Source organism: Agromyces sp. Y182, assembly GCF_059445385.1.
The window spans coordinates 1,416,628-1,474,298 of record NZ_JCAIUF010000001.1; the positions used below are offsets into that span (position 1 = coordinate 1,416,628).

The window sequence follows — 57,671 nt, forward strand, 5'->3', positions numbered from 1 at the left end:
GGCATCCGCTGCCATCGTGCCGGGCTTGGGCAGGCGGAGCATCGTCGCGACGAGCAGCGTCGAGAGGGCGAACGCGGCGCCCGAGAACAGGAACGGGCCTACGAGCGGAGGCAGGCCGAGTTCGAGACCGACCTCGGCGCCGGTGGCGGAGAGGAGGGGGCCCGCGACCGACCCCAGCGTCGTGGCCCACAGCACGAGCGACATCGAGCGCGCCTCGAAGCCGGCGGCCGCGACCTCGGTGGCGGCGAAGCGGGCCTGCAGGCCCGCGGCGGCTCCCGCGCCGAACGCCGCAAGGCCGAGGAAGATGAGCGGCACCCAGCCGCTCGCCGCGGCCGCGATGACGAGCACCGCACCGACCAGCGCGAGAGCGTATCCCGTCGCGAGCGCGACATGGCGACCTGAGCGCACCGCGAGCTTGGCGAGCGGGATGGCGGCCAGCGCCGCCCCGAGCACGCTCGCCGACTGCGCGAGACCCGCGAGCGCGACGGCGCCCGTCATCTGCTCGACGAGGAGCGCGGCGACCGCGATGCCCGAAGCCACCCCCACGCCCGCGAGCAGCTGGTTGATGATCAGTACGGTGAGGGAGAGACCGCGCCGCGGCCTCTTCGATGCGCTCGAGGAACGCCGCTCACTCATATTCGGGTGCAGCCGGGAGGCCGAAGAACTCCTCGAGCGTCGTGTAGCCGGTCTCGTGCATCTCGGTGGCGAGCGGCACCCCGACGTAGCGGAAGTGCCAGGGCTCGAACTCGTAGCCGGCCACTGGCGTCTTGTCGGCGGGGTATCGCATGATGAATCCGAACCGCCATGCGTTGTCGCGCAGCCAGATGCCCTCTGCGGTGTCGCCGAAGCACGCCGCGAGCGAGCAGTCGCCGCTCTCGGCGCCGATGTCCATGACGAGCCCGGTCTGGTGCTCGCTGAACCCGGGCCGGGCGGTGAGCAGGTCGTCGCCGTCGTAGATCGACTCCTGCGAAGAGTAGGAGCGGAAGGCGCTGTTCGAGGCGAGCGAGAGGTCGGCCTCATCGGACGCGGCCTGGAACATCGCGACGACCGCATCGGATGCCTCCTGGCGAAGCATCGGCTCCCAGGTGTGCGGAACGGGCACCTCAACGAGATCGTCGGGCTCGAAGTCCTGCGGGTTCATCGGACGCAGCTTGTTGACGACGACCCAGATGCTGTTCGGGTCGTCGAGGGAGTGCGCCGTGCGATCGAAGGTGTCGACGATCGCGGGTGGCGGGGCCTCGCCTGGTGCGGGGCGCGGCCCTTCGGGCGTCTGCGAACCGGGTGCGCCGCCCGCCGTCGCACTGCCCGTCGAGCCGCCTGAGACGGCACCGATGACGACCACGGCGACCGCGATGAGGGCGAGGCTGATCGAGACCGCGATCACCATGCGCCGGTTCTGCGTCACCTGATCGGACGACGTTCGGCGTTCGCTTGCTGGCACCGGACGAGTCTACGCCGGGGTCGCTGGACGGCCCGTGAACGGCCGCTCGAAGCACCCGCGCCGGTCATCTCCGGCCACGGGTTCGCGTGACGGCTCGGGTCACGGATCGCGTCCCGGCCCGGGTCGCGGCCCGGGTCACGGCTCGGTAACGAATGAGCCACGTGAGAGCGCTCTCTTGACAGCACACGGTTGCACTGCATAGAGTCGCACTTCGAATCGTGAGAGCGCTCTCACGTTCCCGAAGAGAGCGCTCTCACGCTGTGACACATTCCAGTCCACGCACACACAAAGGAGTGACCGTGAAGCTCTCACGCCACACGAAGGTCGCCGCGGCCGTAGCCGGCGCTGCGACCATCGCCCTCCTCGCCACCGCCTGCTCCACAGGCGGCGGCGAAGAGAGCGACGGCGACATCACACTGACCGTCACCACGTTCGGCACGTTCGGATACGACGACCTCTACACCGAGTACGAAGAGGCGAACCCCGGCGTCACGATCGAGGCGACGAACATCGACACCGGCGGCAACGCCCGAACCGACGCCTTCACCAAGCTCGCCGCCGGCTCGGGTCTCTCCGACGTCGTGGCGATCGAGGAAGGCTGGCTCGGCGCCATCATGGAGGTCTCCGACCAGTTCGTCGACCTCACCGACTACGGCATCGACGACCGCAAGGGCGACTGGGTCGACTGGAAGTACGAGCAGGCGACCGACCCCGAGGGCCGCGTCATCGGCTACGGCACCGACATCGGCCCGACCGGCATCTGCTACAACGGCCCTGCGCTCGAGGCGGCCGGCCTGCCGAGCGACCGCGAGAGCGTCGCCGAGTTGCTCAACGGCGACTGGGCGAACTACTTCGCTGTGGGCAAGCAGTACCAGGAGGCTACCGGCAAGGCGTGGTTCGACCACTCCGGGTTCGTCTGGAACTCCATGGTGAACCAGCTGCCCGAGGGTTACTACACGTCCGACGGCGAACTGAACGTCGAAGACAACGCCGATCTCAAAGCGAACTTCGACCTGCTCACCGGCGCAGTCGGCGACGGCCTCTCGGCCGCACAGACCGCGTGGGACTGGAACGGCGGCAAGTCGTTCGTCGACGGCACTTTCGCGACGTTCGTCTGCCCGGGCTGGATGCTCGGTGTCGTCGAGGGCCAGGTCGAGACCGGTGGCGGCGACGCCTCAACCGGCTGGGACTTCGCTGACGTCTTCCCCGGTGGCGCAGCCAACTGGGGCGGCGCGTTCCTCTCGATCCCCGAGTCCTCCGAGCACAAGGAGGCAGCCGCGAAGCTCGCCGACTGGCTCACCCAGCCCGAGCAGCAGGTGAAGCAGTCGGCCGCCGCCGGCAACTTCCCGAGCACGATCGGCGCACAGGAGACCCTCGCCGAAGAGGCGACGCCGAACGAGTTCTTCAACGGCGCCCCCACCGGAGCGATCCTCGCAACTCGCGCCGAAGGCGTCGTGGCCCAGTTCAAGGGCCCCGACGACTCGGTCATCCAGGAGAACGTCTTCGGCCCGCCGCTGTCGTCGCTCGACCGCGGTGAAGTCGATGCCGCCGGTGCCTGGGATCAGGCCATCGAGCTGCTCCACGAGCTCGTCGGCGAGTAGTCCCAACTGAGGGAAGGAGAGCCCTCGGGCGCCCCCGAGGGCTCTCCTTCCCTGTCATCTCCCACGACTGGACTTCGCATGACCACCACCATTCGGCCCCCCGCGAGCGGGACCTCAACGCCGCAACGGCGCGCCGCGGCATCCGAACCCCTGACCTTCCGTCAGCGCATCTCGCGCTTCGACGTCAAGGCGACCCCCTACTTCTACGTCTCGCCCTTCTTCATCCTCTTCGCGCTCGTCGGCCTCTTCCCGCTCATCTACACCCTCGTCGTGTCGATGTACGAATGGGATCTGCTGAAGGGCCAAGGGCCGTTCGTCGGCCTCGACAACTTCGTCGAGATCCTCGGCGACAGCATGTTCTGGAACTCCATCGGCAACACGATCAGCATCTTCCTGCTGTCGTCGATCCCGCAGCTGACCGTGGCGCTCATCGTCGCCTACCTGCTCGACCAGGGCCTGCGTGCAGCGACGTTCTGGCGCATGAGCGTGCTGCTGCCCTACATCGTGACCCCCGTCGCCGTGGCGATCATCTTCTCGAGCGCGTTCAACGAGGCCGACGGACTCGTGAACAACCTGCTGAACGTCTTCGGCATCCCCGACCAGCAGTGGAAGCACGACACCTTCCTCAGCCACATCGCGATCGCCACGATGGTGAACTTCCGCTGGACCGGCTACAACGCCCTCATCCTGTTGGCCGCGATGCAATCGGTGCCGCGCGACCTCTACGAGTCCGCCGCGATCGACGGCGCCGGTGCGGTGCGCCGCTTCTTCTCCATCACGATCCCCTCGATCCGCCCGACCCTCATCTTCGTCATCATCACCGCCACGATCGGCGGCCTGCAGATCTTCGCCGAGCCGCGTCTCTTCGACGTCTCGACCGCGGGCGGCATCGGCGGCAGCGACCGCCAGTTCCAAACCACGGTGCTGTTCATGTGGGAGCTCGCCTTCTTCCGGCGCGACTTCGGCGAGGCCGCCGCCGTCGCGTGGCTGCTGTTCCTGCTCATCGTCGGGGTCGGCCTCATCAACTTCCTGATCTCCCGCCGCATCGCCGCCGGGGGCGACAAGCCCACCCGTCGTGTTCGCCGTGCACGCGAACGCGCCTCCCGAGGAGGAGAGGCATGAGCACCACCGCCACACCCGAGCCCATCCCCGCTGTCATGGTCGATCTCGCGAGCGAGGAACGCCGCCCCGCGGCATCCGCCGGGCGAAATCGCCGCCGCTCCGTCGGCACCGCGGGCATCGGCAGCCGCCCCGGCTTCCTCATCTACGGGCTGCTCGCCGCGTTCATCATCGGCGGCGCCTACCCCCTCTGGTGGTCGGTCGTCGTCGGCAGCAGCACGAACGCCACGCGCGGCGAGACCCTCCCCCTCATCCCCGGCGGCAACTTCCTCACCAACGCGGCGAAGGTGCTCGACGCGATTCCGTTCTGGCTCGCGCTCGGCAACTCGATCCTCATCTCGGCGATCATCACGATCTCGGTGGTGACGTTCTCGACGCTCGCGGGATACGCCTTCGCGAAGCTCCGCTTCAAGGGACGCGACGGGCTCATGGTGTTCGTGATCGCCACCATGGCCATCCCGACCCAGCTCGGCATCATCCCGCTGTTCATGGTGATGCGCGAACTCGGCTGGACTGGCACCATCGGCGCCGTCATCGTGCCGATGCTCGTGACCGCGTTCGGCGTGTTCTTCATGCGCCAGTACCTCGTCGACGTGATCCCCGACGAACTCATCGAAGCGGCCCGCGTCGATGGGGCCAACCAGATCCGCACCTTCATCAACGTCGCACTGCCCGCCGCCCGGCCGGCGATGGCGATCCTCGGCCTCTTCACCTTCATGATGGCGTGGACCGACTACCTCTGGCCGCTCATCGTGCTGAGCCCGACGAACCCCACCCTGCAGACGGCACTCAGCCAGCTGCAGTCGGGATACTACGTCGACTACTCGATCGTGCTCACGGGCGCGGTGCTGGCGACCATCCCCCTGCTCGTGCTGTTCATCATCGCGGGCAGGCAACTCATCTCGGGAATCATGCAAGGAGCGGTGAAGGGTTGAACGAGCAGCACACGTCATTCCGTCGAAACTGGCCGGCGGGCTTCGTCTGGGGCTCGGCGACCGCCGCGGCGCAGATCGAGGGCGCCGCGCGCGACGGCGGCAAAGAGGATTCGATCTGGGATGCGTTCGCGCGCGTTCCCGGGGCGATCGCCGGCGGCGACACCCCCGACCGCGCAGTGGACCACTACCACCGCATGCCCGAGGATGTCGCACTCATGCGCTCCCTCGGCCTCGACTCCTATCGGTTCTCGGTCTCGTGGGCGCGAGTCGTACCCGGCGGCCGCACGGTCAACCGCGAGGGCCTCGACTTCTACTCGCGCCTCGTCGACGAACTGCTCGGCGCCGGCATCCTGCCCTGGCTCACCCTGTATCACTGGGATCTGCCGCAAGCGCTGCAGGAGCGGGGCGGCTGGGCCAATCGCGACACCGCGTACCGCTTCGCCGAATACGCCGAGGCGGTCTATGAGGCACTCGGCGACCGGGTCACGCACTGGACGACCTTCAACGAGCCGCTCTGCTCATCGCTCATCGGCTACGTCGGCGGCGAGCACGCCCCCGGCCTGAACGACCCGGAGGCGGGGCTCGCGGCGGTGCACCATCAGCACCTCGCGCACGGTTTGGCCGTCGAGAGGCTCAGGAGCCTCGCGACAGCGTCTTCCGGATCTGGTTCGGGGCGCGACATCCGGCTCGGCATCACGCTGAACCTCACGAACGCGGTGCCGAACGACCCGACCGACCCCGTCGATCTCGAGGCCGCCCGGCGCATCGACGCCCTCTGGAACCGGATGTATCTGGAGCCCATGCTGCTCGGGGCATATCCTGCCGACCTGCTCGACGACGTGCGCGAGTACGGGCTGGCCTCGCTGGTGCTGCCCGGTGACCTCGAGCAGATCGCCCAGCCGATCGACTTCCTCGGCGTGAACCACTATCACGACGACAACGTGTCTGGGCATCCGCAGCCCGCCGACGCCACGCCGTCGCTGCGCCCCACCGACCGGCCCGGACGCTCGCCGTTCCCCGGCAGCGAGTACGTCTCGACGCCGTCGCGGGGTCTGCCGCGCACTGCGATGGACTGGGAGGTGAACCCCGAGGGGCTCACCCGGCTGCTCGTGCGCCTGGGGGCGGAGTACCCGAACCTGCCGCCGCTCTACGTGACCGAGAACGGTGCGGCCTACGACGATGTCGTAGAGGTCGACGGTGCCGTGCACGACATCGAGCGCACGGCCTACGTGCTCGACCACGTCGACGCGATCGGCGAGGCGATCGAGCAGGGCGCCGACGTGCGCGGCTACTTCGTGTGGTCGCTGCTCGACAACTTCGAATGGGCATGGGGCTACGAGAAGCGGTTCGGCATCGTGCGAGTCGACTACGACACCTTCGAGCGCACGCCGAAAGACAGCGCACGGGCGTTCGCCGCACTGATCGCGACGGCGAAGGCCGCTTCGGCGACGACGACTATCGTGGGGTGAACCGGCACACGGGAAGGGGGCCACGATGACGGGAAGCATTCCGCCCGGCCAGGCGCCGACCCTCGAGATGGTCGCAGCTCGCGCGGGAGTCTCACGCGCGACGGTCTCGCGAGTCGTCAACGGATCGCCGAAGGTGAGCCCCGATGTCGCCGAGGCCGTGCAGGTGGCCATCGCCGCACTGAACTACGTGCCGAACCGCGCTGCGCGTTCGCTCGCGAGCCGGCGCACGCAGGCCATCGCCCTCATCGTGCCCGAATCGGCTGCCCGAGTGTTCGACGACCCGTTCTTCGCGTCGGTCGTGCAGGGCGTCGCCCTCGCACTGGCGGGCACCGAATACACGCTGAACATGCTCATCGAGTCCGAGCTCGACCCCGACAAGACCCGCAGGTATCTGCTCGGCGGTAACGTCGACGGAGCCCTCGTCGTCTCGCACCACACGGGCGACCACTCCTTCGCGCACCTCTCGCAGTCGCTCCCGCTCGTGTTCGGCGGGCGCCCGCTCGATCCGGCCGAGTCGAGCGGCTACACGGTCGACGTCGACAACGAACGTGGGGCGGCCTCAGCGGCGCAGCACCTCGTCGACGCCGGGCGGCGCCGCATCGCGACGATCGCCGGCCCGCAGGACATGCCGCCCGGGGTCGACCGGCTGCACGGCTTCACTTCGGTCGTCGCCGCGGCGGGGCTCGCCGACGACCTCGTCGCGTACGGCGACTTCACGGCCGCCTCCGGCGCCGCCGCGATGCGAAGCCTGCTCGAGCGGGAACCCGAACTCGACGCGGTCTTCGCCGCCAACGATCAGATGGCGATGGGCGCGCTGTCGGCGATCGCCGAAGCCGGAAGGTCGGTGCCGGCCGACGTCGCGGTCGTGGGATTCGACGACGACCGCTACGCCGCCACGGCGATGCCGGCACTGACCACCGTGCGGCAACCCTCATCGCAGATGGGCGCCGAGATGGCGCTCAAGCTCGTGCGGCTCATGCAAGGTGAAGAGGTCGAGGCGGCGACGATTCTGCCGACCGAACTCGTGGTGCGGCAGTCGGGGTAGCGCGAGCCACCGGCATCCGCTCGGCGTCGCCCGCGTGCCGTGCCGTGACGTGCCGCGCCGTGCCGTCCCGTGACGTGCCGCGCCGTGCCGTGCCGTGACGTGACGACCTTTTGCCGGTCAACGACCCTCGCGAACTACGGTAGACGGGGAAAAGGTCGTGGCGGGTGTCGTGCAACCGGCTGGTCTCCACCGCCCGCCACCTGTTCGCCCCGCCACCTGTTCGCCTTCGAGGTGGGTCTCGCGCACCTGCGTTTCGCCGAGCGCCACCGCCGCCAAACGCCGAAGGCCGAACGCCGAACGCCGAACGCCGCGATCTCAGCGCGCGGGCACTCCCTGCTCGAACACGACGCTCGCGACATCCGTGAATCGGCCCTTCATGACGGCGATCGCCTCGGGGTTCTCGTCGACGAGCACGAAGCGGCGGCCGAGCGTCGCGGCGACGGCGCCGGTCGTGCCGGAGCCGGCGAAGAAGTCGAGCACCCAGTCGCCCTCACGGGTCGAGGCCTGCACGATGCGACGAAGGATGCCCTCGGGCTTCTGCGTCGGGTAGCCCGTCTTCTCGCGCCCCGTCGGTGAGACGATCGTGTGCCACCAGACGTCGGTCGGCAACTTGCCGAGCTCGGCCTTCTCGGGCGTCACGAGCCCGGGCGCCATGTACGGCTCGCGGTCGACGGCCGTCGAATCGAACCAGTAGGCCGACGGGTTCTTCACGTAGACGAGGATCGTGTCGTGCTTCGTCGGCCACTTGCGCTTCGCCTTGGCGCCGTAGTCGTAGGCCCAGATCAGCTCGTTGAGAAACGACTCGCGGCCGAAGAGCGCATCGAGCAGCACCTTCGCGTAATGCGCCTCGCGATAGTCGAGGTGCAAGTACAGGGTGCCGTCGTCGGCGAGCAGCCGCCACGCCTCGACGAGTCGCGGCTCGAGGAAACCCCAATAGTCGTCGAAACGATCGTCGTAGCGCAGCAGGTCGCCGCGGATGCGCTCGTAACGCTTGCCCGCGAACCCGGTGATGGCGGTCCGCCCTGAGCTTGTCGAAGGGGGCCCGGGCCGCGAGGCATCCGCTGCGGGTTCGTCGCCCTTCGCTGCATCGGGAAGCCGCACGTGCCTCGTCGACTGGCGTGTCTGCGCGCGGCCCGTGTTGAACGGCGGATCGAGGTAGACGAGGGTGAAGCGCCCGTCTGCCAGCGTGGGGAGCACCGCGAGGTTGTCCGCATGGATGATGCGGTTCGGCTCGTCGGTCGGCATCGCCCCATTCTGCCAGCGGCGCGAGTCGAGGATTTCCGCTGCGCGCTCGGGCGCGACTACGACGTGAGCTGACCGAGCACCACGCGGGCGTCGCCGAGCACCTCCGCGTGCCGGGTACGCGCCAGGAAACTGCGCACCGTTTCGCGGCTTCGGGTGAGGCACGCGATCTTCGAGTCGAGGGTCGCGAGTTCGTCGGCCAGGCTCTCGGCGAGGTTCTTCGAACACGTGCGCGCGAGTTCTTCGCCCTCGACGCCATCCATGCCGAGCATGATGCCGATGAGCCTTGTGGGCAGGCCCGAGGAGATGAGGCCGCGCACCAGTTCGACTTGTTCGACGGCGCCCTCGGGATAGTCGCGGTAGCCGTTGAGGCGCCGCTCGGATGAGAGGAGCCCCTGCTCCTCGTAGTACCGCAGCATGCGCGTCGGAACGCCTGTGCGCTGCGACAGTTCACCGATCTTCACGGGATCCTCCGAAAGGCTTGACCTTCACATTCATGTCAAAGTTTAGCCTCGAAACATGGCAGAGACAACCACCCTCCGTTCGGTCGAAACGATCGAGCGAACGCCCTGGTTCGCGCTTCTCACGCTCGCGTTCGCCGTCTTCGCCACCGTCACCGTCGAGATGATCCCCGCCGGGCTGCTGCCGGCGATGAGCGCGGACTTCGGCGTCTCGGCGTCGGCGATCGGACTGCTCGTCTCGCTGTGGGCGGTCACGATCATCGTCGCGAGCCTCCCGGTCGTGCGCCTGACCGCTCGGGTCGACCGGCGAACCCTCATCGTCGTCGCGCTGGCCGTGATGGCGATCGCCAACCTCGCGACCGCCCTCGCACCGAGCTTCGAGTTCGCACTCGGCTCGCGCATCATCGCCGCGGTAGCCCACGGCGCGTTCTGGTCGGTCGTGATGGTCTACGCGACCTCGCTCGTCGACGCGAGCGCGTCGGGGCGCACGGTCGCGATCGTCAGCGGGGGCGCATCGGGAGCGACAGTCGTCGGGATCCCGCTCGGCACCGTCATCGGCCAGGTGGCGGACTGGCGGTTCGTCTTCGTCGGCCTCGCCGTGGCGCTCGCAGTCGTCGCCGTCGTCATCCAGCGCCGGCTCCCTTCGTCACCGGGCAGCGCACCAGCGACGGACGGGCGTCGACTCGACCGGTCGATCCGCGCGGTGCTCGCGGCGGCCATCGCGTGCACCCTCACCGCGGCGGCGAGCTTCACGCTCTTCACCTACATTTCGCCCTATCTGACGGATGTCGCGGGGCTGCCGGCCGTCTCGATCAGCCCGCTGCTTCTGGGCTTCGGCGCCGCGGGGATCATCGGCCTCGTCATCGCGGCGTTCACCGCCGACCGGTGGCCGGCGGTATCCCTCGTCGCGATGACGGCGTTGTTCGCCGCCGCCCTCGCCGCGCTCGGGTTCGCGCCGCAGAGCACGCCGGTCGTGGTGATCGCCGTGCTCGCGTGGGGCCTCGCGATCGGCGGGCTGCCCGCCATGCTCCAGGCACGGATGCTCGGGGTCGCCTCCCCCGCGCTGCGCGCCACGGCGAGCGCACTCATGGTCGTGTTCTTCAATGGTGGCATCGCCCTCGGCGCCACGCTCGGCGGGGTGTTCGAGGACGGCGCGAGCCTCGTCATTGCGGCGTTCGCGGCCGCCGGGCTCGGCGTGCTCGCGCTCGGTGCGGTCGTCTCCTCCCGCGTGCTCGCGGGCCGGTGAGCGTGCGGGCGCGGCCGCTCGAGCGGGGTGCTCGAGCTACGCGGGCTGCTCGGGCTGCCAGTAGCTGCCGGTAGCTGCGAGGTCTCGATACGGCCCTGGCGGGCCTACTCGACGAACGTGGATCGGGCTGGCCGGGCTGCCGGTGGCTGCGAGGTCTCGATACGTCCCTGGCGGGCCTACTCGACCAACGGCACGGGGCGGCGCGCCGACCGGCGGGCTATTCGACGTCGAGCCTGATGGTGCCGCGGAAGCGGTCGGCTCGCGCGGGCGCCGGCCGCGAGGCATCCGTACCGTCGTCGGCGAAGGCGATGCCCTTGTCGCCGTCACCCGGCGCCGGCGCAGGTGCGGGCAGGCGGCTCTGCCGATCGAGCTCAGCCTGCGCCTCGTGCTTGCGCGGCGCGAACACCTCGTCGCCGATCATCATGACGCCGCCGCCACCGCCACCGCGCTTGGTCTTGTCGGAGAGGTCGATCCAGCCACGTCGCACGGCGACCGCCCCGAAGGCGACGACGAGCGCGGCGATGCCGAGCCAGATCCACCAGTCCACCCCGAGATTCTAACGGGCGACACTGGGCCAGCCGCGCGCCCTCCGCCCGCTCGCGCGTTCGTGCGCCCACTCTCCCCCTCCTTCAGCGGTCCGCCGAGTGAAGGCGAAGGGCGGGCAGGGCCACGGATGCCCCGGCATCGGCCCGAGACATCCGTCGCCGCTCGCTCAGGGCACGCGGTAGAGCCACTCCCGCGTCGAGAACTTCGACTCGACGAGCGCCTCTGCCTCGGCGAGCTCGTCGGCCGACACTGTGCCGGGCGTCGCGCCGTAGAGCGTCGCGAACGTCTGCTTCAGGCTCTCGATGATCGCCGCACGACTGAGGCCGGTCTGCGAGCGCAGCGGATCGACGCGCTTGGCGGCCGACGCGATGCCCTTGTCGCTGATCTTCTCGCGCCCGATGCGCAGCACCTCGAGCATCTTCTCGTTGTCGATGTCGTACGACATCGTGACGTGATGCAGCACGCCGCCCGAGCCGAGCCGCTTCTGAGCGGCGCCGCCGATCTTGCCGAGCGGGCTCGCGATGTCGTTGAGCGGCTGGTACGTCGCCTCGATGCCGAGGCCGCGCAACCCCTGCAGCACCCAGTCGTCGAGGTAGGCGTAGGAATCGGCGAAGCTCATGCCCTGCACGAGTTCGCCCGGCACGTAGAGCGAGTACGTCACGACGTTGCCGCGCTCCATCATCATCGCGCCGCCGCCCGAGATGCGTCGCACGATGTCGAAGCCGTACTTCTCGGCGCCCTCGGGGTCGACCTCGTTCTTCACCGACTGGAAGCTGCCGATGACGACGGCCGACTCGTCCCACTCCCAGAAGCGCAGGGTGGGCTTGCGGCGACCCTCGCCCACCCGGGTCGCGAGCACCTCGTCGAGCGCGAGATGCGTGCGCGGCGGCACGGCGGCGTCGTGCACGATCTCCCATTCGTAGTCACCCCAGCTCGTGGCATCCGTCATCGCCCGTCGCACGGCCACCGCGATCGCGTCGGCCGAGAAGCCGAGCATGACGGCGTCGTGCCGAAGGCCGGCGGTGATCGTGGCGGCGATCTGCTTGGCATCGGATGCTGCGGAGAGCCCGTCGAGCGCGGCGTCGATGTCGCCCAGCGCCTCGTCGGGTTCGAGGAAGAAGTCGCCCGCGACGCGTGGGTTCACGATCACCCCGTCGGTCACGTCGAAATCGACGACCACGAGCTTGCCACCGGGCACCTTGTATTCACCGTGCATGCGGTACAGCCTACGGATGCCTCGGCGCGGTCGCCGCCCGGACGACGCCCGCCTCGCGGCATCCGCCCGCCTCGCGGCATCCGCCCGCCTCGCGGCATCCGCCCGCTGTGTGCAATTCAGGTGCGCGCACGGCGTGTCGGCCCGACACGCCGTGTCTTCGACCATGCGACACACCTCCGCACCTGAATTGCGGACAACAACAGCGGCCATCGACGGACGACCATAGACAGACGGCCATCGACAGACGGCCTACGATCGAAAGGACGCAGAGACGGGGCCGCGCATGACGACGTTCTACCTGGCACGGCATGGCGAGACGACTTGGCACGCCGACCACCGATACGCGGGCAACTCGGATGTTCCGCTCACTCGGCACGGTCTCGGTCAGGCCGCCGCCCTCGGCGCGTGGGCGGTCGACGCGAGCCTCGACGCGATCGTGGCATCCCCGCTCAGCCGCGCGCGGCGTTCGGCCGCGCCATCCGTCGAAACGACCGGCCTGGCGTTGCGCCTCGACGAGCGTCTCGTCGAGATCGACTTCGGCGACGCCGAGGGGCTCACGCCCGACGAGCTCGCCGAACAGTTCCCGGCGGAATGGGCGGCCTTCTGCCGCGCGCCGGCGAGCAACCCGCTGCCCGGCGGCGAGCGCGGCCGCGATGGCATCGCGCGCGCGCTCCCGGTGCTCGACGAACTGGTCGCCGAGTTTCCCGAGGGCCGGGTGCTCATCGTCGCGCATGCGACGCTCATCCGACTCCTGTTCTGCGAGCTCGCGGGCATGGACCCCGACGGTTACCGCGACCTCCTGCCCGTGCTCGGCAACTGCAGCATCACGACGATCGTCTACCCGTGGGCGACGGAGTCGCAGCTGACGAGCCATCCGCGCATCAGACTGCTCGGATTCGACGTGCCGCCCGGGCGTGCCGCGATCTGACGCGGCGTCCCGCTGGGAGAAGTAGCGCCTGACGACGCCCTCCCCGCTGGTCGAGTAGCGCCCGACGACACCCTCCCCGGTGGTCGAGTAGCGCCCGACGACACCCTCCCCGCTGGTCGAGTAGCGCCCGACGACACCCTCCCCGCTGGTCGAGTAGCGCCCGACGACACCCTCCCCGCTGGTCGAGTAGCGCCCGACGAAGGAGGACGCGCATCGGGACCCGTCACCAGATCTCGATACGCTCCTGCGTCGCTACTCGATCAACGAATGCGGCATCCGATCAATCGACGGCGAATCGCTCGTCGAGCCAGTGGATGAGGTCGGCCCGAACCTCTTCGCGGTTCGTCTCGTTGAAGATATCGTGCCTGGCACCCTCGTAGACGATGAGCTCGACGTCGACGAGGCCCGACCGCGTGACGTACGCCTTCGCGAGCTTCACGGCGCTCTGCTCGCCACCGACCGAGTCGTCTGATCCGACCATGATGAGCAGCGGCAGTTCCGGCGGCAGGCCGCGCGCGGGTCGTCCGAGCAGGCGCACCCCATCGCGGAGACCGAACAGCTTTCGAAGCGGCACCTCGGTCGTGTACGGGTCGGCCATGAACGCGGCAGCGACATCAGGGTCGCGGCTCAGCCACTCGACCGGGGTCGGCCCGAGATGGCGGTAACGCGCATTGAGGTCGCCGCCGTTCATGTCGAACAGCGTGCGGTAGGCCGTGCCGATGAGCACGACGCCGTCGTACTTCTCTGCGCTGCGATTGACGATGATCTGCGCCATGAGCGAACCCCACGAGTTGCCGAGGAACACGAGGGGCAGCTCAGGCCCTTCGGCTTCGCGGATGACGCTGCTGAACTGCTCCACGGCGTCGATCGTCGCCCTGAGCCCGCCGGGGCCGAGGCGACCCATGCGCGTGAGGTCGCCGCCGTGCTGTTCGAACCCGGTCTGCCCGTGGCCCCGGTGGTCGTCGGCCCACACCGAGTAGCCGGCCGCGTTCAGTGCCTCGACGAGCTCGCCGTAGCGGCCGATGTGCTCGCCGACCCCGTGCGCGAGCTGCACGACCGCGTGCGCGTCGGGCACCCGCCACGACTCGTAGTGGATGTGGACTCCGTGCGCATCGGTGAACATCGGCATGCCGACATTGTCGCAGCACGCGAGCTGTGACGAGCGAACGGGGCCGCCGCGGCATCCGCCCTCTGCAGCAATTCAGGTCGGGAGTGCGTGTCGCCCCGGAATCAGGCCCCGAACACCGCGCGACACACCTCCGCACCTGAATTGCTGCAGGTGGGTGGGGTGGGGCGGGGTGGGGAATTGCTGCAGGTGGGGTGGGGTGGGGAATTGCGGTGGGTGGGGTGGGGAATTGCTGCAGGTGGCGTGGGGTGGGCGCCGCAGGGCATCGGATGCGGCCGACCGGCCGGTCGCGGCGACCTCAGAGGTCGACGCGCCCGATCAGGTTGACCTTGACCCCCAGCCGATCGAGCATGGCGGCCTTCGCGACGAGCGCCTTGTCGGCCGTCTCGGCGTCGGGTGCGTAGACGAGCTGGGCGTGGTTCGCCTTGTGGCGCGCCATGAACTGATCGCGGCTCACATCGTGCAGCACGACGTGCGCGATCGGCCACTCGGGGTTGGTCGCGTTCTTGCGCCGCTGCGTCTCCTCATCGGGCAGGGCGACGACGGTTCCGCGGAAGACGTCGGCCTGCAGGATGCCGTCGGCGATGAACACCCGCGAGAGCACGATCTCGCCGGGCTTCGAGACCCCATTGACCGTCGCGCCGCCGGCGGGGAAGAAGACGGGGTGCTGCCGCCAGCCTTCGGCATTCTGCCAGCCGCCGAGGTGCGAGCCGGGCACCGAGCCCGAGATCTCGTAGACCCAGACGAACTGGCCGTCGTAGTCCTCGCCCCAACGCACGTCGTGCAGGGTGTTGTCGGGGATGAGCCCCATCGCGCTCCACACCCGGTCGGTGATGAGCGCGTCGACGGCGACGCCCTCGTCGGCCTCGTTGAAGTGGGGGAAGGCGCGACCCTCGTGCAGCACGCGTGACCCGTCGCGCGAGGTCACCGGCGGCCGCTCGGTCGAGTTGAGCAGGCCCTCGGCGAGGTCCGATGCCGGCACGAGGTCTTTGAGGCCCTGCTGGTACTGGATGCCGACGGCGTCGAGGCCGAAGTCGTCGGCGATGCGCAGCGCAGCGATGTACATCTTCATCTGCGAGCGCACCTGCGCTTCGGTGAGCTCGGTCGCCTCGTCGGTGCCGAAGCGGAACGTCATGCCGCGCTCGACGAGCCAGTCGCGGGCGGCATCGGCGTCGGCATCCGGCACCGTCAGCATCTCGGCGTAGAGCGCCGACTGCGAGAGCCGCTCCTTGTAGATGCCGAGCGGGTTCAGCAGCTCGTCGTCGAAGATCGCGTTGTACATGCCCATGCAGCCTTCGTCGAACACGCCGATGATGGCCTTGTCGGCGAGCAGCTGGTCACCGAGGGCCCGCCCGAGTTCGACCTCGGGGGTGTTCGGCAGTTCGGGCAGCGGCCGCACGTGCGAGGCGTCGTGCGTGATCGCGCCCGTCTCGACCCATTCACGCAGGCCGTTCGCGAACCACTCGTCGGTGAAGTCGACCGACCAGATCGTCGAATAGGGCTTGCCCATCTTCGTGAGGCCGGCGTTCAGCCCGAGCAGCCCCACGAGTCCAGGCCAGTCGCCCGCGAAGTTCGCGACGGTCAGGATCGGCCCGCGATGCGTGCGGAGCCCCGCGAGCACGTGGTGCGAGTACTGCCAGACCGCTTCGGCGACGATGAGGGGCGCGTCGACCGGGATGTCCTTGAAGACTTCGAGTCCCATGCGCTGGCTCGAGATGAACCCGTGCCCGGTCACCGGGTCGACCCCGTTGGCCCGCACCACGCTCCAGCCGAGCTCGGCGAGCGCAGCCGTGACGTCGGCCTCCATCGCGGACTGGATCGCCCAGCCGGCGGTGTTCGCCGACTCGCGAAGGTCGCCGCTCGCGATGAGGTACGCGGTGTTCGGTGCCGATACCGGCCGTTCGGCGGTCGCGGGCAGTGTGTAGCTCGTCATCGTGTCTCCTGGGGTGTGTGGTCGTCGGCCGCCGCGCGGGCGGTGTGGTGTTCACCGGTGGTCAGGTACAGGGGGCCGGATGCCGCGCGCCCGCGCAGCTCGAGGCGGTCGATGTCGAGCGTGCCGCCGTCGATGCGCAGCGTGAGCTCGTCGCCGTCGATCTCGACGCGGCCCCACGCGCCGCCGGTCGTGAAGAGGTATCGGCCGTCGGAACGCGGGTCGAAGGCGAGCGTGCGCGCCGGGGCATCCCATTGCGCACCGCTGAACGCGAGCAGCAGCGCCCATGACGCGAGCGAGCGGGCGTAGTGGTTGCCGCACTCGATCTCGTTCCACGGGTTGCGCACGCTGCCGTCGTATCGTGCCCGAAGCGTGTGCTCGACGAGCAGCGCCTCGTCGACGAGTCCGGCGTAGACGAGGGAGGCCGCGACCTGGTGCTCGATTCCGGTCCACACCTCGTCGGAGTAGACGAACGGTATCTCCGGTCGCCCGCCCTGCGGCCAGGATGCGAGCAGCAGCCCGCCCTCGTCGTTCAAGGCGTAGACGCGCTGCGTGCTTTCGTGCGCCGTGAGGTCGGTGCGGTGGTTGTGCCGGGTGATCGCGCCGAGCGCGCTGCGCAGGTGGTCGGCGGGGAGGAGCTCGCCGAGCCCGTTCACCCAAGCGTGGAACTGGCCGAGCAGCTGATCGGAGAGCACGCCGTCGCCGTACTGGTAGCGATGCTCATCGACGTCGTCGATGACCTGGCGGTAGTACTCGTCGTTCCAGAGCACTTCCTCCATGCCTGCCGCGCAGCGCTCGGCCCGACCCCGCCAATCGGCGGCCAGGCCGGTCTCGCCGAGGTGAGCGGCCATGCGTGCACCGGCATGCAGGGCTGCGAGGAACATGCCGTTCGCGAGCGGCTCGACGCCGTGGAACTCGATGTCGTAGGTGTTGTGCAGTTCGCCGTCGAGCAGGCCGTCGCCGTCGCGGTCCCACTCGCGGATCGCGTACTCGATCGTGCGCACGGCCGCAGGCCAGAGCTCGCGGAGGAAGTCGTCGTCGCCCGAGAATCGCCACTCCCGATGCAGGCGCAGGAAGGTGCCGAGCTGCCCGTCGACCGCGGGGCCCATGAACCACGCGGGGCCGCCGAAGACACGGTTCGAGCGGAACTTCTGCGCGCCGGAGGCATCCGTCTCGAGCAAGAACTCGACCCGGCGCGCGCTGCGCTCGAGCGACGGGAACAGCCACGCGGCGGTCTGCGCGTACGACCACACGTGCGTGCACGTTCCCTCGCACGAACCGCCGTGGTCGAACGAGCCCTCCCATGCGGCGAACACCGGGCCCGCGCCGAGTTCGGGATTCGGCTGCTCGACGACGAAGCACGTCGTCGAGCGGAGCGCCGCGATGTTGGCGCCCACCGCATCGGCGATCACCGGATCGACCGTGCCGCCGTACAGCGCGTCGACGAATGAGCGGGTGGATGCCTCGAGCCCGCCGAGCTCGCGGTGCAGATGGGATGCCGCGGCCCACGCGTCGGGCCACAGCGTCGCATAGTGGTTCGTCACGATCTCACCGGGGTGGTCGTCGCCGAAGACGATGTGGCCGTACCAGCCGCGGCGGCGGTTCGGGAAGCTCCACGCGAGCACGAACTCGAAGTCGCGCGCCTCGCCCGGGGCGAGTTCGTGCACGATGCCGAGCGTTCCCGTGCGGAGCCGCGGGAGCTTCTCGAACAGCGCCTCTTCGGTCATCGGCGTTCCGTCGCCCGAGTCGGCGAAGAGCCCGCGTGGCCGATCTTCGAGCGTCAGCCGCGGTTCGGGCTCGAGCAAGCCGTCTTCGACGAGGTCGTTCCAGAACAGGCGCGGGCCGTCGGGCCAGAACCCCGTGACCCATTGCGGCTTCGCGGTGGTCGAGGCATCCGTCGTCGTGAGGCTCATCGTGCCGAAGCCGGGGTCGTCGCTCGGCAGCCCGATGCCGAAGTCGAGCCCGCGCACCTCGCCGTCGTCGCGCCAGCGCACGGTCTGCGCGGCGCGCATGCCGAACGGGCCGTCGCCACGACCGGCGGTGTGGCTGAGCGAGCCCGCGACGGTGACCGTGGCCGGGACGTCGCCGGGGTTCGTCACGCGGTAGCGCAGCACGGCGGCCGGGATGCCGGAGGCGTCGGCGTCGAGCGGCACGAGCGGGGTGAACGCGGTGAGCGAGACGTCGACCGGCAGCACGTCGTCGGTGAAGTCGATGTCGACGATCGGGTATTCGCCGTGCATCGTCGCGCCGGCCAGGCGCGGCAGGCCCGCGAGGCGGTCGAAGCCGTAGCCCGCGTCCCAGTCGTGCCGACCGGTGATGCGCGCCTCGAGCACGCGGGTGACGGCGGGGCCGCCCTCGGGCACCGCGTGGATCGCGAAGAAGGTGTTGGGGTTCAGCCGTCCCTTGTCGGGCAGGTTCTCGAGCTCCCAGTCGCGCAGCTCGCCGCGGGCGCCGAGCGAGACGTTGCCAGTGCCGATGCCGCCGAGGGGGAAAGCGGCGCGTTCGGCGGTGTGCGGGATGCCCCGTGCGCGGCGCGTCATCGAGTGATCTCCTCGTGGTCGTGTGCGTGTGCGTGTGCGTAGTCGTGGTCGTGTGCGTGCGCGTGGTCGAGTGCGTGGTCGTGCTTGCCCTCGTCGCCGCGCGCGACCTCGCCGTGCTCGCGCTGCGGCAGGCCGCGCTGCGGTAGGCCGCGCTGCACCGCGGCGAGTTCGTGCACGAGTTCTTTCGTCGAGGCGTACAGCCGCAGGTAGCGTTCGAAGAGCGCGTCGTAGCCGGCTGCGGCCGACGGGTCGGGCCGGATCGTCGTCGCCACCGGGTTCCACTCTGCGATGCGCGGGGCGGCCTCGGCATCACTCGTGGTGGCGACCGCCGCGAGGAACGCGGCACCGTAGCTCGCTCCGATCGTGGTCTGCGGCACCTCCTGCGCGAGCCCCGTGGCATCCGACACGATCTGCAGCCAGAGCGAGCCCTGCGTGCCGCCGCCGACGGCGACGATGCGGCGGATGTCGGCGCCGGCGGCGCGCATGGTCTCGACGTTGTGCCGCACGCCGAGCGCGGTCGCCTCGAGCGCGGCACGGTAGAGGTCGCCGCGGGTGTGGCTGAGCGTGAGGCCCGCGATCACGCCCCGCGCGTCGGGGTCGAGGATCGGCGTGCGCTCGCCCGCGAAGTACGGGAGCATCACGAGCCCCCGCGCGCCGACGCCGGAATCGGCGGCCTCGGCGAGGAGCGTCGGATAGTCGGCATCGGTGAGGTCTTTCAGCCATGCCGTGAGCGCGCCCGAGGTCGCGAGGCCGCCGGCGAGGTTGCGGGTGCCCGCGAAGGCGCCGACCGTCGTCCACATCGACGGGGTGCGCAGAGTCTCCTCGCCGGTCGCGATGAGGAACATCGTCGTGCCGTACATGAGCATGAGGTCGCCGGCCCCGTGGGCCCCGACGCTCACGGCTTCGGTCCACGCGTCGATGGTGCCCGCGATGACGGGAGTGCCCTCGGGGATGCCAGTGGCGGCGGCAGCTGCCCGGGTCACCCTGCCGACGAGCTCGCCGGCCCACACCAGCGGCGGCGCCTCGATGCCCTCGGCGAAGCGGCTCCACCACGGCTCGTGCCACGCCTCGGCCTCGATGTCGTACAGCGGGGAGACCTGGCTGGCCGACTGGTGGTCGAGCACGTAGGCACCGGTGAGCTTGCGCGCGAGCCAGGATGCCGGCATGAACAGCCGGTGGGCCCGTGCGAATGCCTCGGGCTCCTCCTCCGCGATCCAGCGGATCTTCGGGCCGCCGGCCTGCGAGGTGAGCGTCGAGCCGCCAACCCGCGTGACCTCGTCGATGCCGAGTTCTTGCGACATCCGCTCGATCTGCGACGCCGCCCGGGTGTCGACGCCGTACAGGATCGCCGGGCGCACCGGCTCGTCGTGCTCGTCGGCGAGGAGGATGCATGGGCCCATGCCGCTGACGCCGACGCCCGTCAGCTCGAGTTCGATCCCGCGATCGGATGTCTCGGCCAGCAGTCGCTGCGAGAGCTCGACGAACTCGCTCCACCAGAGGCGGCCGTCCATCTCGACGTGGCCCGGGCGGGGGCGCTGCACCTCGTGGGCGACGGTGGCGGTCGCGAGCGTCGCGCCGTCGTCGGCGACGAGGACGCCCTTGCTGCTCGAGGTGCCGATGTCGACACCGAGCGTGCATCGCACTGGCATTGGCACTCCTCCTCGAATCGCCATCGGCGTACGCCTCGTCGGTCGACCGCCTCGTCGGTCACTCTATGCGAAATCGATTTCATGATCAACCGAGCCGTGGTGGCCGGCGGGCTCCCATTCCTCGCCCCCATGCAGCGATTCACCTCACGCATCTCCCCCGCCTCCCCCCGTCTCCCCGTCTCTCCCCGTCTCCCCCCGCCTCGCCCGCCTCGCCATCTCGCCATCTCGCCCGCCTCGCCATCTCCCCCATCTCGCCCTCTCCCCCGTCAGCAATTCAGGAGCGGAGGTGTGTCGCGGCCTCCCTGAAACCCATCCACCGCGACACGCCGTGCGTGAACCTGAATTGGCGAACGGGCGAGACTGCGTCGGACCGGAGCAGAGGCGCGGCGGCGACGCGAGATGGGGGCGCGAGGAAAGCGGCGCATCGAAGGGCACCACGGCAGCGCCACGGCAGCGGCGCGGCAGCGGCAGGGGCGCGGCAGCGGCAGGGGCAGGGGCGCCGACAAGGCGGCAGCGCCGGCAGCGGCGGCGCGGACAAGGCGCCGGCGGCAGCGCGGACGAAGCGACTACGAGACGGGGCGGTCGCGGGCCGGCCGCAACTCGCCGCGCAGCACGACGGTGCGGGCCTGCTGGTCGTCGCCCGAGATGCGCTCGAGCAGCATCTTCGCCGCGGTCACGCCCATGTGACGCGCCGGCAGCTTGACGACGGTGACGGCGCTCGGCGACAGCGTCGTGAAGGGCAACGACCCGACCACCGCGACCCCGAGCTTCGGCGGGGTGAGCCCGTGCTCGGTGAGCACTTGGATCGCCCCCACGCCGAGGAGGTTGTTCGCCGCGACGATCGCGTCGGGCGGCTCGGGCAGCGCGAGCAGCTCTTCCATCACCTCGCGCCCGCCGTCGACGCGGAACGTCGAGTACCGCAGCAGTGCGTCGGAGTCGGCGTCGGGGAAGTGGCGCGCCACGACGCCCCGCCAGCCCTGGGCTCGTTCGTAGGCGGTCTCGATGTGCTGCGGTCCGGTGATGCACGCGATGCGCCGATACCCCGCCTGCACGAGGTGCTCGGTCGCGGCCTGACCGGCCGTGCGGTTGGCCATGACCACGCCGTCGATGTCGTAGCCCGTGCCACGGTCGACGGCGACGACCGGCCGGCCGGCGGCACGGATGTCGTCGAGATTGGTCTGGTCGGATGCCGCGGCGAGGATCACTCCGGCCATGTGCTCGGAGATCGCGATCTGGAGGTAGGTCGCCTCTTTCTCGAGCTGGGCGTCGGTGTTGCACAGCACGACGGAGTAGCCGGCACTCTGCGCGACGTCTTCGACGCCGCGGGCGAGCTCGGTGAAGTAGGGGTTCTCGATGTCGGGGATGACGAGGGCGATGACCTCGGACTCCTGCTTGCGCAGGGTTCTCGCCGTACGGTTCGGCGTGAACTTGAGGTGCTTCGCCGCCTCGCGGACAGCAGTGACCTTCTCGTCGGAGACGGCCACGCCGTTGAACACCCGTGACACGGTCGCCGGTGACACGCCGGCGAGCTTCGCCACCTCGTAGATCGTCGCCATGCGCCCTGTCCCTGTGCCGGCCGCGTTGACATGCCGATGAGGCCACCTTACAGTGTTGAAATCGATTCCAAGCGCGCGCAGATCTCTGCGCTGCGCCGACACGAGGAAGTGGCCGACCGTGAACTCCCTGCAACCACCGAGTCCCGACCTGTCGTCGATCGCGGCGATACGACCGCTGCAGACGCGATCGATCTCACCCGAGAACTTCGACGGCTCGAAGGGCGGCGGCGGTCGAGCGACCGAGGGCACCGGGGCATCCGCTGCCCGCGATCTCGGCCCCGGTTGGAAGATCTCGCCCAGTGTCGACGTCAAGGCGGGTGAGACCTTCGACCTCGCGACGATCGACGGCGCCGGCAAGATCACGCACATCTGGATCACGACGCACACCGACAACTGGCGCACCCTCGTGCTGCGCGCCTACTGGGACGGCGCCGACGAACCCGCGATCGAGGTGCCCTACGGCGACTTCTTCTGCAACGGCTGGGGCGTGTTCGCGCAGGTGAACTCGCAGACGATCGCCGCGAACCCGCACGGCGGCTTCAACTCGTACTGGCCGATGCCCTTCAAGGAGGGCGCCCGCCTCACGATCGAGAACACTTCCGTCGTCGATGTGCGCGTCTACTACCAGGTGACGTACGAGATCGGCGGCGACTACTCGAACGACGGCTACTTCCACGCGCAGTGGCGGCGGTCGAACCCGCTCGAGGAACTCGTGCCGCACACGATCGTCGAGGGCGTCGAGGGGCAGGGCCAGTACGTCGGCACCTACCTCGCGTGGGGCGTGAACTCCAACGGCTGGTGGGGCGAAGGCGAGATCAAGTTCTACCTCGACGACGACACCGACCACCCCACGATCTGCGGCACCGGCACCGAGGACTACTTCGGCGGGGCCTGGAACTTCGACATCCCGGGCCAGGGCTACACCGAGTTCTCCACTCCCTACCTCGGCATGCCGCAGGTGATCCGCCCCGACGGGCTCTACGTCTCGCAACAGCGGTTCGGCATGTACCGCTGGCACCTGCTCGACCCGATCTTCTTCGCGACCGGTATCCCGAAGGTCGACATCCAGGCACTCGGTTGGCGAAGCGGATGGCGCTATCTCCCGTTGCGCGACGACATCGCGTCGACCGCACTCTTCTACCTCGACCGGCCCACAGCCCGGCGCCCGAAGTCGCCGACGGCCGACGACATGGAGGTGCACCTCGGGACGGCCCCCGTGCCCGACATCGGTGCGATGCCGCCCCGGGCGCCGCAGGACTGACATGGCGGATGCCTCGCCGAGCCCGCGACCAGTCACGGCCCGAGAAGCGCCAACGGAACGACCGCGACGCCATCGGGCCGGCGGTAGGCGAACTCCCCAGTGTTGACGACGATACGGTCGGCTAGTCGGTCGCCGATCTGATCACGCAGCCAGTTGAGGTGCCTGACGTCGTTGTCGCCCACTGTGGATGCCAGTTTGACCTCGATGGCTACAATTCGACGATCTTCACCTTCCACGATCAGATCGATCTCGCGCCGGTTGTCTTTGGTACGCAGGTGCCCCACGGATGCGCCGAGCGCCCCCGCATAGACCCGCACGCTCTGGGTCACCAATGATTCGAAAAGCGCACCCAGCCACGTGCCTGTACTCGTTGCAACTCTGTCTCCTTCCCCTTGAAGAAGACCTGCCCTCCCGACTCCGACCAACCTGGCAGCGATCGCCGGATCGACGAGATGGTGCTTGGGAGTGCGCGTCAATCGCTTGAGGGTGTTGAACACGGGCATCCACGCCGGAACCGGGTCGAGCACGAAGAGCCTCTGCAAGTGCTCCCGGTACGTATCCATAGTGCCTCTCGCGGGCTTCGCATCCTCCCCCGCCGTTGCCGCATCCAGCAGGGTCGTGTACGAGGCGTCTGTGGCAGTCGCTGCTCCATATGCGACCAGCCAGGCCATAAGCGCGGCCGGGCGCCGGACTGCCACGCCGTTCTCGGGGAGTTCTCGCGTCACGATCCGAGATACGTAGCTGTCCAACTGGACCTGGCGAGCCCGCTCGGAGAGGTCGCGGATGCCGGGGAATCCTGATCTGAGCACCTCATCCGTGTATGTCGGGAGATCAATGGATGAACGGCCACCGACCTGCGTCCGGGTCGCCGAGAGCAGCCCGTCGAGGGACACTGTTGGATCGATGAGACTGCGCTCGCTGAACGCGAGCGGTCGCATTGCGAGACTCACGATTCTCCCAGCCCCTGAATGGATACGGATGCCTGGCGCAACCCCGGCCGATCCTGCAAGCAGGAACCTTCCGCCTGAGCTGTCTTCGTCCACCGCCATTCGCACCTGGTCCCACACCTCGGGTTCGAGTTGCCATTCGTCGATGAACACCGGCTGTGGCAGTCGAGTGACAAGCTCCGGATCTGCCACCACAACGGCACGCTGCGCCGACCTGGTCAACGATAAGACCGTTGCTGCACGCTGAGTTGCAGTAGCCGTCTTGCCTACACCCTTCGCGCCTTCCAGAGCGATCGCGGCGAGCTCGGGGACAAGGTCGTCCAACAGCGAATCGATGATGCGTCGACGATATGTCACGCAACGAATCTAGCAGATGGTCGCGTTTCTATTAGGCAAATAGTTGCATTCCTATTAGGCAATCAGTTGCGTTCCTATTGCACAATTGGTCGCGCTCGACCGTCTGGCAGTTTCGCAAGGGTGAGTTCAGGGGCGACCCGGCTTGCCGGGTTTGTCGGGCTTGCCGGGCTTGTCTGGGAAGTCGGGGCGCGGCGGCCGTGGATCGTAGTGCACTGCCGAGAGGCCGAGCTCGCAGCCCCCGCACGAGGTCAGGATCGCCCGCTCCGCATCGGCGGTCGTCGTGACGACGAGCTCCGAGTCACCGCGCGACGCATCACGACGCACAGTCGCGGCGAAGCCGACGGTCAGTGTCTGGCCGGGGGCGATCTGCCCCGACCAGCGCAGCGTCGAGCCGTCGAGCACCGGCTCGCCCGTCGCGGAGCGCAGCGACGCGGCATCCAGATTCGCATCGTCGAGGAGTCCGCTGAGGTCGACGGCGAGGCTCACGGTCTCGGCGGTCGAGCTGTCGGTGGAAGCCGACAGCTCGTACGAGACCACGTCGTGGCGCACGACCTCGGATCCCGCCGCCGGGTCGGATGAGACCGTGACCGTCAGCCCCGGCAGCTGCTCCTTCGCCTTCGCGAGGGAGAGGTCGTCGATCTGCACCCAGCGGTCGCCGTTCAGGTTCGTGCCGACGAAGGCCTGCACGGCCGTGCGGTCGCCACTGTGGAAGGTCGCCGAGTAGCGCGTGTACGCGCCGACCTGCTCGAAGGATGTCTCGGCGAGCGTCGCGCCGCCGGAGCCGAGTTCGCGTACGCCCAGCGACCCGGGCGCCGGGCTGCCCCCGGTCACCACGAAGCCGGTGAAGGTGTACGTGGTGTTCGGCTCGACCACGACATCCTGGTGCACGTCGATCCACCCGGCGTTGTGCCGCATCCAGCCCTGCTTGGTGCCGCCGTGGGTCCACGCGTGGTTGACGTCGACGCCGCAGTTGCCCGCGCAGGCCCACGGCGCCGGTATGGCGGCGTCGACGGCGCGCTCGAATCCCGGGTCCTCGATGAGGTTCGGGTTCACGACGGCGCCCGTCTCGTCGATCTCGGCGCGCATCAAATACACGTTGTACGGCTCCCACTGCGAGAGCGCGAAGTAGAGCTCGCCGTCTTCCGACCAGGGGTGCAGGTAGCCGCCGTACAGGCCCGGATAGTCCGCGAAGCTCGCGAGTCGCTGCGCCTCGCCCCACGGCCCCTCGGGAGTCGGCGCGGTGCGCAGCACCAGATCGAGGTCCTCGTTGAGATAGGTCATCAGCCAGCCGCCCGTGTGCTCGCTGTACTGCACCGACAGTTCCGCGACGTTCGGCGGCACGATCGGCGCGGCGACGGCGTCGTCGCCTACCACCCAATTCGACCCGTTCCAGTACGAATAGGCCGACTTGTCGAGCACGGATGACTCGGGCACGCGTGCGACGTGCGCCGCACCGAACCGGCCGTTCGGCGTTCCGAACATGTAGACGTAACCATCGTGGCGCTCGAACGCGACCATCTGGAACGGGTGCTGCCCGTCGGCGGTATTCGTCCACTGCGGTCCGTCGGTCGAGTTCCAGGTCTCGCCGTTGTCATCGGAGTAGGCGATGCGGCTGAAGTTCGTGTCCCATGCCCCGGGTTCGCCCCACTGGCGCACCGACATGAAGGCGAGGTACTGCCGATCGCCGACGGCGATGCCGGCCGTCGGGATCGTCGTGAGCTCTTCGCCGTTCACCTTCTGTGACGGGATGATCTCGGCCGCGTGACCCGGCGCATCCTCGACGGCGGAGTCGAACGTCATGCCGTCGGAGAGCTCGGCATCGCTGCTGCGCAGCAGCACGTTCGAGCGCCAGTCGCCACCGCCACCGCCGGGACCGCTCCAATCGCCGAAGGTGTCGCCGAAAGCGGTGAGGATCTCGCCGGCGCCGTTCTCCCACATGATGCCGAGATCGGTGCCGGTCACGGCCCACCTCGTGTCGGTGGCGCTCAGCGACTTCGGCCCCGTCATCTTGCTGACGAGCACCGCGGGCGAATGATCCGGAGACGGCTCGGCGATCGCGCTCTCCGCAGGCGCGAGCGGCGCAGCGGCCGCACCGGTCGGCGCGAGCACTCCGATGACGAGCGCTCCGACGGCGGCGAGCACGGTGGTGTTCCTTCGTACGGGTTGCATCATTGCATCTCCCTGTCGGTGGAATTCGAGGTTCGGTCAGGCCGCCCCGCTGGGCGACGTCACTTCAGCCCGGCCATCTTGATGTTGCCGATGATCTGGCGCTGGAAGATCAGGAACAAGATGATGACGGGCGCCGCAGCGAGCACCGACCCGGCCATCAGCAGTCCGAGCTCGGTCGAGCGCTCGGAGCGGAACGTGGCGAGGTACTGCTGCACCACGAACTGCTCGGGGGTCGTGATCGTCATGATCGGCCAGACGTACGAGTTCCAGTACGCGAGGAACGCGGTGATGCCCATGACGACGAACGGCGGCTTGGAGAGCGGAAGGAAGAGCCGGATGAAGATCGTGAACCGGTTGCAGCCGTCGAGCATCGCGGCCTCTTCGAGGCTCGACGGGATGCTCAGGTAGAACTGCCGGATGAAGAACACCATCGCCGCGCTCGCCGCGCCCGGGAGCACCAGCACCGCGAGCGAGTCGAGCATCTGCAGGTTGGTGACCACGATGAAGCTCGTGAGCAGGATCGTCATGCCGGGGATGAACAGGGTCGTGATCAGGATGACCCAGAGGGTGCGCTTGAACCGGAAGTCCAGGCGGGCGAACGCGTAGGCGGCGAGCGAGTTCACCGCGAGGCTCAGCACCGTGAACAGCAGAGCGCCGCCGAAGGTCCACAGCATCGTGCGCAGGAAAGTGGGGTCGGCGAGGATCTGGACATAGTTCTCCCACTTCCACACCTCGGGGAAGAACTGGAACGGCGTCTTCAGTACCTCGGTCTTCGTCTTGAAGCCCGCGATGAGCATCCATGCCAGGGGGAAGAGCGCCGTGACGACGAAGAGCACGCCCATGGCGACCTTGCCGGTCGCGAAGAGCCACCATCGGGTGTCGCGCGCGACCCGCCGTGCGGGAGCGAGTTCGAAGGTTGCAGCCACGTCAGTCCACGAGCCTTTCGGAGTTGACGAACTTGAACACGATCGCCGACACGCTGCCGAGCACCACGAAGAGGAGCATGGCGGCCGCGATCGAGAACCCGACGTTGATGTCGTTTCGGAAGTGGATGAAGATGAACAGGTTCGGCAGCGTCGTCGAGTTGAGCGGACCGCCGTTGGTCATGATGAGCGGCAGTTCGAACTGCTGGATCGCCGCGACGAACCCGGTGACCACGAGGTAGAGCAGCACGTTCTTCATCTGCGGCAACGTGATGAAGAACGTCTTCTGCCACCAGTTCGCGCCCTCCATGGATGCCGCCTCGTAGTACTCGGTCGGGATGTCGACCATGGCCGCGACCATGATGAGCGAGGTGAGGCCCATGCCGAGCCAGATCGCCGGTACCGCGATCGCGACGAGTGCCCACGCGGGGTCGCCGATCCACGCGATCGGGTCGACGCCGAACAGGCCCAGGAACCAGTTGAGCAGACCGCCCGAGTAGTCGTAGATCAGCACGAAGATGATCGAGGTGATCACGGTCGAGACGATGGTCGGTATGTAGATGCTGACCTTCAGCAGTCCCGCGAAGCGCCGCGAGACGCTGACGACGAGTGAGGCGAAGCCGAACGCCAGCAGGAGCATCGGCGGCACGGTGAGCAGCACGAAGAGGAAGCCGCGACCGATCGCCTCGACGAAGAGCGGATCGCCCAGCACGTCGAGGTAGTTCTTCAGGCCGACGAACGCGGGGGCCTTGTAGAAACTCCAGTCCTGGAACGACAGGTAGGCGGCGTAGATCGCCGGCCAGATGACGAAGATGCCGAGCAGCACCATCGCCGGCAGGATCAGCCAGTAGGCGAGCTTGCCGTCTCGATATCGATAGCGGTCGCGCCGGCGCCGCACTTCCCGGCGATCGCTCGCGCCTCGAGCGTCGGTGACCCCGACCCCGACCCCGCCGCGCACCATTTCGGTGACCATGATCCGTCCTGTCGTTCCGTGCCGGCTCGGCCGGTCGGAGGCCGGTCTTGCCAGCCTCCGACCAGTCGATCCGATCAGTTCTTCGGCGCCTTGCTGGGCAGGTCGTTCTTCTCGATCACCTTCTGGATCGCATCGGACGCGGTCTTCAGCGCGTCGTCGATGGATGCAGCGCCCTTCATGCCCGACTCGATCGCGGTGCCGACGGCGAGCGAGACGTCCCACGGGTACGTCGGCTCGGGGATCGCGGTGGGAGCGATGTCGTTCACGATGATGCTCGACCACGGGGCATCCGCTGCCTCATCGCTCGCGGCGACGGCCTCTTGCACCGAGTCGCGCACGGGCACTTTGGTGAACTGCGTGTCGACGAAGAACGGCACGAGACGCTCGGGGTCGTCGGCGAGCGCCCACTCGAGGAACGCTCCCGCCGCTTCGGCGTTCTTCGTCTTCGCGTCGATGACCCACTTGAAGTTGCCGAGGGTCGTCGTAGTGCGATCGTCTGAGCCTGAGGCCGAGGGGAATGCGCCGATGCCGGTCTTGGCCAGCAGGTCGGGGTAGTCCGAGCCGATCTCCGACATCATCCACGAACCCGATACCTTGAACGCGGCCTTCTGCTCGCCGAAGTCCTTGCCCTCGACGTACGCGGCGAGGGGCTGCTTGGGCATGTAGCCCTTGTCCCACAGCTCCTGATAGTTGGCGATGAGGCTCTGGTACGCGTCGTTCTCGATGTCGGGCGCGGTCCAATCGTCGGTGAGTGCGGTGTGGCCGGCGAAGTTGTACTGCTGGCCGACCGATGACCAGGCGAAGGTGATCGCGTCTTGAGCGGGCGAGATGCAGTACTGGCCGTCTTGCAGGGTGGGGGCGATCTTCTCGCACGCGGCGAGCAAGTCGTCCCACGTCGCGGGCGCCTGTTCGGTGTCGACGCCGGCCGCCGCGAGCATGTCGGTGTTCCAGAACAGCACAGTCTGCGGCTCGAGCAGCAGCGGATAGGCGTAGTACGTGCCGCCGATCTCGGCGACGGGCTTGGCCGCATCGATGATCTCGTCGAGCTTCGCCTCGTCGACGACCTCGTTGAGCTCGTAGAGCTGGCCGGCGTTGACGGCGTCTTGGATGCTGCCGGCGTGGGTGTAGACGTCGGGTGCCTTGCCCGCGGCCTGCGCGGCCTTCATCTTCTGGTCCCACGCGTCGGCCGGCACCTCGGTGTCGACGACCTTGACCTCGTCTTGCGAGGCGTTGAACTGCTTCACGATGTCGGCGTACCAGTCGTTCTCGACCGGCGTGAAGGTGCGGTGCCAGAACTGGATCGTGGTCGTGCCGCCGGCGTCGTCGCCGCTCGATGGCGAGCATCCGGCGAGCATGGCCACGACCGCAGCGGCTGCGATGCCGACGGTGGCGAGCCTGTTGATTCTCTTGTGCATTCGTCCCTCCTCAGGAACTCGACTCTTCGGTGAGTCGTTGCTGTGGCCGGTCAGGAAGCCCGGTCCGGTCGGATCAGGCCGGCGCACCGCTCAGCGCGGATCGCCGCTGACCTCATCCCGGCGCCAGCGTACGCGAAATCGATTTCATGCGCAATGGCGACGGATGCCGCGTGCACGCGCTCACTCGGCGCGTTCGGTGCGTTCGAGGTCGACCGAGAACCAGAACACGTTGTACGGCCCCCACAGCGAGAGCGTGAAGTAGATGCGCCGACCGCCCTCGGCGACGTACCGCGGGTTCAGGTACGGCGAGTAGAGCCCCGGATAGTCGACCGCCGAGACCATCTCGATCGGCTCGCCCCACGGCCCCCACGGGGTGATCCCTTCGCGGATGTACGCGTTGCCGCCGTCGGAGTACGTCATGATCCAGCGCTCGAGGTAGCCGGACCACATGACCGAGAGTTCGCCGATCGTGCCGTCCACGATCGTGGTCGCGGCGTCGGGATCGGGGCTCCAATCCGGCGCACCGTCGGGCGCCGTACCCGCGAAGTACGTGTAGGCCGAGGGATCCTCGACCGCTTCGACCGTCGCCGGCACGCGCATGAGCTGCACGCCGCCGAATCGCCCGGATGGAATCGACCAGAAGTAGACGTATTCGGTGCCGCCCTCCTGCACGGTCGCAGCGGCCACCTGAACGAAATTCGAGTCGCCCGGCCAGCGCGGGGACTCGAGCGCCGTCCACGTGCGTCCCTCGTCGGTCGACTTCGCGAGGCCCGCGAAGTTCGCGTCCCACGCGCCAGGCTCCCCCCAGAACTTCACCGACATGTACGAGAGATAGAGCGTGTCGTCGACGGCGAACCCGTACGTCGGGATCTTCGTCACCTCGCCCGTGCCGTCGTTCGCGTCGTGCTCGCCCTCGACGAGTGCGGTCGCCCAGCCGAGGTCGTCGGCCGGCGCCCAGCCGTCGAAGGTGATGCCGTCGCTCGGGTCGTCGTCGGTCGTCCAGGCCGAGACGTTCGAGCGCCAGTTGCCGCCTTGCCCGCCGTATGCGTCTGCGGCGCGTTCGCCGAAGGTGTCGCCGAACAGGAAGAGGGTCTTGTCTCCGAGGTTCACCATCGAGCCGAGGTCGGTGCCGGCGACCGCGGCGCCCTCGGTATCGTTGATCGCGTCGGGGCCGGTGAGCTTCGCGATCTCGGTGAGGTCACGAACACCCTCGAGCACGAACGGCTTGTCGGGGTCGGGGTCGACGGTGGCCGGCTTCATCGCACCGCTCCCGGCATTCGGCCCGGTACAGGCGCAGAGCGCCAGGGCAGCGGATGCCGCGACCGCGGCGATTCGCAGAGTTCGGGTTCGTGTTCGTGGGGTCGGGGCATGGCGCATGATCCTCCTCGATCGTCTCCGCCACGATACGTCGAAGCCGCCGATTTAGAAATCGATTTCAAAACTTCCGCTGCCGAACGCCCGATGAAACCCCACACCGCGAGTGCCCGCTCGAGGGCTATCGGGCGCCGAGTCCGACTCCCTTCACGATGCCTCCCCTGTCAGCATGCTCATGAGCAGCACGACCATGAGCTCCTTCTCTTTCGGGTCGCTCATGGCGACCATGAGCGTGATCGCCGCAAGGGCGTTGTTCGAGATGCGCGGTATGCCACGCTCATCGTCAAGAGCCTCATTCTTCGCCAGAAAGTGCACGAACAGGGCGGCCGCACTGCGCTTGTTGCCGTCGGAGAGCGGGTGATCCTTCACGACCATGTAGAGCAGATTCGCTGCCTTCTCCTGCACGGTCGGGTACAGCTGTTGCCCGCCGAACCCCTGGTAGATCGTCTCGACGATTCCCTTGAGTGCGTCACCGCGCTCACCCCGAACAACCGATCGTCGGGGAACTCCGAGCCGACACGGTCTATAACGACGCGAGCGTCGTCGTACGTGAGCACCCAGAGCGGCACTTTGCCGGGTGGAGAAGTAATCGTGCCTTCGTCATAGTCGCGAAGGGCGCGCAGGCCCGGCAAGTATCTCGACAGCACATCGGCTACACCGGTGATCATTTCGTCGGTCGAGCGCGAGAGCACCTGCACGATCGAACCGAGTTGCTCGAGGCGGCGTTCGTTGATTGTTGCACCCTCGAGCACGAACTCCTTGAGTACGCCGCTCGCCCAACGGCGGAACTCGATCGCCCGACCTGAGTTCGCGCGGTACCCAACCGCAAGAATCACGTCGAGGCTGTAGAGCGTGACCGGTCGATCAGAAGAAGCAGTATGCACTTTTTGCATATTGCTCTCGCGATCGACCTCGCCCGCTCGGAACAGATTGCGGATGTGCCGGGAAACACCGGACTGGTCGACCCCGAACAGCTCTTCGATCTGTGCCTGCGAAGCCCAGATCGTTTCGCGTTCAGTGTCGAACGGCAGACGAAATTCACTTCCCTCGGCGGAGTAGATGACCACACCGATATCGCTGGTCACTCGTGCCCCTCCAATCGGCTCGTGCGCTCGTGCACTCGTGCGCTCGTGCACTCGTGCGCTCGTGCACTTGGTCGGGCCCTGCGACGGCCTCCGGATCGTTGTGCGACATTCTCTCCTCCAATGAGATGAACGATTGCGATCAACCCGGCACGAGTTCGATACCGGCGCTCTACGACGAGCCTCCGACGCCGCGGCCGACAGGGGCCCAGAGACATCCGGAATGCTTAGTCACACTAATTTGTTAGACTAAGGACATGACGGATGCCTCACACACCCCCGCGGCCGAACGGCCTGCCCCCGGTGCATCCGCTCGAATATCCACGCCCCGCCGACCCACGCTCGCCGAACAGAGCACCGAGCTGCGCATCGCGATCATGCGTCTTGCGCGGCGTCTCAGGCAGGAACGCACCGAGACCGAGCTCAGCGGCTCGCAGTTCTCGACCCTCGGCTGGATCTCGGCCGAAGGACCGCTCACCATCGGCCGGCTGGCCGGACTCGAGCGGGTCACGGCCCCCTCGATGAACCGCACCGTGAACCGCCTCGTCGACGCCGGCTACGTTGTGCGCGCGGCGTCGCCCGACGACCGCCGCAAAGTGCTCGTCTCGACGACCGAGATCGGCGAGACGATCGTGCGCGAGACGCGCCGCCGGCGCGACGCGTGGCTCGCCAAGCGCTTCGTCACCCTCACCCCTGCAGAACGCGAGACGCTCGCTGACGCCACGACCATCCTCAGGAGGCTCATCACCCAGTGAGTGCCATGTTCCGATCCCTCGTCCACCGCAATTATCGAATCTGGTTCATCGGCGCCCTCGTCTCGAACGTCGGCGCCTGGATGCAGGCCACCGCCCAGAACTGGGTGGTGCTCACCGAACTCACCGACAACGATGCCTTCGCCGTCGGAATCACCATGGCGCTGCAGTTCGCGCCGCAACTGCTGCTCGTGCCGATCACCGGCCTCATCGCCGACCGCTTCGACCGCCGCAAGATCCTCATGATCACGCAGACCGCGCTCATGCTGCTCGGTCTCGCCCTCGGCCTCCTGCTCATCTTCGGCCAGGCAGAACTCTGGCACCTCTATCTCTTCGCGCTCGCCCTCGGCCTCGTGAACGCCGTCGACAACCCCGCGCGGCAGACCTTCGTCTCCGACCTCGTCGGCAGCTCCGACATGTCCAACGCCGTCGCGCTGAACTCGGCGTCGTTCAACACCGCACGCATGATCGGCCCGGCCGTCGCGGGATTCCTGATCGTGCTCGTCGGCTCGGGTTGGGTCTTCGTCATCAACGCATTCACCTTCCTGGCGGTGCTCGGCGCGCTCGCGATGCTTCGCGGCAAGCAATTGAAGCGGATGCCGCGGGCTCCACGCGCCCGCGGGCAATTCGTCGCGGGCTTCCGCTACGTGGCGGGGCGGCCCGACCTCGTCGTCGTCTTCGTCATGGTCTTCCTCATCGGCGCATTCGGCATGAACTTCCCGATCTTCTCCTCGACGATGGCGGTCGAGTTCGGCCGCGGCGCCGGCGAGTACGGCCTGCTGTCGTCGATCCTCGCGATCGGCTCGCTGACCGGTGCCCTGCTCGCTGCACGACGCGAGCGAGCCCGCATCCGGGTGATCATCCTGGCGTGCGCCTTCCTCGGATTCGCCACGCTGGCCGCCGCGCTCATGCCCACCTACTGGACCTTCGCGGCCTCGACGATCCTCATCGGCCTCGGCGCCGTGACGATCCTCACCACGGCCAACGGGTACGTGCAGACGACGACCGAACCCGCGCTCCGCGGCCGGGTGCTCGCGCTGTACATGGCGATCCTCGCGGGCGGAACGCCCATCGGCGCCCCGATCGTCGGCGCGGTCGCCGACAGCATGGGCCCGCGCTGGGCGCTCGGGCTCGCCGCCGTCGCTGCGACCGTGGCCGCGCTCATCGGCCTCGGCTGGCTCGTGTTCTCGCGGGGAATGCGCCTCGCGCGGCATCCGGAGTTCGCCTGGCGACCGGTGGTCAGATTCGCGGATGCCCCGACCGCCGCCATCGCGGTCGTGGCCACGCAGGCCGTGCCGGTCGTGCCGGTCGTGCCGGTCGTACCGGCCGTGCCGGTCGTACCGGCCGTGCCGGTCGTGCTCGACGACGCTCACGATCGTGTGCACGAGCGCGCCGGCGCGCTCGTGCCCGCCGTACCGAACAACCGGCTCGTGCCGGTCGACTTCTCGGAGGAAGTGGCGCTCACCTCGCCGATCCCGCTGCCGCATGCGCGCCGTGACGACGCGAGTCGTCGGGATGCGCCTGCCGGCGCAAGCGTTCGCGTCCAGTCGACCGCTGCCGCTCCCGCTCGTGCATCGGCGGAGTGCCCGGAGCCCGCGGCATCACCGACCTCGAAACGGCGACGGCGGGCAACTTCGACGGCGGCGGCGCCACCTTCTCGAAGGACGCGCTGGCCGCAGCCGGAGTAACGCCCGGCGGAACCGTGACGGTGGGCACCGGTGATGCAGCGATCGAGTACCGGTGGCCGGAACCCGTCGGCACGCCGAACTCGGTGGCTCCCGCAGGGCAGACGGTCTGAAGATCTTCGACTGGCAGGTCGTCTCGCAGCCCCTGCCGCCGGGGCCGGCGGAGTCGGCATGGGCGTCGGAGCTGCCGTGGCTCGGCGCCACCACCGGATGGGGTGTCATCGGAAAGGACGTGGCGAACAAGGACGAAGCGGGCTCGCCCGACGTGCCCCTGACGATCAACTACACGGATCCGGCCACCGGGCAGTCGCCGGTCTACGCGAAGGGGCTCGGCGTGCACGCCGCGTCGAAGATCACCTACTACCTCGGCGGCACGTGCTCGGCGTTCACCGCCGAGGTCGGCCTCGAGGCGGGCTTCGCCGGTAACGTCATCTTCAGGGTCGACACCGACGGAGTGAACCGGTACCAGTCGCGTACGTTCACACCGGGCTTCGCCCCCGGAGCCGGTGAACGTCGACCTGACGGGCGTGCAATACGTCGACCTGCTCGTCGACGCACCGGGCAGCATCAATGGCGCGCACGGCGTCTGGGGTGATGGGCGCTTCACCTGCGGGTGATCCTCCGCGGGCGAGAAGGGGGAACCTCAACCCGACGGCCGGGGCTCGTGCGATTCACGCGCGGGCCCCGGCCCTTTCGGGGTTCTCCAGTACTCAGGAGATCTCCACTCTGAGCCCCCTCTGCGGACGCACACCCAGGGATCTCCTGAATTTCTCCCCGCCGAGTTGTCCACAGTTTCACCATGAACCAGCCGAATGCCTCGCTTCCCGACCAGACTCAGCGCATGGCAACGACCCTGGGCGCGACGACCGTCCTCCGGCGAGCGGGCGGCGCAGCCGGCTTCGCCGCGTTCGAGAAGGCCGGCATCGTCCGAGCCGAGGTGCTCTCCGCAGTGCGAAGTGGGGCCGTGATCCGCGTGCGCAACGGCTGGTTCGCCGCTCCGGATGCCCCCGCGGACGTCGTTCGAGCGGTGCGCGTCGGCGGCATCGCGACCGCCTCGACCGTTGCACGGCTCCGCGGCCTCTGGGTGCCAGCGCGAGATCGCCTGCACGTGCGGGTCTCGTCGAACGCTGCCAGGCTGCGTTCCCCGCACGATCGCGGGGTTCCGCTCGACGCCCGACAGCACGGCGTCTGCCTGCACTATCGCGCCAAGATCGACGGCACGATCGGCCGCGACGCACTGACCGCCTCGCTCGGTGAGATGTTCGCCTGCGCACCCGTCCACGAGGCGATCGCGGCCGTGGAATCTGCGATCGAGCGGCGCGAGCTCGACCCCGGGCACCTCGAGACCGTTCGACGGGCGATGCCGCCTGGACGGCGCATACTCCTCGACCGGCTCGATCTCACCACGCAGTCCGGCCTCGAGACGAAGGTCCGGTTGCTGCTGCACGGTCGGCGTGTGCGGTTCCGCACTCAGGCGCCGATCGACGGCGTCGGCTCGGTCGACTTCCTCGTCGGAGACCGTCTCGTCATCGAGGTCGACGGCTGGACGTTCCACAGTTCGCGCGAGGAGTTCGAGAACGATCGTCGGCGCGACTTCGAGCTGGTGACCCGTGGGTACCGGGTGTTGCGGCTGAGCTACCGGCAGGTGGTGGAGGACTGGGAGCGCAGCAGGGCGGGGATCCTCGTGCTGCTCTCGCGCGGCGAGCACCGCTGGCAGGGTCGTCAGCGCGGCCCGTTCCCGCCAGTCTGAGCCGCGCGAGCCGAGTGCGTCGACCGGATCGCAGAAATTCAGGAGATCACACTCCATCGGCCCGTGGAGCTCACCATGACCCGGGATCTCCTGAATTCGTCGCCCGGTGCGGCAGCGACCTCGCGGCGCGTCAGATGACGCCGAGCGCGAGCATCGCGTCGGCGACGCGCGTGAAGCCGGCGATGTTGGCTCCGACGACGTAGTCGCCCGGCACGCCGTATTCGTCGGCGGTCGCCGCGGTGCGCTCGTGAATGCCCGCCATGATCTCGGAGAGCCGCTCCTCGGTGTGCTCGAAGCCCCACGAGTCGCGCGACGCATTCTGCTGCATCTCGAGCGCCGAGGTCGCCACGCCGCCCGCGTTGGCGGCCTTGCCCGGCCCGAAGAGCACGCCCGCCTCGCGCAGCGCCCGGATCGCACCAGGCGTCGTGGGCATGTTGGCGCCCTCGGCGACCGCCACGACACCCGCGGCGACGAGCTTCACGGCCTGCGCCTCTGACAGCTCGTTCTGCGTCGCGCACGGCAGGGCGACGTCGATGCGCTCACTGTCGATATCCCACACGGATGCCCCGGGCAGGAACTTCGCCCGCCCGCCGCGCTCATCGGCGTATACCGAGATGCGCTCTCGGCGCCGCTCTTTGACGTCGCGCAGCAGCGCGAGGTCGATGCCGTCGGGGTCGTGGATGGCGCCCGACGAGTCGGAGGCGCCGACGACCCGCCCTCCGAGGGCGTGCACCTTCTCGATCGCGTAGACGGCGACGTTGCCAGAGCCCGAGACGAGCACGCGGGCCCCGTCGAACGAGCGGCCGCGGGTCGCGAGCATGTGCTCGGTGAAGTAGACGGCACCGTAGCCGGTCGCCTCGGTGCGCACGAGCGAGCCGCCCCACGTGACGCCCTTGCCCGTGAGCACGCCCGACTCGTAGCGGTTCGTGATGCGCTTGTACTGGCCGAAGAGGTAGCCGATCTCACGCGCACCGACACCGATGTCGCCGGCCGGGACATCCGTGTACTCGCCGATGTGGCGGTAGGCCTCGGTCATGAACGACTGGCAGAACCGCATGATCTCGCCGTCGGAGCGGCCCTTGGGGTCGAAGTCGCTGCCGCCCTTGCCGCCGCCGATGGGCATGCCCGTGAGCGCGTTCTTGAAGACCTGCTCGAACCCGAGGAACTTCACGGTACCGAGCAGCACGCTCGGGTGGAAGCGGAGCCCGCCCTTGTAGGGCCCCAGCGCCGAGTTGAACTGCACCCGGAAGCCGCGGTTGATGCGCACGCGGCCGCCATCGTCGACCCACGGCACCCGGAAGATGATCTGCCGCTCGGGTTCGCAGATGCGCTCGAGGATCGACGCCTGCACGTACTGCGGGTTCTTGTCGAGCACTCGCCCGAGCGAGTCGAACACCTCGCGCACGGCCTGGTGGAACTCCACCTCGCCGGGATTCCGGGTCAGTGTCGCGGCGTAGACGTCTTCGATGGTGGTGCGGCTCTGCAACGCGCGCCCTTCTGTCGAACGGATGCCACGTGGTGCATGTTGCGCGCGGCGTCTCCACACTACCCAGTGCCGAGGAAGCCTCCGACCGTATGACGCGAGCGGCAGGTGTGCTGCGCCTGCTACTTGATGCCGGTCGTCGCGAAGCCCTTGATGAGGTAACGCTGTCCGATGAGGAACGCGAGGAACAGCGGAATGAGGCTCACGACCGACATCGCGAACATGGCGCCGTAGTTGGATGACGATTGGGCGTCGATGAACCCCTTCAGGGCGATCGAGACCGGGAAGTTCTCCCGGGTGCGCAAGTAGATGAGCGGCCCGAAGAAGTCGCCCCACGTCCAGATGAAGGTGAAGATCGCGGTCGTGGCGAGCGCCGGCACCATGAGTGGCATGGTGATCTGCGAGTAGATGCGGAACTGGCCGGCACCGTCGATACGCGCGGCCTCGAAGATCTCCTTCGGCAGGCCGCGGATGAACTGCACCATGAGGAAGATGAAGAACGCGTCGGCGGCCAGGAACTTCGGCACGATCAGCGGCAGGAACGTCTCGAGCCAGCCGAGCTCGCGGAAGATGACGAACTGCGGCACGAGCACCACGTGGAACGGCAGCATGATCGTGCCGAGCATCACCACGAAGAAGGCGTTGCGCCCCCAGAACTTCAGCCTCGCGAAGGCGTACGCGGCGAGCGAGCAGGAGATGAGGTTGCCGACGATCGCGCCGAGCACGAGAATCGACGAGTTCATCAGGAACACCGTGAACGGCAGTTGCTGCGAGGTCCAGCCCTGCGTGTAGTTGTCGAAGGTCAGGTCGGTGGTGAAGATGCCGAGGTCGCTGAAGATCGCATCGTTCGGCTTGAACGACGACACGACGAGCCAGATCAGCGGATACACCATCACGATCGACAGTGCGATGAGTCCCGTGTGCTTGAGCACCGAGATCCACCGGGCCCGCGCGCGGCGGTCGCGTGGCTGCTCGGGCGATGCACCGACGACGGCGCGAGTCGTGGGGTGTTCGAGGGTCGAGGCCATGGTCGCGGTCCCTTCGTAGATCGTGCGGGAGGCGGAGCCGGGTTCAGTCGTCATAGAAGACCCAGTACTTCGACAACCAGAAGTTGATGGCGGTGATGGCGCCGATGACGACCAGGAGGAACCACGCCATGGCGGCCGCGTAGCCCATGTTCAACTCGGTGAACGCCTGCTTGTAGAGGTACAGCGTGAAGAACATCGTGGAGTCGCTCGGCCCGCCGGTGCCTCCAGAGACGATGTACGCCTGCGTGAACGACTGGAACGCGAAGATGACCTGCAGCACGAGGTTGAAGAAGATGATCGGCGTGAGCAGCGGGAGCGTCACCGAGAAGAACCGTCGCACCTTGCCTGCGCCGTCGACCTCCGCCGCCTCGTAGAACATCTCGGGAATCTGACGGAGCCCCGCGAGGAAGATCACCATCGGGGAGCCGAAGGTCCAGACGTGCAGCAGGATGATCGTGCCGAGCGCGAAGTCGGGGTGCGCGATCCAGCCGGGGCCGTCGATGCCGAACCAGGCGAGGAACCCGTTGACGATGCCTTCTTTACCGAACACCTGGCGCCACAGGATCGCGATCGCGACCGACCCGCCCATGAGACTCGGCAGGTAGAACACCGAGCGATAGAAGGAGAGGCCGCGCATTCCCCGGTCGAGCAGCATCGCGACGCCGAGGGCGAGGGCGAGTTGCAGCGGCACCGAGACGAAGACGTAGACGAGGGTGACCCGGAACGAATTCCAGAGCCGGTTGTCGCCGAGCATCTCGACGAAGTTGTCGAGGCCCGCCCACTTCGGCGGCTGCAACAGGTTGTAGTCGGTGAACGACAGGTACAGCGACGCCAGCATGGGCCCGATCGTGAACACGAGGATGCCGATGAGCCACGGAAGCAGGAAGAGGAACCCGGCCTTGTTGTCGGGATACTTCTCTTTCACACGTGACCCGCGCGTGCGTGCCGCGCGGGCGATCGTGCGGAGTTCACCGAGGCTGCTCACTGGTCGACCTCCTCGTCAGTCCAGAGAAACCACTACCGTGGTGAAAGCGGTTTCTGGTGCGATGCACGATTTTGTTGCAAGGCACGCGAAATGTCAAACTTCCCCGATGAGATCGAGGCGAACCATGGCCCGACGAGGCAAGACGACGACGATCGCCGAAGTCGCCGAGCACGCCGGCGTCTCACCGGCGACCGTGTCGCGCGTGATGAACAACCACTTCACCGGTCAGCCGGCCGTAGCCGAACGGGTGCGCAGCTCGGCAGCAGAACTCGGCTATTCGCCGAGCCCCTTGGCCCGCGGCCTCGCCCTCGGCGAGACGCGAACGATCGCGTTCGTGGTCCCCGATCTCGCGAACCCGGCGTTCCAGGCGGTGCTCTCGGGGCTCAGCAAGACGGCGGCGAAAGACGGCTACCGGGTGCTCGTTGCCGATTCGGCGGAGTCCGCGGCCGAAGAGGCACTGCTCGCGAACGAGACCCGGCGGCGCTGCGACTCGATCGTGCTGTGCGCGCCGCGCATGCCCGACGCACAGCTCATCGAGCTCGCGTCGTCGCTGCATCCGCTCGTGCTCGTCAATCGCCCGACGCCGCGAATCTCGGCGCCGTCGCTGTCGATCGACTACGAGACGGGCATCGGCGCCCTCGCCGAGCACCTGACCTCTCTCGGCCATCGGCATCTCGCCTACCTCGCCGGCCCTGACGAGAGCGTCTCGAACTCGTACCGGCTCCGCGGGCTCGACGGTTTCGAGCGCGGCGCGACCGGGGTGCGCATCGACCGCATCCCGGGTGGCGTGCACCCCGAAGACGGCGTCGCCGCCGCGGTGCGGGTGCACGCGACGGGCGCGACGGCGGTGCTCGCGTTCAACGACCTCGTCGCGGTCGGACTCATCAGAGGACTCAAGGACCTCGGGCTGCGGGTGCCCGACGACATCTCGGTGACGGGCTTCGACGACATCCCGTTCGCGCGCTACACCTCCCCCGAGCTCACCACGGCGTCGGTGCCCTACGAGACGCTCGGCGTGCAGGCATGGAGTCGACTGCACGCCCTCATCCACGACGAGACGCCCGACGACGACCTCGTGCTGCAGCCGCGCCTCGAGGTGCGAAGGTCCACGGGGCACCCGCCCATCGGCGATGCCCGGTAAGGCCGAATGAATATCGTTGACTTGGCAACAAATAGCTGCTAGCTTTCCCGAGAAAGCGGTTTCACGAGCGTTCTCACGAGTGTTCGAGCGCCGCGTCCCGCGGCAAGTCCCCGCTTGCCGACACAGCAGGGGACCGCGGGAACGGCGGCCCTCGAACCCATGAAATGAGGCGCAATGACGCGTACATCACGCACCATCGCACGACGGGCCGCCCTGGGCTCCGCCCTGACGGCGACTCTGTTCCTGTCCGCATGCGCGGGCTCCGCGCCGGCTGAGACCGGTGGCTTCGACCCGAACGAGGAGATCGAGCTGCACATCGCCTGGTGGGGCAACGACGAGCGCTCGGCGATCATGGCCGAGGCGATCGACCTCTTCGAAGAGGAGTACCCGAACATCACCGTCGTGGAGGAGCCGGTCGGCGCCCCCGACGACCTCTTCAACCGACTCGCCACGGACTTCGCCTCCGGCACCGCCCCCGACGTGTTCGCACTCGGCGGCGCCAAGCCCCAGGAGTACGGCGCGGCCGGAGCGCTGCTCGACCTGTCGACCGTGAGCGACGAACTCGACACGAGCAAATACGAGGACTTCACCCTCACGAACGCGACCGTCGACGACACGCTCTACGGCCTGCCTACCGGCGGTAACGCGATCGGCGCCCTCGTCAACGCGAGCATCTTCGAGCAGGCCGGCGTGCCGGTGCCCGGCGACGACTGGACCTGGGAGGACCTCGTCGACAGTGCGAACGAGATCTCCGCGAAGGTGCCCGGGGTCGTGGGGCTCGACCTCCGTGTCCAGGACATCCTCGGCACGTACCTCGCACAGTACAACGACGACGGCATCTACGACTGGGACGGCGAGCTCGCCACCGACGCCGAGACCGTGCAGCAGTGGTACGAGCTCGAGCAGGAACTCGTCGAAGGCGGCGGTCTGCCCGACCCGTCGGTCATCGTGGAGCACTGGAACGTGACCCCTGACCTGTCGTTGTTCGGCACCGGCAAGGCCGCCATCACGTTCGCCTACAACAACCAGATCGGTTCGTACGCGACCGGCACCGGCGGCGGCGACGTCGAGATCATCGCGCCGCCGTCGTCGACCGGCGTCTCGGGCGTCGCCGCACTGCCCTCCCAGTTCTGGGCGATCGCATCGGAGACCGAACACCCCGAGGCATCCGCCCTGCTCGTCGACTGGCTGCTGAACCAGCCGGAGCCGGCGAAGATCATCCTCGCCAACCGCGGCCTGCCGTTCAACCCCGACACCCTCGAGGTCGTCAAGCCGCTGCTCGCCCCGGCCGACGCGCAGTCGGCCGAGTACCTCGAGAAGGTGCTCGAGTTCGGTGTCGTCGCCCCGCCGCAGCCCGCGGGCGGTGCGATCCTCAACGAGCTCTCGCAGCGCATCGAGTCCGACATCCTCTTCGACAAGGTGTCCGTCGCCGACGGCGCGAAGCAGTGGATCGCCGAACTCGACGCTGCGCTCCAGAACGACTGATCCGGTCGTGAGATCGCGGGCGGCACTTCGGCGCCGCCCGCGACTGCACCACACGAAGACAGAGACCCATGACGCAGCCCTCCCCCGTGCTGGACCGCCTTCGCGCCTCATCGATCCGCCTGGGCGAGGTGCGCTTCGCCGCCCTCGGCGGACCCCTCGAGGCGGCATGGCGCCAGGCGGTCGACGAGCTCGCCCGATGCATCCTGCCGCTCGGCGACGACGTTCCCGTGCTCAATGAGGGCGGTGTCTACCTCGGCAGCTGGCTGGAGAGCACCGCGACCATCAATGCCGAGGTGCTCGACCGCTTCGACCCCGACGTCACCCGCGACACGCATCTGCGGTTCGCCGCGCACCAGCGCGACGACGGACTGCTGCCCTACAAGCTCACCGCCGATGGCGCCGGCTACGCGCAGATCCAGATGGTCACGCCGTTCGCCCGCAGTGTCTGGCACCACTACCTGGCGGGCGGGCGCAGCGACCGCGACTACCTCGCCACCATGTATCGCGCACTCGCGCGGCACGACGCTTGGCTCGCGGCGCACCGCGACACCCGCGGCACCGGCGGCGTCGAGGCGTTCTGCACGTTCGACACCGGCCACGACCGCTCACCCCGGTTCTGGGGCGTGCCCGACCAGACCCCGGGCGGCGACGCGAGCGCGTACGACCTCGAGTCGGGCGTGCTCCCGTTCCTCGCGCCGGACCTCACGGCCAACGTCGCATGCCAGCGCGCCTACCTCGCGCGCATCGCCGACGAGCTCGGCGAAGACCCCGAGCCCTGGCACGCGAAGGCTGCTGCCAGCCGCGCCGCCCTCGAGGCGTGCTTCGACGAAGTCGACGGATGCTGGTACGACGTCGATGCCGCCGGGCGCCGTGTGCGCGTGCAGTCCGACGTGCTGCTGCGCGTGCTCGCGTGCGAGATCGGCGGCCCCGAGCTCTTCGAGGCCTCGCTCGAGCGCTACGTGCTGAACTCGCGCAAGTTCTTCTCGGCGTATCCGTTCACCTCGCTCGCACTCGACGACCCGCGCTTCGATCACGACTTCCGCGCGAACTCCTGGGGCGGGCCCGTCAACTTCCTGACGCTGATCCGTGCCCCGCACGCGTTCGAGCACCACGGCCACGTGGCGGAGCTCGCGTTCTCGCTCATGCCGGTCGTCGCGGCCGTCGCGCGCATGGGCCGCTTCCCGCAGGTCATGAGCCCGTGGACCGGCGAGCCCGGGTACACCGAGCAGTACTCCCCCGCGATCCTCTGGTTGCTCGACACGGTCGAGCGACTGTTCGGCATCCTGCCGCGACCCGACGGCGAGCTCTGGTTCACAGGGCTCCTGCCGCGCCGGGTGGATCACCACGACGTCGCCGACGAAGTCGCGTACGAGCGCACCGTCGGCGGCATCCGCTTCGAGCTCGAGAACTCGCGCACCGAGGCGATCGCCTACCGCGACGGCGAAGAATGGCTCAGGATGCCGCATGGCCTCCGTGCGATCACCGACCGGGCCGGCCGGTTGCGGGCCCTCGTGGGCATGACCGCTCGGCCCGTCGCCGGCACGGTGCACGTCGACGGCGAGCGGTTCGAGGTCGAGGTCGCGGGCAACGAGCGCGTCGACCTCGACGGGGTGCGCATCGTCGCGCGCACCCGCACCGTCGTCGTGCTGCCCGGGGCCTGAAACCCGCCGGCCTCGACGACCCGCCGGGTCACCAGGGCGCGCGGCTGCCGTCCCACGACCAGAGCGCCCCGGTGGGCGCGTCGTCCGGCAAGAGGGCGAGACGCACGGCGCCGGCAGCGGCCTCGGCGGGGTCGCCACCGGTCATTCCAGGGATGAGGTTGGTGGCGCGGAGCCCGGGGGCAAGAGCATTCACCTTGAACCGGTCGCCGAGCGTTTGCGCAGTGAGCAGCGTGACCGCGTTGACGGCGGTCTTGGAACTGCGGTAGGCCAGGCCTCCGCCGCGCACCCGCTCCCAATCGAACTGCGGGTTGGGCCCGCTGTTCCACGTCAGGGAGCCGGTGCCGCTGGACACGTTGACGATCCTCGGGTGGCCGGATCGTCTGAGCGCCGGCAGGAATGCCTGCGTGACGGCGACGAGGCCGAAGACGTTGGTGTCGAATGCGCGGTGCAGCTGGTCGAGCGACGTGCCGTCGATGTCTTCACCGCCGGAATTGACTCCGGCATTGTTGACCAGGATGTCCAGCCGATCGATCGTCGCCGCAGCGGCCGCGATGGACTCCGACCGGGTCACGTCGAGCTGAATCGCGAACGCGCCTTCGCCCAGCGAGTCGGCTGCCGCACGCCCTTTGTCGAGATCACGGGCGGCGACCCACACGGTGACGCCGTGCTGGAGCAACTGTTTCGCGATCTCGAACCCGATGCCGCTGTTCGCCCCGGTCACCAGCGCCGCGGTTCCACCCGCAGGACTCAGCGCCTCGGGGAGCTGATCTGTCGCCATGTTCGTCTGATCGTTCATCTGATCGTTCATCTGATCCTCCAACTCCAACGATGTGGTTGGAAGTGTACTCGCACTGAAGCGCATTTCCAACCCAAGCGTTGGTAAGCTGCCGATCATGGCCTGGGACACCGAGGGAACGCGGCGAAAACTGCGAGACGCGGCGCTTGTGGAATTCTCGGCGCACGGATACGACGGCACCGCCGTGGGCGCCATCGCCGCACGCGCCGGAGTGAACAAGGAGCGCCTGTACAGCTACTACGGAGACAAGAAGGCGCTCTGGAACCTCGTGCTCGCGACCGAGCTCGAACGCTTGGCCGGTGCCGTCCCGCTGACGACAGCAGGGCTCGCCGACATCGGCGAATTCGCCGGCGCCACCTTCGACTACCACGCCGCACACCCCGAGCTCGGACGGCTCCTGCAGTGGGAGGGCCTGCAAGACGAGTCTCCTGCTGAAGCGGTGACGCGATCGCAGCACTATCGAGAGAAGGTCGAACGCTTCGCCGCGGCGCAACGCGAGGGCCTCCTGTCGCCCGGCCTCGATCCAGCACACCTCGTCTTCGCCTTGATCGCTCTCGCTGCGTGGTGGCAGACCGTCCCTCAGCTCGCAGAGATGATCACCGGCGCAGGCCCCGTCGACGAACACGAGCGAGCTCGCCGCCGCCGCTTCGTCGTCGAAGCAGCCCGTCGCCTCGCAGCACCCGGCCCATCAGAACCCGTCTGACGCACTCGCACGACGACGAGCGCACCTTCGGCGCCGCTCACGCGCCGGCGCGAACCCCCGCGAGGTGTTCTTTCAGCACCTCGGTGAGCCCGGTGCGCTCGACGCTGCGATCCAAGCGGAAGGATGCCGCGAGATCGCGCGCCCGCTCAGGCGTGACGCCGCGGAACCGGTCGCCGAATCGCTCGGCGAGCGGCTCCGCGAGCAGGATGTGGCGCACGAGCAGTGCGATGTGCGGCTGCCGGCCCCACGGCCACGGGTGGTAGTCGGGAAACTCGGCATCGAAGACGGCGTCGATGGGATCGAGGATGTCACGGACACCGGCATCCGACCCGCCCCATGAGTCGATGCCGAGGCGCGCTTTGGTCTCGAGCTCGGGGCGGATCAACTCGACGTACGGACTGTCGGATGCCGCATGTACGAGCCCCTGGAGCCCGACGTCTTTATACGTCCAGAGCGCCCAGCTCGCACCATGCTCGCGGTAGATCTCGAGCTGGTCCTGCAGCAGCCGGTACCGCCAGGAATCCTGCGAACGGTCGTCGGAGTACACCGGGCCGAACTCGCCGATCCAGATCGGGGTGCCCGTCGAGCGCATGTACTCGGTGCGCCGCAGGAAGGTCTGCTCGACGACGCTCCGGTCGAAGTACTCTCCGCGGGTGACTCCGGGGTACTCGGTCGCGCTCGTGATGCCGGGCAGGGCGTAGTCGTGCGCCGTGTAGACGGTGTTCGGCAGCGGCTCGCTGCGCTGGTCGAACATGCTGAAGTCGGTCGAGTACTTGTTGCCGTCGAGGAAGAGCACGTGCCGCGGGTCGATGGCGCGGATGGCGCGTTCGAGCCGTTCGTAGAAGGGCAGCAGTCGCTCGCCGGTGGGGTCCGACGGTTCGTTGATGGGGTTGTACCCCGCCACCTCGGGGCGATCTCCGAATCGATCGGCGAGGGCCTCCCACAAGTGCACGACTCGGTCTTGGAAGTGCGGATGGTTCCAGAACTCGGCGATGTGGGTGGGGTTGTCGCTGTGCCAGTGCTGGTTCTGCCGGCCGGGCAGGGCGTGCAGGTCGAGGATCGAGTAGATGCCGTGCTCCGCGAGGAGCGTGACGACGCGATCGAGGCGTGCGAAGCCCTCCTCCTTCAACTCGAAGGGGCGCTCGTCGTCTTCGAAATGCCGGTAGTTGAAGGGGATGCGCACACTGTTGATGCCGATCGAAGCGAGGTGCGCGGCATCCGCTTCGTCGAAGAAGTCGGTGAGGAATGCGTCGAAGAACGCCTCGTACGATTCGGCGCCCATGCGATCGAGCAGCACCCGGCGGATGTTCTCTTCATTGCCGGGATACCCGGTGATGAAGTTCTCCATGTTCATCCAACCGCCGAGGCCGACGCCCGCGAGACGAACCGGGATCCCGCTCTCGTCGACGAGGTCGGCGCCGCGAACGGTGAGCCAGTCGAGACGCTCCATCGTGTTCCTCCTGCGGATTTGTACGCTTGAGCAACTTATCCGAGAAAGCGGTTTCACGCAACGGTGACCTCGTCAGCCCCGGCGCTGCCCCGGCACGGCATCAGCACAGTGCCGGCGCACCGCCGCCGGCGACTCAGCCGACGGTACCGGTGGATTCGCGCACGACGAGCTCGGGCTGGAACACGATGCGTTCGTGACTGAACTCGCCGCCGGCCGCCTCTTTCAGCATGAGGTCGACCGCCGTGTACCCGATCATGGCCGCCGGCTGCCGGATCGAGGAGAGCGGCACGACGGCGGCCGAGGCGAAGTCGATGTCGTCGTACCCGATGAGCGCGATCTCGCCGGGCACGTCGATGCCGCCCTGCATCATGAGCGCCTGCAGCACGCCCATGGCGAGCAGGTCGTTGGCCGCGAAGATCGCGTCAGGGCGATCGGATGCCGCGCGCTCGCGAATTCCCTCACCGGCGGCCCGCCCCGCGAGCACCGTGAGCGACTCCGTCTCGATGATCTCGAGCGTGACGCCCTCGACCTCGGCGACGGCGACGCCGGCTCCCTCGAGCCGGTCGACGACCTGGCGGATGCCCTTCGGTCCGCCCACGAACGCGATGCGACGACGCCCGGTGTCGATGAGGTGGCGCACCGCCAGGCGGCCGCCGACGACATCGTCGACGGCGACCGACGAGAAGCTCTGGTCGGCGACCTCGCGGTCGACGAGCACGACGGTCGTGCCGCGATCCCTCAGCAGCTGCAGCCGGGGCAGGTCATCGGCCAGCGGCGAGATCAGCACCCCGGCGACCCGCTGCTCCTCGAACAGGTCGAGGTAGGCGCTCTCGCGGTCGGCGTTCTCGTCGCTGTTGCCGAGCAGGATCGTCATGCCCTCTTCTGCCGCACGATCTTCTGCCCCACGGGCGACATCCGTGAAGAAGGGGTTGCGCACGTCGAGCACGACCAGACCGATCGAACGACTGCGGCCCGCGCGCAACTGCCGGGCGGCGTCGTTGCGCACGAAGCCGAGCTCCTCGATGGCGGCGGCGACGCGCGCGACGGTGGCGGGGGCGACCTTGTCGGGGCGGTTCAGCACGTTCGAGACGGTGCCCACCGATACGGATGCCACAGCCGCGACATCCCGCACACTCACTGCCATCGGTTCTCCTCCTCGAGTTGGAGTCAATTATGTCTGATCGGGCATGGATTGAAACGAATCATCTCACAGGGCAGTTCTGGCGACGGCCAGGCCGGTGTCGAGTCGGCCTGGCCGTCGCGCCACATCACTGCGACGGCGGAGCCACCTCCACCGCTCGACGGCGCCGTGCCGTGATCACCCATGCTGCGCCGAGCAGCATGAACACGCCGGCCACGGCCGACCAGGGCGCGCCGTCGAAGCCCGTCTCGGCGAGCACGTCGGTCGGCACGGTGACGGGGTCGCCGCCGCCCGCCGGAACGATCACGATCGAGTGCGCACCGGCCGGCACGTCAGCCGGTACGACGGCGTGCAGCGAGATCACGCCGCGTTCGTCGGCGGTCGCCGTTCCGAGCGCGATCGGATCCGAGTGCAGTTCGACCCGCACGACGGTGCCCGGCGTGAACCCGCTCGCCTCGACGAGCACGCGTGCCTCGGGTGCGACCTCGAGCGTGCCGCTGGTCTCGCCACGGGCTATTTCGACGACCGTGCCGACATTGCCGGCGACATCGACCGCGCGCACCGCCAACCGCGTCGGAGCCGCCTCCTCCGCGATGAGGACGGTGAGGCTCGGATGCCACGCGCTGCCGTCGAGCGAGTACTCGATGCGCTCGACCCCTGAGCCCGAGTCCGCTCCCACGGCCGTGACTCGACCCGACTCGGTCAGCCCCGCCCACGCCGTCGGCGCGGCGGCGTCGACGCGAGTCTCGAGACGGTCGGTGCGGCTGACGTTGCCCGCGAGGTCGCTCGCCCGGTACTCGAGCACGGCCGCACCCTCCGGCAGGCGCACTGGATCGACGTAGCGCTGCCAGTCGCCGCCGGCGAGGCGGAACTCGATCGCCTCGACCCCGCTGTCGTCGTCGACGGCCGTGAGCTCGGCGGTCGCATCGGCGCGGAGCCAGCCGTTCTCGCCGGCGTTCGTCGTCTCGACGCTCACCGTTGGCGCCGTCGTATCGGGGATGACGATCGTGCCCGTGATCGACTTCACGGCCTCGACGTTGCCGGCCGCGTCGGTCGAGGCGTACTCGACCGTGAACGCGCCGCCCTCGTCGATCACGACGGACGCACCCGTCTGCCACACCCCATCGTCGACTCGGTATTTCGTCGCCGCGACGCCCGAGGTCGCATCTTCGGCCGCGAAGTCGATCGTGCCGGATCCGGTCGCGTTGTCGCCCTCGAATCCAGCGCCGAAGGCCGCCTCGGTCGACGGAGCGACCGTGTCGATCTTCACGGCCAGCTCCCGCTCGTCGCTGCGGTTGCCCGAGGCATCCGTCGCCCGATACCGCAGCGAAGTGCTGCCCTCCGCGTCGAATGACAACGGTCCGTCGACCTCGGAGAAGTCCTCCTCGCCGAGGGCCGCTTCGACGATGAGCTCGCCTGCCCGGTCGTCGCGAGCCTCGATGACCGCCTCGACCGGCGACGTGCGGTACCAGCCCGTCGCGCGGTCGGGAGCAGCCGGGTCGAGGGTCGCCGTGACCTGCGGTGCGGTGGCGTCGGCCGTGACCGGAAGGGTCCAGACGTCGGCGATCGAGGGGTCGTAGAAGCCGTGATCGTCGAGGTTCTCGAACTTCACGCGCACCGGCCCGTCGGCCGCATGCTCGGCGTCGACGACGACTTCGTAGGTCTCGGTGCCGACACCGCCCGTGTGGCTGAAGAGCCGCTCGGCCACTTCGACCCCATCGACGTAGACCTTGTACTTCTTCGTCTGCGGCCGGTCGTACGTCTCGGTCACGCGAAGCACGAACGGCTCGCCCTCGACGACGGCCACGTCGAACTCGAAGTACGAGAAGTCGGTCAGGTGACCCGCGTAACGACGAGTGAGCCCCGCCTCGGTGTTCGTACCCGACGAACTCGACGCGGTGAGGGCGTGCGCCTGCTCGGAAGCCGAATCGCCGAGGTCGACGTGGTCGTACCCCGCCGGCGGGCTCGTGACCGGCGCGAGCTCGACCGTGAGCACGGTCGAGGCCTGCGCGAACGTCACCCCGTCGTGGACGAACACTGCCGAGAGTTCCACAACGTTCGGCGTGTGGTCGGTGCCGAGCGGCACGTACACCGGCACCTCGAGCTGGGCGGATTCGCCGGGCGGCACGATCACCGTCTCGCCGGGCAGCGGCACGACCCAGCCATCGGGAACGGTCGCCTCGATCCGGCCGACGGCCGGCTGCTCGCCCGCATTGACGACGATCGCGCGAAGCACCGCCGCGCCGCCGGGCGTGACGGTCGCAGGGTCCGCCTGCACCGTCATCGTGACCGGCGAGTCGACGACGATCGACAGCGCTGCGGATGTCTCGACGCGCTGCTTCTCGAAGGTGTACCCGAAGCGGACGGCCGCGGGCACCGAACCCGGTACCTGGTCGGCGGGCACCTGCAGCGCGAGGTCGACCGAACCGGCCTCGTCGGTCTTCAGGCGTTCGGCGAGTTCCGTCGCGTCGGGCTTGGCCGCCCAGGCATCCGCAAGGCCCGTGACCTGCGCGGTGACCGCTTCGATCGCGGCGACCGGGCCGTTCTGGGCAGTTCCGGTGATCGTGATCGGCTCGCCGGGCTTGTAGCCCGCAGCGTCGCTCGCGGCGGCGACCGTGATGCCGAGCAGTTCGGTGAGGGTCGCGTTCGTCACCGAGCGCACCGTACCGGCGCGTTCGCCGAGCGCAGGAGCGGCCTCGGCGAGCGCGGCGATCCACTCGTCGACCGCCCCGAGCTCTTCGAGCACGCTGGCGAGGCGCTTCGCGGTCTGCGCCGGCTTGCCGTCGCCCGCAGAGGCGTACGCGGATTCCGCACGCTCGCGCGTCACGTGGATGAGGTCGGCCAATTCGGCGAACTGCGGGGCATCGAGGTGACCCGCATCGCGCTCGGTCTCGGCCTGCGCGTGCAGGGCGTCGATCGCGTCGAGGATCGCACCGACCGAACCCGAAGCGGGGTCGACGTCGAAGGCGTAGTCGCCGGAACCGATCGTCACGACGACCTCGTCACCGACCTGCTCGACCGTGCGCACTCCGTCGACGTCGGCGAGCGGCTCGCCGCCTTCGGTCACGGCCCAGGCGTTCGCCGCGGGCAGACGGACCGTCGCGGTCGAACCGACCGGAACGTGCGTGGCGAGTGAGAGGCGCTCCCCCTCCTTCTTCCAGTCGGAACTGATCGGGCCGAACGGCGTGGGCGTCGTCGCCTTCGCCCACTCGAGCTGGTCGGTGACCTGCGGGGCGATCGTCACGTCGCGGTAGCCCGTCACCTCCGAGCTTCGGATGCCCGCGACATCGTGGAAGAACCAGTCGTCGACCGTGCCGAGGAAGTAGTGACCGCGCGAGCGCGCCTCGAGGGCCCAGTGCTCCCACATCGTGGTCGCGCCGTTCTCGATCATGAAACCCCAGCTCGGGTACTCGGTCTGCACGGCCACCCGGTAGGCGAGGTCGCCGTAGCCGTACTTCGTCAGCATCGGCAGCAGGTACTTCGAACCGAGCGTTCCGGTGTTGAGCTTGTCGCCCTTCTCCGTGACGTCGGCGGCGAGGCTCGCCGCCACCCGCTCGGCGGTCGCCTCATCGGGCGCGAGCCCGAACGCGAGGGCGAGGGCGTTGTGCGTCTGGCGGTAGCCACGATCTCCGGAGCCGCGGTAGAGGCCGGCACCGGCATCGAGGAACTGGGCGTTGAAGGCGTCTTTCACGACGGCGCCCTGGCTCGCGAAGTGGGCCGCGTCGCCCGGCTGGCCGAGCAGCGTCGCGGTCTTCTCCATCGACATGAGCATCGTGTAGAGGTACGCCGTCGCACTCACCCGCACGTCTTCGGGGGCGTTGCCGCCGGCCGGGCTCGCCTCGGGGCTGACCCAGTCGCCGAGGCGGGACTCACGGACGAGCCCGTTGTTCGAGCGGTCGAACTCGAGGTCGACGTACGTCTTCATGCCGTCGTAGTACTGCTCGAGCACGCGCTCATCGCCGCCGTACTGGTACAGCCACCACGGGATCAGGATGTATGCCGAATGCCACGGCGGCGCGACACCCCACTGGCCCCACTGACCCGAACTCGGTGCGATGACGAGCGGCGCACCATCGGCGTCGCGGCTGTCGTTGATGTCGCCGATCCACTTCTCGAACAGGTTCTGCGTGTCGAGGTTCATGAGGAACATCTCGGCGCCGACGGCGGCGTCTCCCGTCCACCCGTTCTTCTCGAACATGGGGGTGTCGGTCGGGATGCCGTGGATATTGTTCAGCATCGTGTCCACGACCGCGCGGTGGGTCTGGTTCATGATCGCGTTCGCGCTCTCGAACGAGCCGGTCTCCGCGGCATCCGTGTGCAGCACCTCGGCGACGAACGCCTCGGCCGGCGGCGCCGAATCACCCGGCCACCCCGAGACCTCGATGTACTGGAAGCCCTTGTACGAGAAGCGGCCCGCCCAGGTCTCGGACTCCCCAGTGCCGGCGAGAATGAACCGGTCGGTCTGGAAGCCGTTCGCGAAACCGCCGTTGTTCGAGAAGTCGGGGCGGCCGTCGGCGCGGAGCTTCTCGCCGTACTGCGCCCGGATGGTCGTGCCGACCTCGCCCTCGGCCGTGAACTCGACCGTGCCGGCGATCACCCTTGGGAACTTCACGACGTAGACGCCGTCGACGACCTCGTCGACCGACTCGGCCTCGAGGCGCTCGGTGACGCGGATCGGCTGCTGCTGCTGGTTGATCAGCGTGCCGGCTGGGCCTGCGACCTCACTCGAGGACGCCCAATCGCGGTCGTCGAAGCCGACGGTGTCGAATCCGGTCTGCACGCGGTTCGCGTCGTACGTCTCGCCGCCGTAGAGGTCGTCGAGCACGGTCGGACCGTCGTGGAGGCTCCACGTGCGGTCGGAGACGATCTCTTCACTCGTGCCGTCGGTGTACTCGATGCGCAGCAGCACACGGCCGACGGGCTCATCGTGGAACGGCGGCTTCTCCCAGTTCCACACGTTGGGATTCGTCATGCCGTAGAAGCCGCGGCCGAGCTCCATGCCGAGCGCGTTGTCGCCCTGCTCGAGCTGCTCGGTGAGGTCGGTCACGGTGTACTGGGCGTGATCGTCGTAGTCGGTGAACCCCGGCGAGAGGATCTCGTCGTTGATCGGCGCACCGTTCAGGCTGAGGTTGGCGTAGCCGCCCGCCGCGACGTAGATCTTCGCCGTGGCGACGGCGCGATCGACCGTGAACTCCTTGCGGAGCAAGGGCGCCGCTGCAGTGGGCTCGACGGGCAGTCGCACGCCGGCGCCCCATGGGCCCGTGCCGTACACCGCCTGCACGGCGGCCGGAGCCCACGCCGAGTCGTCGAAGTCCGGCTCCTCGAACCCGGCGGGGATGACCTTCGAGGCCTTCCACGCGGCATCCGTCGTGAAGATCTGCTCGGACCCGTCGGCGTACGCGACGCGGATCACGGCGAGGAGCCCGGCGGGCGAGCCCGGACCGTTCGTCGTGCGCACCGCGACGACGTTGTCGCCGCCGTCGAGGTCGACGCGGAATCGCTTCGAGCTCTGCCACTCATTCGTCGCGCCCTCGGTCTGGCCGATGAGCGCGCCGTTGACCCACAGCTTGAAGGAGTCGTCGGCGGTCAGGATGATCTCGGCCTTCACGGCCTCCGTGCCGCTCGGCGTCTCGAGCGTGGTGCGGAATGCCCGATCCTCGGCCGGCGCCACGGGTGCGCCCGCCTCGGGGGTCCAGATCCAGTTCGCGTCGTCGAAGGTCAGCACGTCGCCGCCTGCGTCGAGCGCGGGAATCGTGACCCGCCCGCCGTAGACACCGCCGCGGTACAGGAAGTTCGCCTGGGCGTTCTCCCACGCGGAGTCGTCGAACGCGGCGAGGTTCCAGCCGGCCGGGGCGTCGGCCGCGCTGGAGATGAGCGAGCTGAAGCCGCTGTTCGTCACGACCTGCTCGCTCGTGCCATCGGTGTAGCCGATGCGGAGGGCGCCGAGCACCCCGCCGTTCTGGCTCGAGCCGGGCGTGGTGAGCGCGAAGGCGAGCACGTTCTCGCCGGCACCGGTCGAGAGGTTCACGACACGAGCCGTCTGCCAGTCGTTGTTGCCGCCCGTGTTGGCGGTGACCTTCACGCCGTTCCAGTACGCGTCGACCTGCTGGTCGCCGGTCATGGCGAGCTGCGCCCAGGCGACCTCCTTCGTCTCGGAGACGGTGACCTTCGTGCGGAAGAGCGTCGACGGGATCGGGTTGTCGGCGGAGGGAGTGCCGATCGGCGGGATGATCCAGGATGCCGTGTCGAAGGTGCTCCGAGTGTCAGCCGTCGGCTGCACCGGCACGGTCACCTGCTCGCCCCATGGGCTGCCGCCGTAGGGCGCACGAGCGGTCGCGGCCACCCAGCCGGAGGTGTCGTACCCCTTGGCCTGCCAGCCGGTCTTCGCCGATTCGCTCGCGAGCCAGCTCGCGTCGGTCACGATCTCCTGCACGCTGCCGTCGGTGAATCGCACGACGAGCTTGCCGACGACCGCGCCGTACGCCTTCGCGGCGTTGTCGAGCCGCACGGCGAGCACGTTCTGGCCGAGGAGCGGGAACGCCTGCACGCGAGTCGCGGTCTTCCACGCGTCGGAGACCGAAGCGCCGGTGGCGATCTGCGTGCCGTTCAGGTGGGCCGAGAACCCCATGTCGCCCGACATGACGAACTCAGCCCGGTCGATGATCTTGTCGCTCGGCAGTTCGAAGGTCTTCCGGAAGTATCCGGGCGGGGTGTTGCCGCCGGGGTACGGCGGATGGATCCAGCTGGCGCCCGCGAGCGAGAGTTCCATGCCCGTCGTGTTCTGGGGTCGGTCGCGGCCGATCCAGGCGCTGTCCGCCCAGTCGTCTTCAGCGAAGAGCCCGGTGCTGAAGGTCGAACCGGCACTCGCCTCCCCCACGTTGGTCTCGACGTCGACCTGCCACCGATAGTCGGTCGCGGCCGCGAGACGCTCGTCGCCGAACTCGACCGCGGTCGACTCGGCCGATGCCACGACCCCGCTGTCCCAGACGGCGCCCTCGTCGATATCGGTGCCCGCCGGTGCGATTCTCAGCCGGTAGGAGGCCTGCTGCACATCGCGCTCATCGCTCTCGACGACCCACGAGAACCGCGGCTTCTCGACGTCGATGCCGAGCGGTTCGGTGCGGTTCTCGACCTCGAGGGTCGACAGGGTCAGCGTGGGTTCCGCGGCGGCGGCAACAGCCGGAGCCGCGGCCGCGGAATCCGTCGGAGCGAGCATCGCACTGAGACCGCTCACCGCGAGCCCGATGCCGAGCACTGCAGCGATGGCCGCGGTGCCGCGCCGGCGAAGACGAGAACGCAAAGGAGACGTACGAGACACGAGCGGTTGTCCAATCATGTTGTGGAGAGAATCTGACGGTCGGGCGCGTCTCATCGGAGGTCGCCCCGAACCGTGACGCCTCGTCGGCGGCGTGCGATGAGCAGCACGAGCCCGCCCAGCACCGCGAACCCACCGAGCACCAGCATCGGTGCGACGTCGACCCCGGTCGCCGCCATGTCGGACGTGCCGCCGGTACCGCCACCGGTGCCGCCGGTCGCGCCGCCCGGCGGCAGGCCGTCTGACGTCACAGAGAAGGCGAACCGCACTGCACTGCCCGACTCGGAGCCGAGCAGCACGATCGCATGGGCGCCGATCGCCGCCGTCGTCGGCACCGTCACGGTCGCCGCGAACGTGCCGGCTTCGTCGACGAGCACCGAGTCGAGCAGCACCGGGTCGGAGTGCAGCTCGATGCGCACCGTCTCACCCGGAGCGAATCCCGCGCCCGTGACGTCGACCGTGTCGCCCGGCTTCACCGCATCGGCCGAGATGCTCCCTCCGACGAGCAGCACCGCGAGTTCCTCACTCCGGTGCCCGGCGGCATCCGTCACCCGCACGCGCAGCTCTTGCGAGTGCGTGCCGATCGTGACGGGGCCGGCGTAGCCGGTCCAGTCGTCGCCGCCATCGGTCGCGTACTCGATGAAGGCGATTCCGGATGCCGCGTCGCTGCCGCCGAGCGTGAGCAAACGCTCTGCCGAGAGCTGCACGGGAGATACCGTCGGCGCCGCCCCGTCGGCCCGCACCGTCACGTTGCCCTGCACGCTCGGATTGCCGGCCAGGTCGCTCACGCGGTACTCGAACAGCGTCACGCCGTCGTCGACCGGAACCGGCGCGGTGTACGCCCGCCAGGCGCCGCCGCTCAGGCGGTACTCGACCGAAGCGAGACCGCTGTCGGCGTCGGAGGCGAGCAGCGAGACCCGTGCGTTCTCCACGAGCCATCCGCCCGCACCTGGAGTGCCGGAGACCTTCGCCTCGACCGCGGGAACCGCCGTGTCGACGCGAAGGCTCTCGCTCGCGACCGCCGAGAGGTTGCCTGCGACATCCCTCGCCCGGTACTCGAGCGCGTACTCGCCGTGCGGCAGGTCGATCGGGCTCGTCGCGGTCTGCCACGCTGCGCCGTCGATGCGGTACTCGATCGCGGCGACGCCACTCGTGGCATCCGTCGCCGACAGCGTCGCCGTCGAACCCAGCGGGAGCCAGCCATCGGCTGTCGCCGCCGGCGTCACCGCGATCGCGGCGACCGGAGCGACCTGGTCGATTCGCACCGGCACGGATGCCTCCGCGCTCGTGTTGCCCGCGGCATCCGTCGCCCGGAAGCTCAGCTCGTGCACGCCGTCGTCGCTGATCGCGACCGGCTCGGTGTACGGCGCGAGCTCCGCGCCGTCGAGCGAGTACTCGATCTGGACGGCACCCGAGCGGTTGTCTTGAGCGCGGAGTTCGACCGTGGCCGCACCGCGCGCCCAGCCTTCGGCACCGGCGACCGCCGAGCCGACCGAAGCCGAGACGACGGGAGCCTGGACGTCGGGTGCAACGGGCAAGATCCAGACATCGGCGACCGAGGGGTCGTAGAGCTCTTGACCCGTCTGGGTCTTCTGCATGCGCACGGTCACCGACGTCGCGTCGGTGAGCGCCGGGTCGTCGACGAGCACCTGGTAGTCCATGGTGCCGACCGAGTTCTCGGTGCGCACGATCGTGCGGTTGTTCACGACGGTGCCGTCGACCGTGATGATGTAGTCCTTCGTCTG

Annotated in this window: 42 protein-coding genes and 2 pseudogenes (2 of these 44 only partly in view); 17 read left to right on the forward strand and 27 right to left on the reverse strand. The window is 68.6% G+C overall.

Features of this window, described 5'->3' with window-relative positions; genetic code table 11:
- Together AC1C2R_RS06530 and AC1C2R_RS06535 are read right to left on the reverse strand one after the other, a co-directional pair.
- A protein-coding gene (locus tag AC1C2R_RS06530) for an MFS transporter (protein ID WP_495379394.1) crosses the window boundary here: on the reverse strand, positions 1 to 636 show its beginning. The gene continues 786 nt to the left of window position 1, outside the view; 636 of the gene's 1,422 nt are visible here — the first part of the coding sequence; the start codon lies at positions 634 to 636; the stop codon falls past the left edge of the window.
- A complete protein-coding gene (locus tag AC1C2R_RS06535; protein ID WP_495351701.1) occupies positions 629 to 1,441 on the reverse strand; it encodes a M15 family metallopeptidase in 813 nt (270 codons plus the stop codon). The genes AC1C2R_RS06530 and AC1C2R_RS06535 overlap by 8 nt, the downstream gene beginning before the upstream one ends.
- Positions 1,442 to 1,740: 299 nt before the next feature.
- Here AC1C2R_RS06535 and AC1C2R_RS06540 point away from each other — a divergent pair, with 299 nt between their 5' ends.
- From AC1C2R_RS06540 to AC1C2R_RS06560, 5 genes are all read left to right on the forward strand, one after another.
- Positions 1,741 to 3,042: an ABC transporter substrate-binding protein gene (locus AC1C2R_RS06540; protein WP_495351702.1), complete on the forward strand. Its 1,302-nt coding sequence runs from the start codon at positions 1,741 to 1,743 to the stop codon at positions 3,040 to 3,042.
- Between the two features lie 78 nt (positions 3,043 to 3,120).
- Positions 3,121 to 4,164: a carbohydrate ABC transporter permease gene (locus AC1C2R_RS06545; protein ID WP_495379395.1), complete on the forward strand. Its 1,044-nt coding sequence runs from the start codon at positions 3,121 to 3,123 to the stop codon at positions 4,162 to 4,164.
- A 35-nt stretch (positions 4,165 to 4,199) separates the two neighbouring features.
- Entirely contained in the window at positions 4,200 to 5,096 is an 897-nt protein-coding gene (locus tag AC1C2R_RS06550; RefSeq protein WP_495353205.1) for a carbohydrate ABC transporter permease, read from the forward strand.
- The gene (locus tag AC1C2R_RS06555; protein WP_495379396.1) at positions 5,093 to 6,565 is read left to right on the forward strand and encodes a glycoside hydrolase family 1 protein; all 1,473 of its coding nucleotides are present in this window, start codon (positions 5,093 to 5,095) and stop codon (positions 6,563 to 6,565) included. Before AC1C2R_RS06550 ends, AC1C2R_RS06555 begins: the two co-directional genes overlap by 4 nt.
- Positions 6,566 to 6,590: 25 nt before the next feature.
- Complete coding sequence (locus tag AC1C2R_RS06560) at positions 6,591 to 7,610, forward strand: LacI family DNA-binding transcriptional regulator (protein WP_495351705.1); 1,020 nt, start codon at positions 6,591 to 6,593, stop codon at positions 7,608 to 7,610.
- A 315-nt stretch (positions 7,611 to 7,925) separates the two neighbouring features.
- Here AC1C2R_RS06560 and AC1C2R_RS06565 read toward each other — a convergent pair whose 3' ends face one another.
- Positions 7,926 to 8,855 carry a DNA-methyltransferase gene (locus AC1C2R_RS06565; protein ID WP_495351706.1) on the reverse strand — a complete coding sequence of 310 codons (930 nt, stop codon included), beginning with the start codon at positions 8,853 to 8,855 and terminating at the stop codon, positions 7,926 to 7,928.
- A gap of 56 nt (positions 8,856 to 8,911) precedes the next feature.
- Positions 8,912 to 9,316, reverse strand: a complete 405-nt coding sequence (locus AC1C2R_RS06570) for a MerR family DNA-binding transcriptional regulator (protein ID WP_495379397.1) — start codon at positions 9,314 to 9,316, stop codon at positions 8,912 to 8,914.
- Positions 9,317 to 9,371: 55 nt separating this feature from the next.
- Between AC1C2R_RS06570 and AC1C2R_RS06575 the strand changes: the two genes are divergently transcribed.
- Positions 9,372 to 10,559: an MFS transporter gene (locus AC1C2R_RS06575; RefSeq protein ID WP_495379398.1), complete on the forward strand. Its 1,188-nt coding sequence runs from the start codon at positions 9,372 to 9,374 to the stop codon at positions 10,557 to 10,559.
- Positions 10,560 to 10,776: 217 nt separating this feature from the next.
- On the opposite strand, the gene AC1C2R_RS06580 is transcribed toward AC1C2R_RS06575, so the two are convergent.
- The gene (locus AC1C2R_RS06580; protein ID WP_495361314.1) at positions 10,777 to 11,106 is read right to left on the reverse strand and encodes a hypothetical protein; all 330 of its coding nucleotides are present in this window, start codon (positions 11,104 to 11,106) and stop codon (positions 10,777 to 10,779) included.
- Positions 11,107 to 11,271: 165 nt separating this feature from the next.
- Positions 11,272 to 12,321 carry a lipoate-protein ligase LplAB gene (lplAB, locus tag AC1C2R_RS06585; protein WP_495379399.1) on the reverse strand — a complete coding sequence of 350 codons (1,050 nt, stop codon included), beginning with the start codon at positions 12,319 to 12,321 and terminating at the stop codon, positions 11,272 to 11,274.
- 283 nt (positions 12,322 to 12,604) lie between these two features.
- Between lplAB and AC1C2R_RS06590 the strand changes: the two genes are divergently transcribed.
- On the forward strand, positions 12,605 to 13,249 hold the full coding sequence (locus AC1C2R_RS06590; RefSeq protein ID WP_495351711.1) for a histidine phosphatase family protein: 645 nt from the start codon (positions 12,605 to 12,607) through the stop codon (positions 13,247 to 13,249).
- A gap of 280 nt (positions 13,250 to 13,529) precedes the next feature.
- Here AC1C2R_RS06590 and AC1C2R_RS06595 read toward each other — a convergent pair whose 3' ends face one another.
- The 5 genes from AC1C2R_RS06595 to AC1C2R_RS06615 all read right to left on the reverse strand — a co-directional run bounded on the left by AC1C2R_RS06595 (position 13,530) and on the right by AC1C2R_RS06615 (position 22,050).
- On the reverse strand, positions 13,530 to 14,378 hold the full coding sequence (locus AC1C2R_RS06595) for an alpha/beta hydrolase (protein ID WP_495351712.1): 849 nt from the start codon (positions 14,376 to 14,378) through the stop codon (positions 13,530 to 13,532).
- A 295-nt stretch (positions 14,379 to 14,673) separates the two neighbouring features.
- Positions 14,674 to 16,308, reverse strand: coding sequence for a fucose isomerase (locus tag AC1C2R_RS06600; RefSeq protein WP_495379400.1), 1,635 nt, complete (start codon positions 16,306 to 16,308; stop codon positions 14,674 to 14,676).
- The gene (locus AC1C2R_RS06605) at positions 16,305 to 18,845 is read right to left on the reverse strand and encodes a GH116 family glycosyl-hydrolase (RefSeq protein WP_495379401.1); all 2,541 of its coding nucleotides are present in this window, start codon (positions 18,843 to 18,845) and stop codon (positions 16,305 to 16,307) included. The genes AC1C2R_RS06600 and AC1C2R_RS06605 overlap by 4 nt, the downstream gene beginning before the upstream one ends.
- Entirely contained in the window at positions 18,842 to 20,494 is a 1,653-nt protein-coding gene (locus AC1C2R_RS06610; protein ID WP_495379402.1) for an FGGY-family carbohydrate kinase, read from the reverse strand. The genes AC1C2R_RS06605 and AC1C2R_RS06610 overlap by 4 nt, the downstream gene beginning before the upstream one ends.
- A 566-nt stretch (positions 20,495 to 21,060) precedes the next feature.
- On the reverse strand, positions 21,061 to 22,050 hold the full coding sequence (locus tag AC1C2R_RS06615; RefSeq protein ID WP_495379403.1) for a LacI family DNA-binding transcriptional regulator: 990 nt from the start codon (positions 22,048 to 22,050) through the stop codon (positions 21,061 to 21,063).
- Positions 22,051 to 22,168: 118 nt separating this feature from the next.
- Between AC1C2R_RS06615 and AC1C2R_RS06620 the strand changes: the two genes are divergently transcribed.
- A complete protein-coding gene (locus tag AC1C2R_RS06620; RefSeq protein ID WP_495379404.1) occupies positions 22,169 to 23,311 on the forward strand; it encodes a glycoside hydrolase family 172 protein in 1,143 nt (380 codons plus the stop codon).
- A 32-nt stretch (positions 23,312 to 23,343) separates the two neighbouring features.
- Here AC1C2R_RS06620 and AC1C2R_RS06625 read toward each other — a convergent pair whose 3' ends face one another.
- From AC1C2R_RS06625 to rhuM, 8 genes are all read right to left on the reverse strand, one after another.
- On the reverse strand, positions 23,344 to 24,615 hold the full coding sequence (locus AC1C2R_RS06625) for an ATP-binding protein (protein WP_495351718.1): 1,272 nt from the start codon (positions 24,613 to 24,615) through the stop codon (positions 23,344 to 23,346).
- A 126-nt stretch (positions 24,616 to 24,741) separates the two neighbouring features.
- Positions 24,742 to 26,787 (reverse strand): DUF5005 domain-containing protein, encoded by a 2,046-nt coding sequence (locus AC1C2R_RS06630; protein ID WP_495351719.1) that lies wholly within the window; start codon positions 26,785 to 26,787, stop codon positions 24,742 to 24,744.
- 56 nt (positions 26,788 to 26,843) lie between these two features.
- Positions 26,844 to 27,710: a carbohydrate ABC transporter permease gene (locus tag AC1C2R_RS06635; protein WP_495351720.1), complete on the reverse strand. Its 867-nt coding sequence runs from the start codon at positions 27,708 to 27,710 to the stop codon at positions 26,844 to 26,846.
- A 1-nt stretch (position 27,711) separates the two neighbouring features.
- Positions 27,712 to 28,680 (reverse strand): carbohydrate ABC transporter permease, encoded by a 969-nt coding sequence (locus tag AC1C2R_RS06640; RefSeq protein ID WP_495379405.1) that lies wholly within the window; start codon positions 28,678 to 28,680, stop codon positions 27,712 to 27,714.
- Between the two features lie 74 nt (positions 28,681 to 28,754).
- The gene (locus tag AC1C2R_RS06645) at positions 28,755 to 30,095 is read right to left on the reverse strand and encodes an ABC transporter substrate-binding protein (RefSeq protein WP_495379406.1); all 1,341 of its coding nucleotides are present in this window, start codon (positions 30,093 to 30,095) and stop codon (positions 28,755 to 28,757) included.
- A 180-nt stretch (positions 30,096 to 30,275) separates the two neighbouring features.
- The gene (locus AC1C2R_RS06650) at positions 30,276 to 31,355 is read right to left on the reverse strand and encodes a glycoside hydrolase family 183 protein (RefSeq protein ID WP_495379407.1); all 1,080 of its coding nucleotides are present in this window, start codon (positions 31,353 to 31,355) and stop codon (positions 30,276 to 30,278) included.
- Between the two features lie 261 nt (positions 31,356 to 31,616).
- Positions 31,617 to 31,874: a Fic family protein gene (locus tag AC1C2R_RS06655; protein WP_495379408.1), complete on the reverse strand. Its 258-nt coding sequence runs from the start codon at positions 31,872 to 31,874 to the stop codon at positions 31,617 to 31,619.
- The gene (gene rhuM / locus AC1C2R_RS06660) at positions 31,835 to 32,554 is read right to left on the reverse strand and encodes a RhuM family protein (protein ID WP_495379409.1); all 720 of its coding nucleotides are present in this window, start codon (positions 32,552 to 32,554) and stop codon (positions 31,835 to 31,837) included. Before rhuM ends, AC1C2R_RS06655 begins: the two co-directional genes overlap by 40 nt.
- 254 nt (positions 32,555 to 32,808) lie before the next feature.
- Here rhuM and AC1C2R_RS06665 point away from each other — a divergent pair, with 254 nt between their 5' ends.
- From AC1C2R_RS06665 to AC1C2R_RS06685, 5 genes and pseudogenes are all read left to right on the forward strand, one after another.
- Positions 32,809 to 33,306, forward strand: coding sequence for a MarR family winged helix-turn-helix transcriptional regulator (locus tag AC1C2R_RS06665; protein ID WP_495379410.1), 498 nt, complete (start codon positions 32,809 to 32,811; stop codon positions 33,304 to 33,306).
- A 5-nt stretch (positions 33,307 to 33,311) separates the two neighbouring features.
- A pseudogene (locus AC1C2R_RS06670) lies at positions 33,312 to 34,517 on the forward strand (MFS transporter); the annotation flags it as partial.
- A gap of 526 nt (positions 34,518 to 35,043) precedes the next feature.
- A pseudogene (locus AC1C2R_RS06675) lies at positions 35,044 to 35,412 on the forward strand (NPCBM/NEW2 domain-containing protein); the annotation flags it as partial.
- 103 nt (positions 35,413 to 35,515) lie between these two features.
- Positions 35,516 to 35,605 carry a hypothetical protein gene (locus AC1C2R_RS06680; RefSeq protein WP_495379411.1) on the forward strand — a complete coding sequence of 30 codons (90 nt, stop codon included), beginning with the start codon at positions 35,516 to 35,518 and terminating at the stop codon, positions 35,603 to 35,605.
- A 224-nt stretch (positions 35,606 to 35,829) separates the two neighbouring features.
- Positions 35,830 to 36,738 carry an endonuclease domain-containing protein gene (locus AC1C2R_RS06685; RefSeq protein ID WP_495379412.1) on the forward strand — a complete coding sequence of 303 codons (909 nt, stop codon included), beginning with the start codon at positions 35,830 to 35,832 and terminating at the stop codon, positions 36,736 to 36,738.
- Between the two features lie 130 nt (positions 36,739 to 36,868).
- Here the strand turns inward: AC1C2R_RS06685 and gdhA are convergent, their stop codons facing one another.
- From gdhA to AC1C2R_RS06700, 3 genes are all read right to left on the reverse strand, one after another.
- Positions 36,869 to 38,224 carry an NADP-specific glutamate dehydrogenase gene (gdhA, locus tag AC1C2R_RS06690; RefSeq protein WP_495351730.1) on the reverse strand — a complete coding sequence of 452 codons (1,356 nt, stop codon included), beginning with the start codon at positions 38,222 to 38,224 and terminating at the stop codon, positions 36,869 to 36,871.
- A gap of 119 nt (positions 38,225 to 38,343) precedes the next feature.
- On the reverse strand, positions 38,344 to 39,249 hold the full coding sequence (locus AC1C2R_RS06695; protein ID WP_495353206.1) for a carbohydrate ABC transporter permease: 906 nt from the start codon (positions 39,247 to 39,249) through the stop codon (positions 38,344 to 38,346).
- Positions 39,250 to 39,292: 43 nt separating this feature from the next.
- Positions 39,293 to 40,207 carry a carbohydrate ABC transporter permease gene (locus AC1C2R_RS06700; protein ID WP_495353207.1) on the reverse strand — a complete coding sequence of 305 codons (915 nt, stop codon included), beginning with the start codon at positions 40,205 to 40,207 and terminating at the stop codon, positions 39,293 to 39,295.
- Positions 40,208 to 40,358: 151 nt separating this feature from the next.
- Between AC1C2R_RS06700 and AC1C2R_RS06705 the strand changes: the two genes are divergently transcribed.
- The 3 genes from AC1C2R_RS06705 to AC1C2R_RS06715 all read left to right on the forward strand — a co-directional run bounded on the left by AC1C2R_RS06705 (position 40,359) and on the right by AC1C2R_RS06715 (position 44,521).
- Positions 40,359 to 41,375 (forward strand): LacI family DNA-binding transcriptional regulator, encoded by a 1,017-nt coding sequence (locus AC1C2R_RS06705; protein ID WP_495379413.1) that lies wholly within the window; start codon positions 40,359 to 40,361, stop codon positions 41,373 to 41,375.
- A 174-nt stretch (positions 41,376 to 41,549) separates the two neighbouring features.
- Positions 41,550 to 42,860, forward strand: a complete 1,311-nt coding sequence (locus AC1C2R_RS06710; RefSeq protein ID WP_495379414.1) for an ABC transporter substrate-binding protein — start codon at positions 41,550 to 41,552, stop codon at positions 42,858 to 42,860.
- Positions 42,861 to 42,928: 68 nt separating this feature from the next.
- Positions 42,929 to 44,521, forward strand: a complete 1,593-nt coding sequence (locus AC1C2R_RS06715; RefSeq protein WP_495379415.1) for an MGH1-like glycoside hydrolase domain-containing protein — start codon at positions 42,929 to 42,931, stop codon at positions 44,519 to 44,521.
- Positions 44,522 to 44,549: 28 nt separating this feature from the next.
- On the opposite strand, the gene AC1C2R_RS06720 is transcribed toward AC1C2R_RS06715, so the two are convergent.
- Positions 44,550 to 45,428, reverse strand: coding sequence for an SDR family NAD(P)-dependent oxidoreductase (locus tag AC1C2R_RS06720; protein ID WP_495379416.1), 879 nt, complete (start codon positions 45,426 to 45,428; stop codon positions 44,550 to 44,552).
- Here AC1C2R_RS06720 and AC1C2R_RS06725 point away from each other — a divergent pair.
- On the forward strand, positions 45,415 to 46,020 hold the full coding sequence (locus AC1C2R_RS06725) for a TetR/AcrR family transcriptional regulator (RefSeq protein ID WP_495379417.1): 606 nt from the start codon (positions 45,415 to 45,417) through the stop codon (positions 46,018 to 46,020). The two genes, AC1C2R_RS06720 and AC1C2R_RS06725, sit on opposite strands and share 14 nt — an antisense overlap.
- 37 nt (positions 46,021 to 46,057) lie before the next feature.
- Here AC1C2R_RS06725 and AC1C2R_RS06730 read toward each other — a convergent pair whose 3' ends face one another.
- The 4 genes from AC1C2R_RS06730 to AC1C2R_RS06745 all read right to left on the reverse strand — a co-directional run.
- A complete protein-coding gene (locus AC1C2R_RS06730) occupies positions 46,058 to 47,470 on the reverse strand; it encodes a glycoside hydrolase family 5 protein (RefSeq protein WP_495379418.1) in 1,413 nt (470 codons plus the stop codon).
- A gap of 133 nt (positions 47,471 to 47,603) precedes the next feature.
- Positions 47,604 to 48,614 (reverse strand): LacI family DNA-binding transcriptional regulator, encoded by a 1,011-nt coding sequence (locus tag AC1C2R_RS06735; RefSeq protein ID WP_495379419.1) that lies wholly within the window; start codon positions 48,612 to 48,614, stop codon positions 47,604 to 47,606.
- Positions 48,615 to 48,738: 124 nt separating this feature from the next.
- Positions 48,739 to 55,911 (reverse strand): family 78 glycoside hydrolase catalytic domain, encoded by a 7,173-nt coding sequence (locus tag AC1C2R_RS06740; RefSeq protein ID WP_495379420.1) that lies wholly within the window; start codon positions 55,909 to 55,911, stop codon positions 48,739 to 48,741.
- 68 nt (positions 55,912 to 55,979) lie between these two features.
- Positions 55,980 to 57,671, reverse strand: partial view of a family 78 glycoside hydrolase catalytic domain gene (locus AC1C2R_RS06745; protein ID WP_495379421.1) — the end only. 4,941 nt of this gene lie beyond the right edge of the window; 1,692 of the gene's 6,633 nt are visible here — the last part of the coding sequence; the start codon falls outside the window, past its right edge — the gene reads right to left on this strand; the stop codon is at positions 55,980 to 55,982.

Coding starts and splice junctions, on each gene's coding strand:
- AC1C2R_RS06545 (WP_495379395.1), top strand. CDS start 3,121: ATGACCACCACCATTCGGCCCCCCGCGAGCGGGACCTCAACGCCGCAA.
- AC1C2R_RS06550 (WP_495353205.1), top strand. CDS start 4,200: ATGGTCGATCTCGCGAGCGAGGAACGCCGCCCCGCGGCATCCGCCGGG.
- AC1C2R_RS06560 (WP_495351705.1), top strand. CDS start 6,591: ATGACGGGAAGCATTCCGCCCGGCCAGGCGCCGACCCTCGAGATGGTC.
- AC1C2R_RS06565 (WP_495351706.1), bottom strand. CDS start 8,855: ATGCCGACCGACGAGCCGAACCGCATCATCCATGCGGACAACCTCGCG.
- AC1C2R_RS06575 (WP_495379398.1), top strand. CDS start 9,372: ATGGCAGAGACAACCACCCTCCGTTCGGTCGAAACGATCGAGCGAACG.
- lplAB (WP_495379399.1), bottom strand. CDS start 12,321: ATGCACGGTGAATACAAGGTGCCCGGTGGCAAGCTCGTGGTCGTCGAT.
- AC1C2R_RS06590 (WP_495351711.1), top strand. CDS start 12,605: ATGACGACGTTCTACCTGGCACGGCATGGCGAGACGACTTGGCACGCC.
- AC1C2R_RS06595 (WP_495351712.1), bottom strand. CDS start 14,378: ATGCCGATGTTCACCGATGCGCACGGAGTCCACATCCACTACGAGTCG.
- AC1C2R_RS06600 (WP_495379400.1), bottom strand. CDS start 16,308: ATGACGAGCTACACACTGCCCGCGACCGCCGAACGGCCGGTATCGGCA.
- AC1C2R_RS06605 (WP_495379401.1), bottom strand. CDS start 18,845: ATGACGCGCCGCGCACGGGGCATCCCGCACACCGCCGAACGCGCCGCT.
- AC1C2R_RS06610 (WP_495379402.1), bottom strand. CDS start 20,494: ATGCCAGTGCGATGCACGCTCGGTGTCGACATCGGCACCTCGAGCAGC.
- AC1C2R_RS06615 (WP_495379403.1), bottom strand. CDS start 22,050: ATGGCGACGATCTACGAGGTGGCGAAGCTCGCCGGCGTGTCACCGGCG.
- AC1C2R_RS06630 (WP_495351719.1), bottom strand. CDS start 26,787: ATGATGCAACCCGTACGAAGGAACACCACCGTGCTCGCCGCCGTCGGA.
- AC1C2R_RS06640 (WP_495379405.1), bottom strand. CDS start 28,680: ATGGTCACCGAAATGGTGCGCGGCGGGGTCGGGGTCGGGGTCACCGAC.
- AC1C2R_RS06645 (WP_495379406.1), bottom strand. CDS start 30,095: ATGCACAAGAGAATCAACAGGCTCGCCACCGTCGGCATCGCAGCCGCT.
- AC1C2R_RS06650 (WP_495379407.1), bottom strand. CDS start 31,355: ATGAAGCCGGCCACCGTCGACCCCGACCCCGACAAGCCGTTCGTGCTC.
- AC1C2R_RS06665 (WP_495379410.1), top strand. CDS start 32,809: ATGACGGATGCCTCACACACCCCCGCGGCCGAACGGCCTGCCCCCGGT.
- AC1C2R_RS06685 (WP_495379412.1), top strand. CDS start 35,830: ATGGCAACGACCCTGGGCGCGACGACCGTCCTCCGGCGAGCGGGCGGC.
- AC1C2R_RS06695 (WP_495353206.1), bottom strand. CDS start 39,249: ATGGCCTCGACCCTCGAACACCCCACGACTCGCGCCGTCGTCGGTGCA.
- AC1C2R_RS06705 (WP_495379413.1), top strand. CDS start 40,359: ATGGCCCGACGAGGCAAGACGACGACGATCGCCGAAGTCGCCGAGCAC.
- AC1C2R_RS06710 (WP_495379414.1), top strand. CDS start 41,550: ATGACGCGTACATCACGCACCATCGCACGACGGGCCGCCCTGGGCTCC.
- AC1C2R_RS06715 (WP_495379415.1), top strand. CDS start 42,929: ATGACGCAGCCCTCCCCCGTGCTGGACCGCCTTCGCGCCTCATCGATC.
- AC1C2R_RS06725 (WP_495379417.1), top strand. CDS start 45,415: ATGGCCTGGGACACCGAGGGAACGCGGCGAAAACTGCGAGACGCGGCG.
- AC1C2R_RS06730 (WP_495379418.1), bottom strand. CDS start 47,470: ATGGAGCGTCTCGACTGGCTCACCGTTCGCGGCGCCGACCTCGTCGAC.
- AC1C2R_RS06735 (WP_495379419.1), bottom strand. CDS start 48,614: ATGGCAGTGAGTGTGCGGGATGTCGCGGCTGTGGCATCCGTATCGGTG.